Consider the following 56,023-nt stretch of genomic DNA (forward strand, 5'->3'; position numbering starts at 1 on the left):
CAAGGGCGGGATGTTCACGGTGGGTTTGAAGGCGAGCTTCTGATCATCGGGTCACCCGCCAAAGAAGAAAGGCGCCTTGCGGCGCCTTTCTTCTTTTCAGGAACTCATTCCCACTCGATCGTCGCCGGCGGCTTGCTCGACACGTCGTAGGTCACACGGTTGATGCCGCGCACCTCGTTGATGATGCGGCCCGACACCTTCTTGAGCAGCGCGTACGGCAGCTCGGCCCAGTCGGCGGTCATGAAGTCGCTGGTCTGCACGGCGCGCAGCGCGACGACGTAGTCGTAGGTGCGGCCGTCACCCATCACGCCCACGCTCTTCACGGGCAGGAACACGGTGAAGGCCTGGCTCGTGAGGTCGTACCAGGTCTTGCCGGTTTCGGCGTCGGTGAAGTTGCGCAGCTCTTCGATGAAGATGGCGTCGGCGCGGCGCAGCAGGTCGGCGTATTCCTTCTTCACTTCGCCCAGGATGCGCACGCCCAGGCCGGGGCCGGGGAACGGATGGCGGTAGACCATCTCGGGCGGCAAGCCGAGGGCCACGCCGAGTTCGCGCACTTCGTCCTTGAACAGGTCGCGCAGCGGCTCGAGCAGCTTCAGGCCGAGCTGCTCGGGCAGGCCGCCCACGTTGTGGTGGCTCTTGATGGTGACGGCCTTCTTGCTCTTGGCGCCGCCCGACTCGATGACGTCGGGGTAGATGGTGCCTTGCGCCAGGAAGGTCGCGCCCTTGTGGCCGCCGTCGCCCGCCTTGAGCTTGGCAGCCTCTTGCTTGAACACAGTGACGAACTCGCCGCCGATGATCTTGCGCTTGGCTTCGGGGTCGCTCACGCCGGCGAGCTTGCCCAGGAACAGGTCGCTGGCATCGACGCGGATGACCTTCGCGTGCAGCTTGCCTTCGAACATCTCCATGACCATGTCGCCTTCGTTCAGGCGCAGCAGGCCGTGGTCGACGAACACGCAGGTCAGCTGGTCGCCGATGGCGCGGTGGATGAGCGCGGCGGCCACGCTCGAATCGACGCCGCCCGAGAGGCCGAGGATGACCTCTTCATCGCCCACCTGTTCGCGGATCTTCTGCACGGCTTCGGCGATGTGGTCGCGCATGACCCAGTCGGGCTTGGCCTCGCAGATGCCGAGCACGAAGCGGTCGATGATGGCCTTGCCCTGCACGGTGTGCGTGACTTCGGGGTGGAACTGCAGCGCGTAGTAGCGGCGTGCCTCGTCGGCCATGCCGGCGATGGGGCAGCTGTCGGTGCTGGCCATGAGCTTGAAGCCGGGCGGCAGCTCGGTGACCTTGTCGCCGTGGCTCATCCACACGTTGAGCATGCCGAAGCCCTCGGGCGTGGTGAAGTCGGCGATGTCTTTCAGCAGCGCGGTGTGGCCATGGGCACGCACGGCCGCGAAACCGAACTCGCGCTTGTGGCCGCCTTCGACCTTGCCGCCGAGCTGGTGCGCCATGGTCTGCATGCCGTAGCAGATGCCGAGCACCGGAATGCCGAGGTCGAACACGGCTTGCGGGCACTTGTCGGTGGTCTCTTCGTACACGCTGGCGTGGCTGCCTGAGAGGATCACGCCCTTGAGGTGGCCGTCGGCGGCGTATTCGCGCACCCACTCGTCGGTGACGTCGCAGGGATGCACTTCGCTGAGCACATGCGCTTCGCGCACGCGGCGTGCGATGAGCTGCGTGACTTGCGAGCCGAAGTCGAGGATGAGGATCTTGTCGTGTTGCATGGCGAGAGGACTCAGAGCGTTGAAATGTCGAACAGCTTGACGCCCGCGTGCGGCGCCGCCTGGATGAGGTGCTCGTCGAACGTGGCGAGCGGAAGGTTGAGCGATTTGGCGAGCCAGAGGTAGCCCGCATCGTAGAGCGAGACGCCCGCGTCGATGGCCACGGCGAGCACAGCCTTGTGCTGGGCCGGCGCGAGGTCGTGCAGCTCCACGCGGTGGCGGATGGCGTCGAGCACGCTCCACAGGCCTTCGACGGCCGATGCCGGGATGCGGCCGCTGCGCACGCCGTTGGCGAGGATGTTGGCGCACTCCCACTGCCAGGCGTTGGGCGCCTGTGGCTCGACCTCGTCGCGGCGGATGGCGGCGTAGAGCCTGCGGGTGTGTTCGCTGGCCTGGTCGGGCAGCAGCCAGGCGGCGGTGACCGAGGCGTCCATGACGAAGGCGGTCATGGCTGGCGTCCTTGGTCCAGGAGCTCGCGGGTCGTGGGGCCGGGCTGGATGGTGGCGTGCAGCGCGTCGATCTGCCCAAGCTCGCGGGCGATCTGCTCGTCGGTGATGACGGGCTTGCGGCGCACCGGCAGCATGCGCACGACTTCCTTGCCGTGGCGGGTGATGCGAACCTCCTCGCCCTTTTCGACCAGGTCGATCAGGGCCGAGAAGTTGTTCTTGGCTTCAGCGATGCCGATGGATTGCATTTGGGCCAGAAAATTTGAATCTGGCCCAAATTTTAAGCCGAGTCTGGCCTGACTTTCAAGGTCTGGCCAGATTGGGCTTACTCAGCGCGGTAGTTCGGGGCTTCCTTCGTGATCTGCACGTCGTGGACGTGGCTCTCACGGATGCCGGCCGTGGTGATCTCGACGAACTCGGCCTTGTTCTGCATGTCCTCGATGGTCGCGCAGCCGCAGTAGCCCATGCTGGCGCGCACGCCGCCGGCCATCTGGTAGACGATGGAGACGATCGAGCCCTTGTAGGGCACGCGGCCTTCGATGCCTTCGGGCACGAGCTTGTCGGTGTTGGGGTTGCCGGTGGTCGATTCCTGGAAGTACCGGTCGGCACTGCCCTGCTGCATCGCGCCGATGGAGCCCATGCCGCGGTAGCTCTTGTAGCTGCGACCCTGGTACAGCACGATTTCGCCCGGCGCCTCTTCGGTGCCGGCGAACATGCTGCCCATCATCACGGTGCTCGCGCCGGCGGCGATCGCCTTGGCGATGTCGCCCGAGTAGCGCACGCCGCCGTCGGAGATCAGCGGAATGCCCGTGCCCTGCAGCGCGGTGGCGACGCTGTCGACCGCCATGATCTGCGGCACGCCCACGCCAGCGACGATGCGGGTGGTGCAGATGGAGCCCGGGCCGATGCCGACCTTGACCGCATCGGCGCCGGCGTCGGCCAGTGCACGCGCAGCGTCGCCGGTGGCGATGTTGCCGCCGATCACGTCGACCTGCGGGTAGTTCTTCTTGACCCAGCGCACGCGCTCGATCACGCCGGCGCTGTGGCCGTGGGCGGTGTCCACCACGATGGCGTCGACGCCGGCCTTCACCAGGGCTTCGACGCGCTCTTCGGTGCCGTCACCCACACCGACCGCCGCGCCCACGCGCAGGCGGCCGTTGGCATCGCGTGCGGCATTGGGGAAGCTGGTCTGCTTGGTGATGTCCTTGACGGTGATGAGGCCCTTGAGCTCCCAGTCGCCGTTGATGACGAGCAGGCGCTCGAGCTTGTGCTTGTTCAGCAGCGCCTTGGCTTCGGCCAGCGTGGTGCCGTCGGGCACCGTGATGAGCCGGTCGCGCTGCGTCATGATTTCGCTGACGGGTACGTCGTAGCGGTTCTCGAAGCGCAGGTCGCGCCCCGTGACGATGCCGACGACCTTGCCGCCGTCGATCACCGGGAAGCCCGAGATGCCGAGCTGGTCGGACAGTGCCATCACCTGGCGCACGGAGTGCGTCGGCGTGATCACCACCGGGTCGCGCAGCACGCCCGACTCGTAGCGCTTGACGCGGGCCACTTCGGCGGCCTGCTGCTGCGCGGTGAGGTTCTTGTGCACGATGCCGATGCCACCCTCTTGCGCGATGGCGATCGCGAGGCGGGCTTCGGTCACGGTGTCCATGGCCGCCGAGACGAGCGGCAGGTTCAGCGTGATGTTGCGGGAGAACTTGGTGGCGAGAGACGTGTCCTTGGGCAGGACTTGGGAGAATGCTGGCACCAACAACACGTCGTCGAAGGTGAGCGCTTTGCCGAGAAGGCGCATGGGTGAGGCTCCAAAAGACGGATTGTAACGAGGGCTCCGCCCGCTTCGCCGGCGCGGGTTTTTTCTGACCGTTGCAAAACCGCCTACTACGGATGTTGCAAAAAGTAAGGCACAGCTAAACTCCGCGCATGAATTTCCTGCATTGGCTGGTATTGGGTTGCGCGTGTGCGCTGCCGCTCTCGGCGAGCGCGCAATGGCAATGGGTCGACAACAGCGGCAAGAAGGTCTTCAGCGACCAGCCGCCGCCCACCGACATCCCCGAAAAGAACATCCTGCGCCGCGCCGGCCCCTCGCCGTCGGCCCGGGCGCCCGCCCCGGCCACACCGGCCCCCGAGGGAAGCAGCGACACGGCCGCAGCCCCCAAGGCCGCGCCGCCGCCCAAGCCCACCGGCGTGGACAAGGAACTCGAGGAAAAGACCAAGAAGGCCGAGGCCGAGCAGAAGGCCAAGGAAGCGACTGAAGCGGCCAAGATCGCCAAGGCCAAGGCCGAGAGTTGCGCCCGCGCACGCGAAGGCAAGACCACGATCGACAGTGGCATCCGCCTCGCCAAGGTCAACGCCAAGGGCGAGCGCGAAATCATGGACGACGCTGCGCGTGCGGCTGAGCAGAAGCGGGTTCAGTCGGTCATCGACAGCGACTGCAAGTAAGCCCGCGACGGCCGCTCAGTAGCCGTCCTTGCCACCCTTGCGCTTGTTCGCGAACAGGCCCGTGCCGCGCGCGCCTTGCCGCTGGAAGCGTTCACGGCGCGCCACCTTCGGATCGACCGTGAGCGGACGGCACAGCTCGATGCGGTCGCCGTCCTTCAACGGCTGCTCCCACGCCACCGCCCGGCCCCAGATGCCCGGCGTCATGGCATGCCGCCAGTCCAGGTCGGGAAAGCGCTGCATGAGATCGCTGGCCTTCACCGCCTCGGCCACCGCGGTGCCGAGCGCGAGCTGCAGGACCTGCTCGAACACCTCGCGCGCCGCCGGCGAACAGCTCAGCGTGACCTCGATGCGGCGATCGGCCATCAGCCTTCGCCGTAGACCTGTTCGGCGCGCTTGACGAAGGCTTCGACCAGGCTCGAGGCGATGGTGTCGAACACCGGCCCCACCAGGGCCTGCAGCGCGAAGTTGCTGAAACCGTAGCTCATCTGCAGCTCGACGCGGCAGGCGCGTTCGCCCTGCTCGCCCACGGGGTGGAATTTCCAGGTGCCGTCGAGGTTGGAGAACGGCCCGTCGACCAGCTTCAGCTGCACCTCGCGGCCTGCGATGTGCGTGTTGCGGGTGGTGAAACTCTGGTGCAGCCCGGCGAAGGCCAGGCCGACTTCGGCGGTCATGCCGCCCTCGTCCTGCTCGATGACACGCGACTTGTCGCACCAGGGCAGGAACTGCGGGTACTTCGCCACATCGGTGACGAGCGCGTACATTTCTTCGGCGCTGTACCAGATGAGGACGGACTTGTGGACTGTTTTCATAGAATCGGCACAGCGTGCGCGACGGATTGTATTGAAGCCATGCGCCCCCAACTTCTCGAGCCATGGCCACCAAGAAACAAGACACCTCCTCCCGCATCGCCGACAACAAGAAGGCCGCCTACAACTATTTCTTCGAAGAACGCTTCGAGGCCGGCATGGTCCTCGAGGGCTGGGAAGTCAAGTCGCTGCGCGAAGGCAAGGTGCAGCTGACCGACGGCTACGTGGTGATTCGCGACGGCGAGCTGTTCGTGGTCGGCTGCCAGATCAACCCGCTCAAGAGCGCCTCGACGCACGTCAATCCTGATTCGGTCCGCACCAAGAAGTTGCTGCTGCACAAGGAAGAGATCAAGCGCCTCGTCGGCAAGGTCGAGCAAAAGGGCTACACGCTGGTGCCGCTGAACCTGCACTGGAAGGCCGGCAAGGTGAAGTGCGAGATCGCGCTCGCCAAGGGCAAGGCCGAGCACGACAAGCGCGACACCATCAAGGACCGCGAAGGCAAGCGCGAAGTCGAGCGCGCGATGAAGAGCCGCAACCGCTGATTTTTCTTTTTTGGGCGGCATGGAATAAAACGCGCGCTGCGGGCGTTTGTGCGGTGTCATCGATCCTCGATGCCATCAACCCAGGAGTCTTTCCATGTCGCCTCTTCGCATATCTTCCGTCGGCATCGCCGCCGCACTGCTCGGCAGCCTGCTCGCCCTCCCCGCGTTCGCCCAGCCCAAGGCCGCCGATGGCGCGCTGGTCGGTGCGAACGGCATGACGCTCTACACCTTCGACAAGGACACGGCCGGCAGCGGCAAGTCGGCCTGCAACGGCGGCTGCGCCACCAACTGGCCGCCCTTCATGGCAGCCGACAGCGACAAGCCCAGCGGCGACTTCACCATCGTCACGCGCGACGACGGCAAGAAGCAATGGGCCGCCAAGGGCTGGCCGCTGTACTACTGGGTGAAGGACACCAAGCCGGGCGACAAGACCGGCGACGGCGTCAACGGCACCTGGAAAACCGCCAAGCCCTGAGACGGACAGGCTCCCGGCCTACCCATGGACGCCCGCCTGCTGGTCGAGCACATCCCGAGCCTGCGCCGCTATGCGCGCGCGCTCACGGGCAATGCCTGGGCGGCCGACGACCTGGTGCAGGACACGCTCGAGCGCGCCTGCGGCAAGTGGCGGCTCTGGGTGGTGGGCACCGACCTGCGCGCCTGGCTCTTCACGGTCATGCACAACCTCTTCGCCAGCCAGGTGCGGCGTCGGCCGCCACCGCATGCGGTCGTGCCGCTGGAGGAGGTAGCGCCCGAACAACTGCAAGGCGGCGCCGACCCGAGCCTCGGCCTCGACCTGCAGCGCTGCCTGATGCAACTGCCCGAGGAGCAACGCGCCGTGCTGCTGCTGGTGACGCTCGAAGACCTGTCCTACGCCGAGGTGGCGAAGGTGCTCGGCATTCCGATCGGCACCGTGATGTCGCGCCTCTCGCGCGCCCGCCTTCGCCTGCAGGAACTGATGGACGGCGCCGCCGCGTCCAGCCGCCCCGGCCTGCGCCGCCTCAAGTGACGTGAAGCACCCCGCCATGAACCGCCCCCCCCTGCCCCCCACCGACGACGAGCTGCACGCCTGGGTCGACGGCCAGTTGCCGCCCGAACGCCGCGAGGCGGTCGAGGATGCGCTGGCGCGCGATCCGGCCGTGGCGGCCCGCGTGGCGGCCTGGCATGCCCAGCGCGACGCGTTGCGTCGCCTGCACGGCGGCCTGCTCGACGAACCCGTGCCTGCGCCGCTGATGGGCGTGCTCGAACGGCGCCGTGCCGAGGCCGGTCGCTCGACCCCCTGGCTGCGCTGGGGCGGCATGGCCGCCGGCCTGCTGGTCGCCTTCGCGGCCGGCTGGCTCGGCAATGCCCAGTGGTCGGGCGCGCCGCGCGCGGCCGGTGCCTCCTTGGCGCGCGCACCGGCCGTGCGTGAGTTCGTGCGCGACGCCTCGGTGGCCCACGTCGTCTACACCCCCGAGAAACGGCACCCCGTCGAAGTGGCCGCCGCCGAGCAGCAGCACCTGGTGCAGTGGCTGTCCAAGCGCCTCGACCACCCGCTCAAGGTGCCCGACCTGTCCTCGCTCGGCTACACGCTGGTCGGCGGACGCCTGCTGCCCGGCGAAACCGGCGCGCGCGCGCAGTTCATGTTCGAGGACGCGGCGGGTGAACGCATCACGCTGTACATCGGCACGCTCGACGCGCAGGCCGCGGACGCCGCTGCCTCGCGCGAAACCGCCTTCCGTTTTGCTTCGGACGGCGCCGTGCCGAGCTTCTACTGGATCGACCGGGGTTTCGGCTACGCCGTGGCCGGTCGCCTGCCGCGCGATGCGCTACTGAGACTCGCGACCCTGGCCTACCGCGAGTTATCGTAGCGACGGCATAAACTGCCGGTTCGCGCATTCACCTGGCTTGTTTTCGCGATTGATTTTTCAACTGAAGGAGAAACTGCATGAAATTGCTCAGCGCCTCGATCCTCGCAGCGGCACTGCTCGCCGGCTGCGGCGGCATGTCCACCAAGACCGCTGGAGCGCCCGACACGCCCACCCGCACCGCCGACGGCGTGCTGGTCGGCCCGAACGGCATGACGCTCTACACCTTCGCCCGCGACACCGCCAATGCCGGGACCTCCGCCTGCAACGGCCAATGCGCCACCAACTGGCCGCCGCTCGCCGTGGCCGACGCCGCCAAGCCCATGGGCGGCTACACCATCATCGTGCGTGAAGACGGCAAGAAGCAGTGGGCCTACAAGGGCTGGCCGCTGTACTACTGGGCCAAGGACACCAAGGCCGGCGACAAGACCGGTGACGGCGTGGCCAACGGTGCCTGGAAGGTTGCCCGTCCCTGATACCGCTGATGTGATGGCGTCGGTCTGAACCGGCGCTTTCAGCGACCCAAGCCTCGGCATCTGCCGGGGCTTTTTTCATGGTGCACGGCAGAATGGCCCGATGACTTTTGCCGACACCACCCCGGATGCCTTCCACGCGCTTGTGTCTCACGGCCTCATCACCGACGCGCAGCACGATGCCGCGCTCGCGCATCCCGAGGCCCCCGCCCTGCCACCGATTCCCGGCCCCGCGCATGCGCTGGCCTGGATGCGCCTCAAGAATCTGATCGCCGAGGAAGAACTGGATGCAGCGGTGGAACGCCTCGAAGCCGCCTCGCCGGCCGTCACGGCGTTCACCGAAGCGGAAGACATCGCCTACGACGCGGACGACCTGCTGGACCTCGGCAAGACCGGCATCACGCACGAGGCCGTGATCGCGCTGTTCAACGAAGGACTGATCGACACCGAGACCCGCGACCTGGCGCTGCGTGCCGCGCCTCTGACCGGCGCGCCCGCCGCCCTGGGCCCCACGCTGGGCTGGCTGGTGACCGACGGCCTGCTCGACACGGCGCCGTTCGAAGCGCTCCGCACCCGGGTCGCCGCCGAGCCGGCCTTTGCGACGGCAGCCGACCATCGGCGCATCCTCGACGAGGCCCAGGCGATCGTCGCCGCCGACGAGCAGGAGACCGCCGACATGCTCAAAGAGTTCGCGCGCAGCCAGCAAGCCAGCTGGCGCAACTTCGGAATGATCGTGGTGGCCGTCGTGATCGTGATCGGCTGGTACCTCTTCGGCCGTTGAGGGCGGCGAAAGGTCAGTGCGCGCCCGGCAGCGCGCTGTCCGCCAGCGTGGTGCGACGCCCGCGCAGCGCGAGCAGCTCGTTGAACACCAGCGCGCCGATCACGAGCACGCCGCCCGTCAGCACGCTGGCTGCGGGCGTCTCGCCGGCGCCGAGCCAGGCCAGCGCGATGCCGAAGATCACCTCGAGCAGCGCCAGCAATGCCACCTCGGGCGCCTTGAGCACCTGCGCGCACAGCACCGAGAGCACGCAGGGAATCGCCAGCTGAAACACACCCAGGAAGGCCAGCAGCCCCAGGTCATGGGGGCCGGCATGGAACGGCCAGGCCAGCGGCAAGGTGACGAGTGCGGAGAGAGTCGCGCCGATCAGCACCGCGGGCACGAGATCGACATCCTGCCCCTTGGCGTGCGCATGCTGCACCACGGTCCATTGCGTCGCGCCGGCCAGCGGCACGCACAGCGCCACCAACGTGCCGACGAGCGACCCGCCACCACCGCCCAGCAGCTGCGTGCCGTACATCCAGCCGATGCCCAACCCCGCGACCACGATGGCCGCCCAGGTGCGTGCGGGCAACCTGTGCCCGATGAAGAGGCGCGCGGCCAGTGCGGTGAACAGCGGCCCGAGCGACATCGTGACCAGCACGCTCGCGGTGGAGGTGAGGGTCAGCGCCACCATGAAGGCCGTGAACATCACGGCCCAGCAGACGCCCGAGATCCAGAGCGAACGCCCGCCGCGGCGCAGCAGCGAGAACACCGCCCGCCCCCGCCAAAGCGGCAAGATCACCAGCAGCGCCAACATCGTGAAGAGGCTGCGCCAGAAGGTGATCTCGAAACTGTGCGCCTGTGCCAGGTGCCGCGTGACAACGCCCGCCGTGCCCCACATGAGGGTCACGGCGACCATCAGCCCGACTGCGGCGCCGTGCGTCAGGCGCATGGCCGATCGAAGGCGATCAGCCGTTCGACGTGTCGCGGCCGGCGCGCTTGCGGTCGCTTTCCTTCAGGAAACGCTTGCGCAGGCGAACGCTCTTGGGCGTGATTTCGACCAGCTCGTCGTCCTCGATGAACTCGACGCCGTATTCCAGCGTGAGGTCGATTGGGGGCGTGATCTTGATCGCGTCTTCCTTGCCCGAGACGCGGAAGTTGGTCAGCTGCTTGGTGCGCGTGGCGTTCACGACCAGGTCGTTGTCGCGGCTGTGGATGCCGACGATCATGCCTTCGTACACCGGATCGTTCGCCTTCACGAACATGCGACCGCGGTCGTCCAGCTTGCCCAGCGCGTAGGTGAAGATTTCACCGTCGTCCATCGAGATCAGCACGCCGTTCTTGCGGCTGCCGATCTCGCCCTTGTGGGCTTCGTAGCTGTCGAAGATGTTGCTGATGAGGCCCGAGCCACGCGTCAGGTTCAGGAATTCGTTCGTGAAGCCGATGAGGCCACGCGCCGGAATGCGGTACTCCAGGCGCACGCGGCCACGGCCGTCCGGTTCCATGTTGACCAGCTCGCCCTTGCGTTCGCCCAATGCCTGCATCACGCCACCCTGGTGGGTTTCTTCGATGTCGGCCGTGACCAATTCGATGGGCTCGTGCTTTTCGCCGTTCACGGTGCGGAACACCACGCGCGGCTTCGACACGGCCATTTCATAGCCTTCGCGGCGCATGTTTTCCAGCAGGATGGTCAGGTGCAGTTCACCGCGGCCCATGACTTCGAAGATGCCTTCTTCGTCGGTCTCGCTCACGCGCAGTGCCACGTTGTGCTGCAGTTCCTTTTGCAGGCGGTCCCAGATCTGGCGGCTGGTCACGAACTTGCCTTCGCGGCCGGCCAGCGGGCTGGTGTTCACACAGAAGTTCATGGTCAGGGTCGGCTCGTCGACCTTGAGCATGGGCAGCGGCGCAGGCTTGTCCTTGTCGGTCACGGTGACGCCGATGCCGATGTCGGCGATGCCGTTGATCAGCACGATTTCACCGGGGCCGGCTTCGGTCGATTGCACGCGGTCCAGGCCCTGGAAGGTCAGCACCTGGTTGACGCGGCCCTTGACGGTCTTGCCGTCCGGACCTTCCATGACCAGCACGTCGGTCATGGGCTTGAGCGTGCCCTGGCTGATGCGGCCCACGCCGATGCGGCCGACGAAGGTCGAGAAGTCGAGGGCGGAAATCTGCAGCTGCAGCGGCGCGTTCGGGTCACCCTTTTGCGACGGCACGTGCTTCAGGATGGTGTTGAACAGGGCCGACATGTCGGGGCCCCACTGCTCGCCAGGAGCGCCTTCTTCGAGCGACGACCAGCCGTTGATGCCCGAGGCGTACACCACGGGGAAGTCGAGCTGTTCGTCGGTCGCGCCGAGCTTGTCGAACAGGTCGAAGGCGGCGTTGACCACCTTGTCGGGGTTCGCACCGGGCTTGTCGACCTTGTTCACGACCAGGATGGGCTTCAGGCCCAGGGCCAGCGCCTTCTTGGTCACGAAGCGCGTCTGCGGCATCGGGCCTTCCTGCGCGTCGATCAGCAGCACCACGCCGTCGACCATCGACAGCGCGCGTTCCACTTCACCGCCGAAGTCCGCGTGACCCGGGGTGTCGACGATGTTGATGTGCGTGCCTTCCCAGGTCACGGCGCAGTTCTTGGCCAGGATCGTGATGCCACGTTCCTTTTCGATCGCGTTGTTGTCCATCACCGTGTCGACGACCTTCTCGTGCTCGGCGAAGGTGCCCGACTGGCGCAGCAGCTGGTCGACCATGGTGGTCTTGCCATGGTCCACGTGGGCAATGATGGCGATATTGCGGATTTGCTTGGTACTCATGGTGTCGCTTCGGTCTGTGGTGCGTTCAAAAGAATTTGCTGAATTTCGATGGGGTTCAGCAAGCGCCCCGGGATCAGTTCGCCGGCGCTCACGTGGGCGGTGCCCAGGAACGCCTGCGGGTCGGTGCCGAACACGGCCACCGCCTCGGCATCGGCCCAGCCGCCACGGCGGCGCAGGCCCGAGAGAAAACGTGCGGCATCTTCGGCCGCGAGCGTGACGCGGCTGTGGCCGTCGACCAGCGCTTCGGGCGGCAACAGGCGTGCCAGGCGCTCGTCTTCGGTCATGGCTTCGAGCGCTTCGATGGTGACGCACTGCGCCTGCCCGAAGCCGCCCGTGGCCGTGCGGCGCAGCGAGGTCAGGTGCGCGCCGCAACCCAGTGCCTCGCCGATGTCCTCGCCCAGGGTGCGAATGTAGGTGCCCTTGCTCACGCTCGCCACGATGCGGATCGTGGTGTCGTCCAGCCGGGTCAGCGCAAGCTGGTGAATGACGACGTCGCGCGGTGCGCGCTCGATCTCGATGCCTTCGCGGGCGTACTCGTACAGCGCCTTGCCGTCTTTCTTGAGTGCGCTGTGCATCGGCGGCACCTGGCGGATCGGGCCGGTGAATTGGGCCTGGACGCGGGCCAGGTCTTCTGGCGACACCTGCACTGGGCGTTCGGCGATCACCTCGCCTTCGGCGTCACCCGTGGTGGTCTTGACGCCCAGGCGCGCGACTGCCTCGTAGGTCTTGTCGGCGTCCAGGTGCAGTTGGCTGAATTTGGTGGCGGCGCCGAAACACAGCGGCAGCACGCCTGTGGCGAGCGGATCGAGCGTGCCGGTATGGCCCGCTTTTTCGGCGCGCAGCAACCACTTGGCCTTTTGCAAGGCCTGGTTGCTGGAAAACCCCAGCGGCTTGTCGAGCAGCAACACCCCATGCACAGGGCGCCGCTGCACCCGTGTGCGTGGCGCGTTCATCGCTAGTCGTCTTTCGAGCGCGAAGCAACGGCCTGTGCGATGAGCGCATTCATGTCGGCCGCACGCTCGGTGGTGCGGTCGAACAGGAAGTGCAGCGTCGGCACGGTGTGGATGTGCAGGCGCTTGAACAGGCCGTTGCGCAGGAAGCCTGCGGCCTGGTTCAGCGCTTCGGTGGTCTCGGCCACGTCGCCCGTGAGCAGGCTGAAGAAGACCTTCGCATGCGCATAGTCGGGCGTGACCTCGACCGCCTGGATCGTGACCATGCCCACGCGCGGGTCCTTCAACTCGCGCGCGATCAGCTCCGTCAGATCGCGCTGGATCTGGTCGGCGACCTTGAACGCGCGGTTGGGTGCGGCTGCTTTTCTTTTCGGCATGGCCTCTTTCGCGTCGAACGCTTACAGCGTCCGGGCGATTTCCTTGATCTCGAAGAATTCGAGCTGATCGCCCTCTTTGATGTCGTTGTAGTTCTTGAGCTTGATACCGCACTCAAAACCTTCGCGGACTTCGCGGACATCGTCCTTCATGCGCTTGATCGAGTCGACTTCGCCGGTGTAGATCACCACGTTGTCGCGCAGCAGGCGGAAATGCGCGCTGCGGTTGACCGAGCCCGAAGTGACGTACGAGCCGGCCACGGTGCCGATCTTCGAGGCCACGAACACCGTGCGGATCTCGGCCGAGCCGATGATCTCTTCGCGGCGCTCCGGTGCCAGCATGCCCGACATCGCGACCTTGATCTCGTCGACGGCGTCGTAAATGATGCTGTAGTAGTTCAGCTGAACGCCATTGCCTTCGGCCAGCTTGCGCGCACCGGCATCGGCACGCACGTTGAAGCCGATGACCACAGCCTTCGACGCGATCGCGAGGTTGATGTCGCTTTCGCTGATGCCGCCGACGCCGGCGTACACGATCTGCACCTTGACTTCTTCGGTCGCCAGCTTGAGCAGCGACTGGGCCAGTGCTTCCTGCGAGCCCTGCACGTCGGCCTTGATGATGATGCGCAGCGTCTGCACTTCGCCCGCCGACAGGTCGGTGAACATGTTCTGCAGGTTCGCGGCTTGCGCCTTGGCCAGCTTGGTGTTGCGGAACTTGCCCGCGCGGTAGGTGGCGATTTCGCGCGCACGGCGCTCGTCGGCCATCACCATGAACTCGTCACCTGCCTGCGGCACTTCGGTCAGACCCTGGATTTCGACCGGGATCGACGGACCTGCCGACTTGGTGGCCTTGCCGTCTTCGTCCAGCATGGCGCGCACGCGGCCATAGGTGGAGCCGGCCAGCACCACGTCGCCGGTCTTGAGCGTGCCGGACTGCACCAGCACCGTGGCGACCGGGCCGCGGCCCTTGTCGAGCTGCGCTTCGATGACCAGGCCCTTGGCGGCGGCATCCACCGGCGCCTTGAGTTCCAGCACTTCGGCTTGCAGCAGCACCTGCTCGAGCAGGTCGTCGATGCCCTGGCCGGTCTTGGCCGACACCGGCACGAACGGCACGTCGCCGCCGTACTCTTCAGGCACGACCTCTTCGGCCACCAGTTCCTGCTTCACGCGGTCCAGGTTGGCGTCGGGCTTGTCCACCTTGTTGATCGCAACCACGATCGGCACACCCGCCGCCTTCGCGTGCTTGATGGCTTCCTTGGTCTGGGGCATGACGCCGTCGTCGGCCGCCACCACCAGGATCACGATGTCGGTGGCCTGCGCACCGCGGGCACGCATGGCGGTGAACGCCTCGTGACCCGGGGTGTCGAGGAACGACACCATGCCGCGTTCGGTTTCGACGTGGTACGCACCGATGTGCTGCGTGATGCCGCCGGCTTCGCCCGCGGCGACCTTGGCGCGGCGGATGTAGTCCAGCAGCGAGGTCTTGCCGTGGTCGACGTGACCCATGACGGTCACGACCGGTGCGCGCGGCAGGGCTTCGGCCTGTTGCGCCGACACGTCCTCGTCGGTGAAGGCTTCGGGGTCGTCCAGCGCGGCAACCACCGCGTTGTGGCCCATTTCCTCCACGATGATCATCGCGGTGTCCTGGTCGAGCGACTGGTTGATGGTCGCCATCATGCCCAGCTTCATCAATTGCTTGATGACTTCCTGCGCCTTCACGGCCATCTTGTGCGCGAGCTCGGCGACCGTGATGGTCTCGGGCACGTGCACTTCGAGCACGCGCGCCTCGACCGGTGCGGCCGGTGCGTGCTGCTCGTCATGACCGCCACGGTCGTTGCCGCGACGGCCACGCGGGCCTCCGCGCCAGTTGCCGCGGCTGACACCCCCGCTGGCATCGCCGCGGGTCTTGATTTCCTTCTTCTTGGCAGGATCGCCGGCCCAGCTCGACGAAAGCTTGGCGGACTTGACTTCCTTGCCAGCACCGGCGGCGGCCGGCGCTGCGGCGCCAGGGGCCGCAGGGGCGCCCGGGCGGCCCGGCGGCGTGGCCGGCTTGTGCAGCGTGCCCTTGACCGTCGACTTTTCAGGCTGCGGCTTCTCCGGCGCCTTGTGCGGCACCAGCACGCGGGCCGGTGCGTTCATCATGGCGCGGATGGCTTCGGCTTCGGCCAGGGCCTTGCGGCGACGCTCGTCGAGGTCCTTGGCGCGGGCGGCTTCTTCGTCGGCACGGGCCTTCGATTCGGCGGCGGCCTTGGCCTTGGCGTCTTCCTTGGCCTGCGTGGCGGCGTTCTGTGCGGCCAGCTTGGTGTCGGCAGCCTGCTTTTCGGCAACGGCAGCGGTCTCTGCAGCAGCAGCAGCGGCAGCCACGGCAGCCGGTGCGGCCGGGGCAGCCACCGGCTGCTTCGCGGCTTCCTTGGCCGAAGCGGCGGCGGCTTCAGCGGCCTTCTTCTCGGCGGCGATGCGCGCAGCTTCCTGCTCGGCCTGTTCGGCGCGCTCGGCCTTTTCGGCCTGCTCGCGCTCACGGGCTTCGGTTTCTTCGCGCTGGCGACGCTTCTCGGCCAACTCTTCTTCCTGGCGGCGGATCAGCTCGGCCTGGCGGCGTGCGTCTTCCTCGCGGCGGGCCAGTTCGGCTTCGTCGATCTGGGGCGCAGCCGGTGCGGCGGACGTTTCGGCCGCCTGCTGCTGCGCGCCTTCGGCCGTGGCCGGGTGGCCTTCATCGCGCTGGATGAAGGTGCGCTTCTTGCGCACTTCGACCTGGATGGTGCGGGCGCGACCGGTGGCGTCGGCCTGCTTGATCTCGCTGGTCGACTTCTTGGTCAGCGTGATCTTCTTGCGCTCGGGCTCGGCGGTGCCGTGGCTGGCCTTCAGGAAGCCGAGCAAGCGCTGCTTGTCGGCCTCCGTGAGTGCATCGGTGGCGGCCGCTTTGGGCACGCCTGCGCTCTTGAGCTGGTCAAGCAAGGTTTCGGGAGTCTTCTTGAGCTCGTTCGCGAACTCGGCGACAGTGGTACTGGACATATTGCTTTCGTGCCTCCATACCGTCACTCTTGGCCGGCGAACCAATGTTCGCGGGCTTTCAAGATGAGGGCTTTGGCGTCATCGGCGCTCAGGCCGGTGATTTCGGTGAGTTCATCGACCGCGAGGTCGGCCAGGTCGTCACGGGTGTTCACACCCGCTTCAGCCAGCTGCGGAATCAGGTCGGGATTGAGGCCTTCGAGGTCGCGCAGGTTCTGCGAGACGGTTTCGACACCTTCTTCCTTGGCGATTTCCATGGTCAGCAGCGCATCCTTTGCACGGGCGCGCAGCTCATTGATGGTGTCTTCGTCGAAGGCCTCGATCTCAAGCATCTCGGAGATCGGCACGTAGGCCACCTCTTCGAGGCTGTTGAAACCTTCCGAAATCAGGATGTCGGCGATTTCCTCGTCGACATCGAGCTTTTCCATGAAGAGCTTGCGGCTGGCATCGGTCTCGGTCGCCTGCTTCTGGGCCGACTCGTTCGCGTCCATGATGTTGATCTTCCAACCGGTGAGGTCGGAAGCCAGGCGCACGTTCTGGCCGCCGCGGCCGATGGCGATCGCGAGGTTTTCCTCGTCCACCACCACGTCCATGGCGTGTTTTTCTTCGTCGACCACGATCGACGAGACATTCGCCGGCGCCAGGGCGCCGATCACGAACTGGGCCGGGTCTTCGCTCCACAGCACGATGTCCACGCGTTCGCCGGCGAGCTCGTTCGTGACGGCGTTGACGCGGGTGCCGCGCACGCCGACGCAGGTGCCGATCGGGTCGACACGCTTGTCGTGCGAGAGCACGGCGATCTTGGCGCGCGAACCGGGGTCGCGGGCACAGCTCTTGATCTCGAGCAGGCCTTGTTCGATCTCGGGCACTTCCTGGCGGAACAACTCGATCATGAACTCGGGGGCCGAGCGCGACAGGATGATCGGCGCGCCGCGCAGCGTCAGGTCGACCTCCATGATCATGGCCCGCACGCGGTCGCCGTTGCGCAGGTTTTCCTTGGCGATCATCTCGCTGCGGCGCAGGCGGCCTTCGACGCGCCCGGCTTCCACGATGATGTCGCCCTTGTCCAGGCGCTTGACGGTGCCCACGAAGATCTTGTCGCCGCGCGACATGAAGTCGTTGAGCAGCATCTCGCGCTCGGCGTCGCGGATCTTCTGCAGGATCACCTGCTTGGCAGCCATGGCACCGATGCGGCCGATCGGCACCGAATCGACGGATTCCTCGATGTATTCGTCGACCTCGATGTCGGGCATCTCCTCACGCGCCTCGAAGAGCAGGATCTCCTGGTCGGGCAGTTGCAGGCCGGCCTCGTCGGGAACGACGTGCCAGCGGCGGAAAGTTTCGTAGTCGCCGCTGTCGCGATCGACCGCCACGCGGATATCCACGTCACCCTGATGGAGCTTCTTGGTGGCTTGCGCCAGTGCGGACTCGACCGCGCCGAAGACCACGTCGCGCTCGACGTTCTTCTCGCGCGAGATCGCATCCACCAACATCAACATTTCGCGATTCATGCCACCACTCCTCTTGTTCAGTCCGGAACATTCGTTCCGTCGTCAATATCCGAAAAACCCGGTTGGGTTTTGGCCTTGCGGCCCTTGAAATCCACAATCGGCGCGAGCCGCGCATCGCGCAGCTCGTCCAATACGAAGCCCAGCGCATGCAACGGTGCAGGCGCGCGCTTCTTGCTCACTTTTTGACCCGGCTTGGTCTCGGGCGCATCGCTCCAGACGATCTGCCAACCCGAACCGCCTTCAGCACGCTCCAGCGTGCCGCGAAACTTCTTGCGATTGGCCGACACCTGGCCCGCCGCGGCAGCGCCCATGGGCGCCTTGAGGGTGATGTCGATCACCGCGCCCACGAATCGCTCGAAATCCTGTTCATTGCGCAAGGGGCGATCGATACCGGGCGAGGAGACCTCGAGCCGCTTGTAATCGACCGCATCGACTTCCAGCGCGAATTGCAGCTGGCGCGTGACCTTCTCGCAGTCTTCCACCGTCACGAAGGGTTCGGGCACGCCGGCCGCTACATCTTCAGAGGTGGGGGGCGTCCAGGGCAAATCAATCGTCACGCGCAGCAATCCACCGGCCGAGCGCTCGACCTCGACCAGGTCGTAGCCGAGACCGGCCACGGTTTGTTCTACTGTTTGCTGCAATGCCACGTGTTTGAAAGCGCCTTCTGAATCAATGCCCAAGCCGCAGCACCCGCCCACCACGGATGCCACGACGCCAAATAGTTGCTGCTTGAGAATGCATAGACCAAAAAAAACGGGCGGTTGGTACCCGCCCGTTTGGTCGTGAGCCTCGAATTATATGCTATTCGCGTGCATAAATGAAGGACATCGGTATTCAGGCGGCCACAGGGCGCCGGTATTTCGACCAGACCACGGCAAACAGCACCGCGCCCAGGGCCAATGCGGCCGCCGCCACCAGCAAAGGCAGCTCGAAAGAACCGGTGCGCTGGGCCAATGGCGCCGCAAACAGCGGCCCGATGATCTGCCCCACCCCGTAGGACGCCGTGGCATAGCCGATCAACCCGGCCGCGGCATTCCCGCGCAGCCGGCGGGCTTCCCGCATGGCGAAAAGCGTGATGGCGGTGAAAGGCATGCCGAGCAGCAGGCTGCCGAGTGCAAAACCCGCAATGGTCGGCCAGGCCACCGAAAACACGACGCCCAGGGCCTGCAATGCATAAGCGGCGGCCAGCAGCAGCCGGTTGTCCCAATGCACCGGGGCGCGGGCGCCGATCAATGCGCCCGGAATGATGGCCGCGCCGAACAGCGGCCAGAAGAAATCCGGCCACGGCGATCCCGGCAGCGCCTGCCGGGCGATCACGGGCAGGAAAGTGGCCGTAATGATGTAACCAAAGCCTGCCAGCCCATAGAGCGCGACCAGCCAGATCGCATCGCTGCGGGCCGACCCTGATCCCGAGGCGCTGCCCGTTGCAACAGCCGGACTCGCCGCCGCCCCGCCTGCCGCAGCCCCCGCCCGCTCGCCGTCATCGAACACCCGCCAGATCACAGCGATCAGCACCACGGCCAGCAACCCGAGACCGATCCAACCCGCCTCCGAACCCCAGCGGCCGAGCGCCCCGCCCAGCAACCCGGTCATGGCGATCCCGATGCCCGGCCCCGTGTAGATCACGCCGGCCAGCATGGGCGAATTCGTCTCGGCCAGCCGGCGCAGCCCCCAGCCCGAGGCGAACACGAAGACCCAGGCGCTCATCACCCCGGCCGCCGCACGCAGCACGCCCCAGCCGACGAAGCTGTGCAGCAGCCCCATGCCGACCAGCAAGGCCGCCGTGGCCAGCAGCCCGCCGCGCACCATGCTCGACGCCTTGATGCCGATGGCCGCGCAGCTGACCGCGCCGAAGAAATAGCCCAGGTAATTAAGAGACGCCAGCAAACCGCCGCCGGCCAGCTCGAGCTTTCCCTCGCTCAGCATGATGGGCAGCATGGGCGTGAAGGCGAAGCGCCCCAGGCCCATGGCCACCGCCAGCGTGACCATGCAGGCCAGCGCCGCGCGCCAGGCACCGCGCCGGTCGTGTCCGATATTCGACATTTCTACCCGTCTCCGTTTTTTTATTCCAGCAGCGCCGCCGCCACCAGCTTCTGTGTGTAGGGATGCTCGGGGGCGTCGAGGACCCGCAGGGCCGGCCCGGATTCGAGGATCGCACCGTCTTTCATCACGATGACCTGGTGCGCCATGGCGCGGATCACCTCGACGTCGTGGGTGATCAGGAGGTAGCTCAGCCCCCGCTCGCGCTGCAGCCGCTGCAGCAGGCCGAGCACCTGCTTCTGGATGGTCACGTCGAGCGCGCTGGTGGGCTCGTCGAGCACCAGCAGCTGCGGATCGACGATCAGCGCCCGGGCGATCGCCAGCCGCTGGCGCTGCCCGCCCGAGAACTCGTGCGGATAGCGGTCGAGCAGCGCGGGAAACTGCGCCTCGCTCAGTCCCACGTCGGCCAGCGCCGTGAGCGCGCGCGCCCGGCGGGCGGCGGCGTCGAGCTCGGGCGCGTGCACGCGCAGCCCCTCGCCCACGATCTGCTCGACCGTCATGCGCGGCGAGAGCGACGAGAACGGGTCCTGGAACACCACCTGCATCGTGCGGCGCAGCGCGAGGTCGGAGGCGCGGTCCACCGCCCAGCCCTTCCCCGTCACCTGCAGTTCGCCCCGGTGCTTGAGCAGGCCGAGCGCGGCCAGCGCCAGCGTCGACTTGCCCGAGCCCGATTCGCCGACCACGCCCAGCGTTTCGCCCGGCGCGATCCGGAAATCGGCGCCCTGCACGGCGACGAACTCGCCCTTGCGGAACCAGCCCGCGAAGCCGGGACGCGACACCGGATAGCTCACGCGCAGCGCCCGGGCCTCCAGCACCGGCGGCGCCGCGCCGTCGGCGGCCGCCTCGGCCACGTCGCGCGCCGGATGGCTGTCGATCAGCTTGCGGGTGTAGGCATGCTGCGGCGCCTCGAACACCGTGCCCACCGGGCCATGCTCGACGATGTGGCCGCGCTCCATCACCGCCACCCGGTCGGCGAAACGGCGCACCAGGTTCAGGTCGTGGGTGATGAGCAGCACGGCCATGCCGTACTTGCGCTGCAGCTCGGCCAGCAGCTCGAGAATCTGCGCACGCACCGTGACGTCGAGCGCCGTGGTCGGCTCGTCCGCCAATAGCAGGCGCGGCTTGCAGGCCAGCGCCATGGCGATCATGGCGCGCTGGCGCTGCCCGCCCGAGAGCTGGTGCGGATACGACCTCGCCCGCCGCGCCGGTTCGGGAATGCCGGTGTCGGCCAGCAGCTGCACAGAAGCCTCTTGCGCGGCGCGGGCCGACAGCCCTTCGTGCAGTTCGAGCACCTCGGCGATCTGATCGCCCACGGTGTACAGCGCATTGAGCGCGGTCATCGGCTCCTGGAAGATCATCGCGATCTCCTTGCCGCGGATGCCGCGCAGTTCGCGCTCCGGAATCGACAGCAGGTCGCGCGCACCGCGCTGCGCCTGCGACCCCGACAGGGTCGCCACCCCGTCAAGGTCGGCGTTCTGCACCAGCCGCAGCAGCGACAGCGCCGTGACCGTCTTGCCCGAGCCCGACTCGCCGACCAGCGCCAGCTTTTCGCCGGCCGCGATCTGCAGGTCGATGCCATGCACCACCGGCTTGCCGCCGAAGGCGACGCGCAGCCCCTTCACGTCGAGCAAGGGCTGGTTCTTCGTCGTGTCGCGTGTCGTCGTCATTTGTCGGCCTTCCGGGGGTCGAGCGCATCGCGCAGCGCGTCGCCCATGAAGGTCAGCAGCATCAGCGTGACGACCAGCACGCAGAAGGTGGACAGCGAAATCCACCACGCATCGATGTTCCCCTTGCCCTGGCTCAGCAGTTCGCCGAGCGACGGCGTGCCGGGGGGAACGCCCAGGCCGAGGAAGTCGAGCGAAGTCAACGCGAGGATGGCCGCGCTCATGCGGAACGGCAGGAAGGTCACGACCGGCACCATGCTGTTGGGCAGGATGTGGCGCCACATGATCTGCAGGTTGCCCACACCGAGCGCGCGTGCGGCGCGCACGTAGTCCATCTGGCGGTTGCGCAGGAACTCGGCGCGCACGTAGTCCGACAGTCCCATCCAGCCGAACAGGCTCAGCAGGATCAAGAGCAGCGACACGCTCGGCGTGAAGATCGCGCTGAAGATGATCAGCAGGTACAGCTCGGGCATCGCACTCCAGATCTCGATCAGGCGCTGGAAGGTCAGGTCGATCTTGCCGCCGAAGAAGCCCTGCACGGCGCCGGTCGCGATGCCCAGCACCACGCCGACCACCGTGAGCGCCAGCGCGAACAGCACGCTCACGCGAAAGCCGTAGATCAGCTGGGCCAGCAGGTCGCGCCCGCGCTCGTCGGTGCCGAGCAGGTTCGCGTGCGAGGGTGCGGCGGGGTTCGGCGGCTTCGAGAAATAGTTGAGCGTGGCCGGACCGTAGCGGTTTGGCGCATACAGCGCCCAGTTGTCGCCCTGCGTGATGCGCTGCTCGATGAAGGGGTCGAGGTAGTCAGCCGGCGTTTCGAAATCGCCGCCGAAGGTCTTCTCGGAATAGTCGCGCAGCACGGGGAAGTAGGTCTGGCCTTCGTAGCGCACCACCAGCGGCTTGTCGGTGGAGAGCACGTCGGCGAACAGGCTCAGCACCACCAGCGCCGAGAAGACGACCAGGCTCCAGAACCCCAGCGGGTTGCGGCGGAAACGGCGCCAGGCACGGCGCCCGGGGCTCACGGACACGGCGGCGGCTTCAGTCAAACTTCACCCTCGGATCGACCCAGACGTAGCAGAGATCGGAGATGAGCTTGGTCACCAGCCCGATCAGCGTGAACAGATAGAGCGTGCCCAGGAACACCGGGTAGTCGCGCCGCAGCACGCTCTCGTAGCTCAGCAGGCCCATGCCGTCGAGCGAGAACAGCGTCTCGATCAGCAGCGCGCCCGAGAAGAAGGCGCCGATGAAGGCCGTCGGAAAGCCCGTGATGATCGGGATCAGCGCATTGCGGAACACGTGTTTCCAGAGCACCTGCCGCTCGGCCAGCCCCTTGGCCCGCGCCGTCAGCACGTACTGCTTGCGGATTTCCTCGAGGAAGGAGTTCTTGGTGAGCATCGCGGTGATCGCGAAGCTGCCCAGCACCATGGCCGTCACCGGCAAGGTGATGTGCCACAGGTAGTCGACGATGCGCGCACCCCAGCTCAGCGACTCCCAGTTCGGCGAGGTCAGCCCGCGCAGCGGGAACCACTGCAGCTGGCCGCCGAAGATCACCAGCAGCGCCACGCCCAGCACGAAGCCCGGGATGGCGTAGCCGACGAGCACCAGCAGCGTCGTGAAGAAGTCGAAGCGCGAGCCCGCCCGCACGGCCTTGGCCACGCCCAGCGGCACCGCGATGAGGTAGCTGATGAAGAAGGTCCACAGCCCCAGGCTGATCGACACCGGCAGCTTCTCCTTGATGAGCTGCCACACGTCCTTGCTCTGGAAGAAACTCTTGCCCAGGTCGAAGCGGGCGAACTGCTTGAGCATCTGCCAGAAGCGCTCGGGGGCCGGCTTGTCGAAACCGTAGAGCGCCTTGATCTCGGCCACCTGCTTGGCGTCGAGCGTGCGGCCGGTGGGGCCGCCCGAGATGCGGTTCTCCTTGTTGGTGAGTTGCGAAAGCAGCTGCTCGGCCGGACCGCCGGGCACGAACTGCACGATCGCGAAGTTGAGCAGCAGCACGCCGAACAGCGTGGGAACGATCAGCAGGAGGCGTCGGATCAGGTAGGCGGCCATGCGTGTTCTTGTTCTCTTACTTGGCGCTCGGCTCGATCCACCACATCGTCAGCATCGCCGACCCCGCCAGCAGGCGCTGCGGCAGTGGCGCGTCCGGGCGACGCAGCTTTCGCTTGTGGGCAATGAAATACTGCTTGCCGTAGTACATCGGGGTCATGTAATGCTGGTGGAGCAAGTAGCGGTCCAGCAGCCGCGCGGCCGCCGCGAGCGAGGCGCGGTCGTGGCTGTTGACGATCACCTCGACGATCTCGTCGACCACCGGGTCGCTGATGCCGCTCAGGTTCTGGCTGCCCTTCTCGCTCGCCGATTTCGAGCCGAAGTCGTCGTACAGCTCGTTGCCGGGACTCGACGAGCCACCGACGAGGCTGATGGCCATGTCGAAGTCGAAGTCGTCCAGCTTCTTCTTCAGCAGGCTCGGGTCGCGCAGGCGGTAGTCCAGCCGGATGCCCAGCTTGCCGAGGTTGCGCGCATACGGCGCGAGCACCACGCCCGAGCTGCGATCGGCGATGTCGATGGTGATCACGAACGGCGTGCCGGCCTTGTCGCGCAGCGCGCCGTCGCGGTAGGTCCAGCCGGCCTCCTTGAGCAGTTCCTGCGCCTTCACGAGGTTGCGCCGCAGGCCCTCGGCGGTGTCGCCGCTGCTGTCGGGGCGCGGCAGCTCGCCCTTGGTGTTGTCGAGGTAGCGCTGCCGGGTCTTGAGCTTGTCGATCAGCGCCTGCTCCTCGGGACTGACCTCGGGCTGGGCCATGAGGTCGTCGCTGTTCTGGAAATAGCTCTGGGTGCGCCCGCGGCGGCCGTAGAACAGGTGGGCGTTGAGCCAGTCGAAGTCGAAGGCCAGCGCCAGCGCCCTGCGCACGCGCATGTCGGCGAAGCGCGGCTGCCGCAGGTTGGGCGCCAGGCCCTGCATGCCGGTGAAGCGGCGATGCGCGATCTCTTCCTTGACCAGCTCGCCGGAGTCGAAGCGGCGGCCCTTGTAGCGGCGCACCCACGCGATGATCGAGCGCTCTTCCATCGCGTCGAGCGCGCCGGCCTTGAGCGACTCTTCTTCGCCGAGCGAGTCCTTGAAGTACTGGTACGACACCGTGTCGTAGTTGAACATCCCCTTGCGCACCGGCAGGTTGGCGGCCCAGTAGTCCGGGCGCCGGCGGTACGAGATGAACTTGCCGAAATCGACCCTGTCCACCATGTACGGCCCGCTCGCGATCGGCGCCTCGGTCACGATCTGGTCGAAGGGCTTGCCCTTGCCCCAGGCGCTGGAGAACACGGGCAGCCCGCCGATGATCATGTGCAGCTCGGCGTTCTGGCGCACGAAGTCGAAGCGGATGGTGCGCTCGCCCGTCACCACGGCCTCCTTGATGTCGGCCCAGTACGAGCGGAAGGTTGGTCCGGCGGCCTTGCTGCGCAGGGTGTCGAAGGAGTACTTCACGTCTTTCGCCAGCACCGGCGAGCCGTCGGAAAAGCGCGCCTTGGGGTTCAGCCGGAACGTGACGCTCAAGCGGTCGGGCGCCAGCTGGATGTCCTCGGCCAGCAGGCCGTACTGCGAGAAGGGCTCGTCCTCGCTCGGCGTGGTCAGCGAATCGAAGAGCAGGCCGTACTCGGAGAACACGAAGCCGTTGGCGCTGTAGCCCATGCCCACTGGCGGCACGCCGCGCAGGGTGAAGGGGTTGAGCTTGTCGAAGCTGCCGGCGGCCGACAGGGTCAGGTCGCCGCCCTTGGGGGCGTTGGGGTTCACGTAGTCGAAATGCGTGAACGACGCCGGGTACTTGGGCTCGTAACCCATGCCCAGCCCGTGCGCTGCCCACGAGGGCAGCGCCAGGAGCGCCAACATCCAGAGCAGCCAACCTCGCATGCGAGAATTCTGCCCAAGATTTTCACGAGGCAACTTCATGGGCTTTCTTTCCGGCAAGAAACTGTTGATCACCGGTGTGTTGAGCAATCGCTCCATTGCATATGGCATTGCCAAGGCCTGTCACGACCAGGGCGCGGAACTCGCCTTCAGTTATGTCGGCGAGCGATTCAAGGACCGTATCACCGAATATGCCGCAGACTTCGGCTCGAAACTGATTTTCGACTGCGACGTGGGCGACGACGCGCAGATCGACAAGCTCTTTGCCGACCTCGCGCAGACCTGGCCCAAATTCGACGGCTTCGTGCACAGCATCGGCTTCGCCACGCGCGAGTCGATCGCCGGCGACTTCCTGGAAGGCCTCTCGCGCGAAGGCTTCAAGATCGCGCACGACATCAGTGCGTACAGCTTCCCGGCCATGGCCAAGGCGGCCCTGCCCTACCTCAACGACAAGTCGGCCCTGCTCACGCTGACCTACCTGGGTGCCGAACGCGCGCTGCCCAACTACAACACCATGGGCCTGGCCAAGGCCTCGCTCGAGGCCTCTGTGCGCTACACCGCCGCCTCGCTCGGCCCGAAGGGCATGCGCGTGAACGGCATCAGCGCCGGCCCCATCAAGACGCTCGCCGCCAGCGGCATCAAGAGCTTCAGCAAGATCCTCACGGCCGTGGCCGACGCCTCGCCGATCCGCCGCAACGTGACCATCGAGGAAGTCGGCAACGTGGCCGCCTTCCTGCTGAGCGACCTGGCCAGCGGCGTGACCGCCGAGATCACCTACGTGGACGGCGGCTTCAGCAACGTGGTCGGAGGCATGGCGGAGTAATTTCCCCTCTCGGCTCCCAGCGCCTGCCACCGTGTTGAACCGACGCTCCCTCCTCCTGCTTGCGGGACTGGGCGCAGCCCTCTCGGGCCGCGCCGCGTTCGCACGCGCCGCCGCACCCGCCCTGATGCTGGCCGAGGTGTACCGCCCCGGCATGTCGCTCGCGGGCTACTGGGTCAGCGAGAAGTTCGACGGCGTGCGCGGCTACTGGGACGGCCAGAAGCTCTGGACCCGTGGCGGCGAGCCCGTCATGGCACCGGCGTGGTTCACCGCCTCGCTGCCCAAGCAGCCGCTCGACGGCGAACTGTGGGCGGGACGTGGCCGCTTCAACCACACGATGTCGACCGTGCGCAGCCAGACGCCCAGCGACACCGCCTGGCACGAGATTCGTTTCATGGTGTTCGACCTGCCCGCCCAGGGCGGCGACTTCAACACCCGCCTCGCGGCGCTGCGCAAGCTGCTGCCGATCACCGACGCGCCCTGGGTGGTGGCCGTGCCGCAGCAGCCGGCGACCACGCACGAGGACCTGCAGGCGCTGCTCGACAAGACCGTGAAGATGGGCGGCGAAGGCCTGATGCTGCATCGGGGCGCGTCGATGTACCGCGGCGAGCGCAACAACGACCTGCTCAAGGTCAAGCCCTTCGAAGACGCCGAGGCCCGCGTGGTCGCGCACCTGCCCGGCAAGGGCAAGCACCACGGCCGGCTCGGCGCGTTGATGGTCGAGATGCCCGACGGCCAGCGCTTCCGGCTCGGCACCGGCCTGACCGACGCCGAGCGCGACCAGCCGCCGCCGATCGGCAGCCTGGTGACCTACCGCTACAACGGCACGCACCCGAGCGGGTTGCCCAAATTTGCCCGCTTCATGCGCGTGCGCGAAGGCTAGCCCCGCCTTCGCAGACCGTGCCCCTCACCGGGGCACGTCCCTTTCTCAACTTGCCTGACGCACGCAGTCCGCGTAGTACCGCTTCTTGCCCGTCTCGTCGATGCGCGCCACGAGGCCGTGGATGTCGGTCTCGAAGCCCGGGCACTGCAGGTTGAACTCGCGCGAGAACTTGAGGTAGTCGACGATCTTCTTGTTGAACACTTCGCCCGGGATGAGCAGCGGAATGCCCGGCGGGTACGGCGTGATCAGACTGGTGGTGATGCGGCCTTCGAGCTCGTCGATCTCCACGCGCTCGGTCTTGCGGTGCGCGATGTGGGCGAAGGCGTCGCTGGGCTTCATGGCCGGCGTCAGGTCGCTCAGGTACATCTCGGTCGTGAGGCGCGCCACGTCGTAGCGCGCGTACAGCTGGTGGATGTGCTGGCACAGGTCGCGCAGGCCCAGGCGCTCGTAGCCCGGGTGCTGCTGGCAGAACTCGGGCAGGATGCGCCACATCGGCTGGTTGCGCGCGTAATCGTCCTTGAACTGCTGCAGCGCCGTGAGCAGCGTGTTCCAGCGGCCCTTGGTGATGCCGATGGTGAACATGATGAAGAAGCTATAGAGGCCCGTCTTCTCCACGATCACGCCGTGCTCGGCCAGGAACTTGGTCACCACGCTGGCGGGGATGCCGGTCTCGGCAAAGTTGCCTTCCAGGTCCAGGCCCGGCGTGACGATGGTCGACTTGATCGGGTCGAGCATGTTGAAGCCGTCGGCCAGTTCGCCGAAGCCGTGCCAGTTGCGCGGCGACTTCTTGCTCTTGGGCTTGCCGTTCTTCTCGCCGTGCATGATCCAGTCTTCGGCGCGGCCGATGCCCTCGTCGACGAGCTTCTCGGGGCCCCAGACCTTGAACCACCACTCGTCCTTGCCGAACTCTTCCTCGACCTTGCGCATGGCGCGGCGGAAATCGAGCGCTTCCAGGATGCTCTCTTCCACCAGCGCGGTGCCGCCGGGCGGCTCCATCATGGCGGCGGCCACGTCGCAGCTCGCGATGATCGCGTACTGCGGGCTGGTCGACGAGTGCATCAGGTAGGCCTCGTTGAAGAGGTCGCGGTCGAGCGCGCGGTTCTGCGAGTCCTGCACCAGCACGTGGCTGGCCTGGCTGATGCCGGCCAGCAGCTTGTGCGTCGACTGCGTGGCGAACACCAGCGATTCCTTCGGGCGCACGCGGCGCTTGCCCATCGCGTGGTAGGCGCCGTAGAACGGGTGGAAGGCGGCGTGCGGCAGCCAGGCCTCGTCGAAGTGCAGCGTGTCGACGTAGCCGTCGAGCATGTTCTTGATGGTCTCGGTGTTGTAGATCACGCCGTCGTAGGTCGACTGGGTGAGCGTCATCACGCGCGGCTTGACCTTGTTCGGATCGACGTCGGCCAGCAGCGGGTTGGCCTTGATCTTGGCCTTGATGGCGCTCTGCTCGAACTCGCTTTTCGGAATCGGGCCGATGATGCCGAAGTGGTTGCGCGTGGGCTTCATGAACACCGGAATCGCGCCGGTCATGATGATCGCGTGCAGGATCGACTTGTGGCAGTTGCGGTCGACCACCACCACGTCGTCGGGCGCCACCGTGTGGTGCCACACCATCTTGTTGCTGGTGCTGGTTCCGTTGGTCACGAAGAAGCAGTGGTCGGCATTGAAGATGCGCGCCGCATTGCGCTCGCTGGCCGCCACCGGGCCGGTGTGGTCGAGCAGCTGGCCCAGTTCTTCCACCGCGTTGCAGACGTCGGCACGCAGCATGTTCTCGCCGAAGAACTGGTGGAACATCTGGCCCACCGGGCTCTTCAGGAACGCCACGCCACCCGAGTGGCCCGGGCAGTGCCACGAGTACGAGCCATCTTCGGCGTAGTCGATCAGCGCCTTGAAGAACGGCGGCTGCACGCCTTCCAGGTAGCTCTTGGCCTCGCGGATGATGTGGCGCGCCACGAATTCGGGGGTGTCCTCGAACATGTGGATGAAGCCGTGCAGCTCGCGCAGGATGTCGTTCGGGATGTGGCGCGAGGTCTTGGTCTCGCCGTAGATGTAGATCGGCACGTCGGCGTTCTTGCGACGCACCTCGCCGATGAAGCTGCGCAGGCTCAGCACGGCCGGGTCGAGGTCGGGGCCGACCGAGAACTCTTCGTCGTCGATCGACAGGATGAAGGCGCTGGCGCGGCTTTGCTGCTGCGCGAACTGGCTCAGGTCGCCGTAGCTCGTGACGCCCAGCACCTCGAAGCCCTCGCTTTCGAAGGCCTGCGCGAGCGCGCGGATGCCGAGGCCCGAAGTGTTTTCGGAGCGGAAGTCCTCGTCGATGATGACGATGGGAAAGCGGAATTTCATGAGCGGGGCTCCGGACAGGCAGTCAGACAGGCAATGAGCGAGGCGCGAAGTGTACGGAATTCGGATGACGGATTGCGTCGGGCGCCTGCAAGCCCCGTGGGGTGCGCCGGCCGGGACGGCCCCGGCGGGCGCCATATCCCTACGCGACACAGGCGCATGGCGCGCCATGCCGCAGAATGGCGAAGGTCCAAGTAACAAAAGAAGAGAGGAGTTGCCATGGGAAATCCCACCTTCTGGTGGTTGATCGCAGGCGCGGCCATCGTGGCCGAGTTGTTGTCCGGCACGGTGTACCTGCTGCTGCTGGCCGCCGGCTTCGCCGCCGCAGCCATCGCCGCGCACCTGGGCTTCAACCTCGTCACGCAGCTGCTGGTGGCCGCCGTGGTCGGCGTGGGCGCGGTCGTGACCTGGTACCTGATCCGCCGCAACCGCCCTGCCGAGCCCTCCAGCGAGGCCAACCGCGATCTCAACCTGGACATCGGCGAGAGCGTGTACGTCGATGCCTGGAACCTCGACGGCACCGCCACCGTGCGCTACCGCGGCTCGCAATGGACCGTCGTGCTGCGCGCGGGCCATGCGCCCTCCACTGGCGAACATCGCGTGGTCGAGGTGGTCGGCAGCCGCCTCGTGGTCGACAAGATCTAGCAGAGATCTAACAGTTCAATCGGTCAGTCAGAAAAACGCATTCGAAAAGGAAGCACACCATGGAATTTTCAGTTCCTCTCATCATCCTGGTCATCGCGATCATCTTCATCAGCCAGTCGGTCAAGTTCGTGCCGCAGCAGAACGCATGGGTGCGTGAGCGCCTGGGCAAGTACCACGGCACCATGACGCCCGGCCCGAACTTCCTGATCCCGTTCATCGACCGCGTGGCCTACAAGCACAGCCTGAAGGAAATCCCGCTCGACGTGCCCAGCCAGATCTGCATCACGCGCGACAACACGCAGCTGCAGGTCGACGGCATCCTGTACTTCCAGGTGACCGACCCGATGCGCGCCAGCTACGGCTCGTCGAACTACATCGTGGCCGTGACCCAGCTCGCACAGACCTCGCTGCGCAGCGTGATCGGCAAGCTCGAGCTCGACAAGACCTTCGAAGAGCGCGACGTCATCAACGCCCAGGTCGTGGCCGCCATCGACGAGGCCGCACTCAACTGGGGCGTGAAGGTGCTGCGCTACGAAATCAAGGACCTGACGCCGCCCAAGGAAATCCTCTTGGCCATGCAGGCGCAGATCACCGCCGAACGCGGCAAGCGCGCGCTCATCGCCGCCTCGGAAGGCCGTCGCCAGGAACAGATCAACATCGCCACCGGCGAACGCGAAGCCTTCATTGCCCGCTCCGAGGGCGAGAAGCAGGCGCAGATCAACAACGCGCAAGGTGAAGCCGCTGCCATCACGGCCGTGGCCACCGCCACGGCAGACGCCATCGAACGCGTGGCCGCGGCCATCCGCCAGCCGGGCGGCGAACAGGCCGTGCAGCTGAAGGTGGCCGAGCGCGCCGTCGATGCCTACGGCAAGGTGGCCGCCGACTCGAAGACCACGCTCATCGTGCCGAGCAACATGACCGAGACGGCCGCGCTGATCTCGTCGGCCATGCGCATGATCCAAACCGGTAAAAGCTCTGGCCCGACCTGAAAACGGCTGAAAACCCGCGCTACAATCGTGGGCTCAGGAGCGGTGGATGAGCGGTTTAAGTCGCACGCCTGGAAAGCGTGTGAGGGTTAATAGCCCTCCGCGGGTTCGAATCCCGCCTGCTCCGCCAAAACGATGCCCCAGTAGCTGCCAAGCTGCTGGGGCTTTTTGTTTGTTGGGCACCCGCAATGGGTTTGCCTGTGCCTTGCGGACATCGGGCATGCCGTTGCGCGACCTCCTCCGCTTCAGCTGAACACGCTTTCGAGATCGACCTCTTCCGCGCTGTCGTCCAGCTTCAGGCTCTGCTCGATGTGGTCGAGGTGATGCAGCATCAGCTTCTCGGCGCGTGCGGCGTCGCCGCGGTTCACGGCAGCGACGATCTCCTCGTGCTCGTCGGCGCGGCAGCTGGTGGCCGTGGGGGCGTCGTACAGCGAGATGATCAGGCAGGTCAGCACCGACAGCTCGCGCATCGAGCGCGCCAGCGCCGAGTTGCCGGCCAGCTCGGCCAGCAGCACATGGAACTCACCCGACAGCCGCACGATGGCGCGCTTGTCGTCGCGGCGCCGTGCGTCGGCCTCGAGCTCGATGTGACGCTGCAGGCGCTCCCGCTTGGCGTCGTCGAGCGTGCGGATGAGGCGGCGCAGCACGCCGGGCTCGATGAGGCGGCGCGCCTCGAACACGTCCTGGGCCTGCTCGATGGTGGGCTTGGCGACGAAGGCGCCGCGCTGCGGCACGAGTTCGACGATCTGCTCGTGCGCCAGCCGGGCCAGCACCTCGCGCACCTTGGCGCGGCTGGTCGCGAAGATCGTGGCCAGCCGGTCTTCGCCCAGCTTCGTGCCCGGCGCGAGACGGTGTTCCAGGATGGCGGCCGAGATCTTCTCGGCGATCTCGTCGACGCTGTGTTCGCGGGCAGGGGTGGCACCGGTCGTGCCGGTGGCGCCAGTCGCGCCGTTCGCGCTGGTCTTGCGGGCTGGGGCTTTGGTGGGCATCGGCGCCGATTCTATCGACGCCCCCTCGAGGCTGCAGAGCGTCACGGGGCCCGCGACCTCAGCCTGGCGTGCGGGCGCCGTCGCGTGCCAGCAGCCGTGCCAAAGCCTCGGGCAGCCCGTGGTTCGGCTTGATCGGCGGCGGCGCAAAACTGCCCAGGCGCGCCGGTGCAGGTGCCAGCGACACGAGCGTCTGCGCATGGCACACGGCGCTCGACACGCCGTCGACCACGGGCACCGGAATGCGGTCCTTGATGGAACGCGCCAGGCCCGCCAGCGGCGCGCCGGCAATGATGATCACGTCCGCGCCGTCGTCCTCGATGGCCGACATGCACAGGGCCTCCAGGCGCTGGCCGTGGTCGTCCTGCACGTGGCCGATGTCCTTGAGCGGACCGTCCAGGCTGCGGATGCTCGCCAGCCGGTCGATGAGGCCATTGGCCTGCACGCACTCTCGGTACCACGCCGTGATGCGGCGCGAGATCGCGACGATCGAGAAGCGCTTGCCCAGCAGGCATGCGCTCATCAAGGCGGCTTCGGTCATGCCGACCACGGGGATGTCGAGCGCCTCGCGCAGGCCGTCGATGCCGGGGTCGCCGAAGGCCGCGACCACGATGGCATCGTGCCGCGTGTGGTGCTCGGCCGCGAGCGTGGCGGCGGCGTAGGCGCCGATCAGCGATTCGAAGCGCGTCTCGATGTAGGCCACGCCGAAAGGCGCCGTGAGCACCTCGATGTGCGTGTCGCTCGCGGCCGCGCGCCGGGCCTCGGCCGCGATCAGGTCGGAGACGCTTTGCGAGGTGTTGGGGTTGATGAGCAGCAGGTTCATGGCGATGGCTCCAGGTTCAGGCAGGTCGGCGGCTGGGCAGCAAGGTGGGCTCGCCCCGGCGCAGGAATTCTCCGCGTCCGGCGCGCGGATGGAAGCGTTCGCCGTCCCACACGACCTCGCCGCGCGCCAGCGTCAGCGCCGGCCAGGCCTTCACCTCGATGCCCTCGTAGGGCGTGTAGTCGACATCGTGGTGCAGGTCGGCATTGCGGATGGCACGCGGCGTGGTGCCCCAGACCACGAGGTCGGCATCGGCGCCCACGGCGATCGTGCCCTTGCGCGGGTGCAGCCCGTAGGCCTTGGCGGGGTTGGTGGACGTCAGCTCGACGAACTTGTTGATGGTGATGCGCCCGTCGAGCACGCCGTGCGAGAACAGGAGCGGCAGCCGCGTCTCGATGCCCGGAATGCCGTTCGGGATGTGCCGGAACGCCACCTCTTCGCCGCCGGGCTTCTTGCCCTCGGGGGCGTCGTAGCGGAACGGCGCATGGTCCGACGAGAAGATCGTGAACAGCCCGTCGGATAGGCCGTTCCAGATCACCTGCTGGTTCTCGCGGTTGCGCGGCGGCGGGCTGCAGACGCAACGCGCGCCCTGGTAGCTGTCGTCGATGCCCAGGTCTTCGGCGGTCAGGAACAGGTACTGCGGACACGTCTCCGCGAACACGCTCAGGCCGTGCGCGCGCGCCCAGCGGATCTGCTCGACGGCTTCGCGCCCCGACACGTGCACGATCATGATCGGCACGTCGACCAGCTCCGACAGCGCGATGGCGCGGTGCGTCGCCTCGCGCTCGACCAGCATCGGCCGCGAATGGGCATGAAAGCGCGGCGCGGTGCGCCCGCTGGCTTCGAGCCGCTTGGTCAGCCACTCGATGCAGTCGGCGTTCTCGGCGTGGATCATGGCCATCGCGCCCTGCTCTCTCGCCACCGACAGCACGTCGAGGATCTGGCCGTCGTCCAGCTTCAGATCGTCGTAGGTCATGTAGATCTTGAACGAGGTGTAGCCCTCGGCGATGAGCTGCGGCAGCTCGTGCTTGAGCACCTCCTCGGTCGGGTCGCTCACGATCAGGTGGAAGGCGTGGTCGACGTGGGCGCGGCCCTCGGCGCGCTGGTGGTAGTCCTGCACGGCGGCGCGCAGCGACTGGCCCTTCTGCTGCGCGGCGAACGGGATCACGGTGGTGGTGCCGCCGCAGGCGGCGGCGCGGGTGCCCGAGCCGAAGTCGTCGGCCATGCGCACGGGCGGCTCCATCGGCTGGTCGAGGTGGCAGTGGGCGTCGACGCCGCCCGGCGTCACGTAGCGGCCGGCGGCGTCGATCTCCTGCCGGCCTGGCGGCAGGCCGAGGCCGAGCTGCACGATGCGGCCGCCGGCGATGCCGATGTCCGAATCGAAGGTGTCGCTGGCGGTGGCAACGCGGGCGTTGCGCACCACGAGATCGAGGTCGCGGAAGGTCATGGTCTTTCTTTGCTTTTCTGTCTGTTTCGTGGGCAGTGGCGAACGCTCAGGCTGTTGCGTCGAACAGCCGGCCCCAGCCCTTCACGGCGCCCGGCGCGACGCCGACCGTCTTCAGCGCGCGCCAGACCACGGTGGCCACCGAGTCGTAGATCGGGATGCCGAGCTCGCGCTCCATCTCCTCGACCAGCTGCGCACCGCTCAAGTTGGTGCACATGATGGTGATGGCGTCGGGGCGCTGCTGCGCCACTTCGCGCAGCATGCGGCGCAGCGTGTCGGGCTCGACCTCGCTGAACGAGAAGTTCACCGTGAGGTCCAGGTGGCGCTCGGCCACGCAGTCGATGCCGATGCCCGCGTAGTTGGCGACGATGCGCCGCTGCACGTCCTCGACGTACGGCGACACCAGCCCCAGCGTGCGCGCGCCCTGCGCGGCCAGCAGTTCGTTGAGCGCCAGCACCGAGGTGGTCGCCGGGATGCCGGTGGCTTCGGTGATGCGCGCGCACAGCGCCTGGTCTTTCTCGAAGCCGAGCCAGCTGGCCGAGGTGCCGCTCCAGCAGATGGTGTCGACGCGCGCGTCGGCCAGCAGCCGCGCGGCCTCGAGGATCTTGCTGTCGTCGAACTGGTTCAGCGACGCATCGCGCATCGAGATCTCGGTGACGGTGAAGCGCGAGAAATGCGCCGAGACGCCGGGCACGGCCGCGACCATCGCACTGGTCAGCGGTTCGAGCGCGGTGTTGGAGGAAGGCGTGAGCACGCCGATGAGTTTGCGAGGGGTCATGTGATGGACGTCGGGGTGGTTGGCCTCAGACCGGCAGCTTCTTGCTGTAGTCGATCAGCATCGTCGAGCAGACGAACAGGCCCGCACCGGCTGCGGTGAACAGCATCAGCGCCATGAAGTACGAGCCCGTGGCCTGCACGATGAGGCCGACCACGATCGGCACGCCGATGCCCGCCACGTTGCCGCCCAGGTTCATCGTGCCGCCCAGGAAGCCGACCCGGGCACGCGTGCCGAGGATCGACGGCACGCACCAGAACAGGCCGCACCAGCGCAGGAAGAACAGCGTGACCGACAGCAGCACCACGACGGCGACCGGGTCCGTGATCCGCGTCACCATGAAGATGGCGATGGTCGCGATGATCGACGAGATGCCGAACAGCGTGCGCAGCACCTTGCTCTGCGACGCGCCGGCCGCCATCCATTTGTCGGCCAGCCAGCCGCCGAACATTTCGCCGACGAAGCCCGAGAAGAACATGATGAACACCGCGCCGCCCATCTGCTTGATGTCGAAGCCGTGCACCTTCGACAGGTAGTTGGGCATCCAGGTGAGCAGGCCGTAGAACAGCGCGTTGAAGCACATCCAGCCGAAGAACATGCCCCACACCGAGCGGTAGCGGAAGAAGTCGAGCACGCGGCCGCTGGCATTGGCCGATTCCTTGGCGGCATCGGCGGCATGGCTGGCCTCGATGTAGCGCGCCTCGGCTTCGTTCACGTCGGGATGCTGGCGCGGATGGTTGCGGATGTAGCGCCAGGCGAAGTAGCCGGCGATGACGGTGCCGACGCCGGCGATCACGAAGGCCAGGCGCCACGAGCCGAGCACGGCGATCAGCGCCGAGATCAGGATCGCGCCCAGCGCCGCGCCCAGGGGCGCGCCGCCGTCGAGCAAGGTGGCGCCGCGCCCGCGTTCGGTCTGCGTCATCCAGATGCCGTTGAGCTTGCCGCCCGCCGGGTAGATCGGCGCCTCGGCGGCGCCCAGGCCCAGCCGCGTCAGCAGCAGGGGCACCCAGCCGGAGCAGGCCGCGGCGATGGCCTGGAAGAAGCCCCAGCCCACGGTGGCGCCGGCGATGACGACGCGCGGGCCGAAGCGGTCGGCCAGCATGCCGCCCGGGATCTGCATCAGCGCATAGGTCCAGAAGAAAGAGCTGAGCAGCAGGCCCTGCACGGCCGGGCCGATGTCGAATTCCTTGGCGATCAGCGGCATGGCCACCGAGAGCGAGGCCCGGTCGATGTAGTTGATCGAGATCAGGAACAACATCATCAGGAAGATCTTCCAGCGCACCTTGGTGGGCTGGAGGGCGGCGTCGGGCGCTGCGGCGGTCGCCTTGGCGCCGTCCGTCATGGTGTTTTGCATCGGTTTGTCTCCTTGCAGTGGCACGGATGCCAGCTTGCAAGGAAACGACCCGGCACGCTGGCGAACTTTGCAGTCGCGGGTCGGGCTGGTCCGGTCCAGTGCACCACCGAGGCTGTGGAGCGGAATTTAGGCTTTGTCGAAATTAACGTCAACATCAATGTTTACAATCTTGTTGACGATAATGGCAAACACCTAGACCGCAGCCCCTTCCCGAGGGATCACGCGGCGTCGACGGCCGGTGTTTGCGCAAAGTACGCCATGGCCGCCAGCACCCCGCTGCCGGCCACCGGCACGCCCGCCAGCTTGAAACCCATCTCGATGCCGGTCAATGCGGCCATCAGCGTCAGGTCGTTGCAGTCGCCCAGGTGCCCGATGCGGAACATGCGGCCCCGCAGCTTGCCCAGGCCCGCGCCCAGCGAGAGGTCGAAGCGCTGGTGGATGAGGCGGCGCAGCGCGTCGGCATCGACGCCCTGCGGCGTGATGACGCCGGTCAGCACGGGCGAGTGCACGCGCTCGTCGGCGCACTGCGTCGGCAGGCCCCAGGCCTGCACGGCGGCGCGCACGCCCCGGCCCCAGCGCTGGTGGCGCGCGAAGATCACGGGCAGGCCCTGTTCGAGCACCATGTCCAGCGCCTCGCTGAGGCCGTACAGCAGGTTCGTGCTCGGCGTGTAGGGCCAGTAGCCGCCCTGGTTCATCTCGATGATCTCGTCCCAGGCCCAGAAGGCCTTGGGCAGGCGCGCCGTCTTCGCCACCTCGAGCGCCTTGGGCGACACGGCGTTGAAGCTGATGCCCGGCGGCAGCATGAGGCCCTTCTGCGAGCCGCTGACGGTGACGTCCACGCCCCACTCGTCGTGCCGGTAATCGGCGCTCGCCAGGCCCGAGATGGTGTCGACCATCAGCAGCGCCGGATGGCCCGCCGCATCGATCGCGCGGCGCACCGCGGCGATGTCGGAGGTGACGCCGGTCGAGGTCTCGTTGTGCACCACGCACACGGCCTTGATGTGGTGCGTGGTGTCCTGGCGCAGGCGCTGCTCGATCAGGTCGGCCTGCACACCGTGGCGCCAGCTGCGCGGCAGGCCGGTCTCGTCGGTGCCTTCGAGCGCGAGGAACTCGGGCTCCAGACCGAGGCGGCGCGCCATCTTCTGCCACAGCGTCGCGAAGTGGCCGGTCTCGAACATCAGCACGTGGTCGCCCGGGCTCATCACGTTGACCAGCGCCGCCTCCCAGGCGCCGGTGCCCGACGCGGGATAGACGACGACCGGGTGCCGGGTCTGGAACACCTGCTGCAGCCCGCCGATGACCTTCTTGCCCAGCGTGGCGAACTCGGGCCCGCGGTGGTCGATGGTCGGCAAGCTGATGGCCCGCAGGATGCGGTCGGGCACGGGGCTGGGGCCCGGAATCTGCAGGAAGTGGCGGCCGCTGGGGTGGTTGTCGAGCGCGATCATGGGGGTTGTCTCCGTTTTGGATGGGTTGTGGAAATTGCTAGAGCTGCACCGACGCGTGGCCGATGCCGGGGAATTCGGCGGTGACGAGGTCGCCCTCGCCCGCTTCGAGAATGCCGACCCAGGTGCCGGTCGTGACCACGGTGCCGGCCGCGACGGTCTGGCCGTGGCGCGTGGCATGGCGCAGCCACGCGGGCAGCAGCCAGGCGGGGTCGCCGAGCGAATGCGTGCCGCGGCGCACCACGCTCACGCGCGCGCCGATGCGCACCTCGCACGCTTGCGCGGCCCAGTCGCGGGCCACGAACGGCACCCACTCGCCGAGCACCAGCGCGCCGTGCGATTGCAGGTCGGCCAGCTTGCACAGCGCGGGCGCGTCGAGGGCCTCCTGCCAGCGGGAATCGACGATCTCGATCGAGACCGTCATGGCGTCGACCAGGGCGCGTGCGCTGTCGACATCCAGCGTCGATGCCAGGGCCGCATCGACGTCGCGCCCGAGTCGCAGTGCGATCTCGGCCTCGATGCCGCGGAGGTGGAACGGCCAGTCGCCGGCCCTGGCCGGGCTGGTCCACACGCCGCGCGGCGGCAGCGGCGCATGCGTCAGCACGGCATCGCGCGACGGGCCGCCGGCCTTCCAGTACCGGGGCGACGCCGCACCGAACCAGCCGAGCGCCTGCGCCACCTGCTGCTGCACGGCGTAGGCCTCGTCGGCCTGCGCGAGCCCTCCGGCCACGTCGGCCGCCGGGCTCGCGACGTGCGCGCCGCGCGCACGCACCAGCGCCTGCGCGACCGCGTCGATCGTTGAATGGGACATATCGGGTTCCTCCAGTGATCCCAGGAAAGAAATCAGAAGCGCGCGTGCAACGGCGCGAGCCCCTTCACTTCCGCCCGCACGGCCGTGCCCTGCGAGGCGAACAACATGCCGGTGCATGAACCGGTCGTCACGACCTGGCCGGCCCGCAGGCCTTGGCCCCGGGCTGCGCCTTCGTTGGCCAGCCACACGAGCAGCGCGCCGACGTCGGGGTGCGTGTGCTCCCCGACCGTGTGGGCGACGACCTGCGCGTCGAAATGCATCACGACCTCGGTCTGTGCGAGGTCGAGCCACGCACGCTCGAAAGGCGTGGGCTCGCCGAGCACGAGGCCGCCGTGGCACAGCAGGTCGGCCAGCAGCGCCGAGGGACTGGCGTCGAGCCAGTCGATGAGCCGGGTCTCCGCCACCTCGATCACGGGCAGCACCGCGTCGATGGCACCGGCGACCTCGTCGCGCGTATAGGGCAACGCGCGCGGCGGCAGGTCGGTGCCGAGGCGGAACGCGAGCTCGGCCTCGACGCCGCGCAGATGCCATGCACCGCCGACCAGCGACGCGCCGCCGGGCACCAGCCCCGCGGCCGGCAGCGGCGCGCACACGGGCTCGCGGCCCGGCGCGCTCGCGCCGACCTTCCAGCCGCCGACGGCGCCAAGCGCCGCCAGCGTCGCGTCCTGGATGGCGTAGGCGGCGTGCCGATCGTGCGACGGCAGCAGCGAGGACATCACGCGCCGCCCGTCGCGCCGCGCGCGGCACAGCGCCTGCGCGGCCTCGGCCGGCGCGAGCTGCGCCGCCACGGCCTTGGCAAGCGTCACAACGCGGGGAAGCGCCGCCACGGATGGGCCTGTTCGAACGAGCGCGCGAGCGCGAGCAAGGCGTCGTCCGCCCCTTCGCGCGCCACGAGCTGCACGCCGACCGGCAGCGGCCCCGCAAAGCCGCACGGCAGCGCGATGGCGGGCAGGCCCACGGCGTTCGCGAAGCCGGCGAACACCGCATGGCCGCGCGGGCCGACCTCGCGCCCGTCGATGCGCGTGGGATGCGTCTCGCCGGCGGGCCAGGGCAACGCAGCGGCGGCGGGCGTGAGCAGGAAGTCGTAGCGGTCGAACAGCTGCGCCAGCGTGTTGCGCAGCCGCTCGGCCTCGTACAGCAGCTCGAACAGCTCGCTCGCGCTGGCCTTGCGGCCGTTCTCGGCGTTCGCCTGCATCGCGGGGCCGAACAGCGACGCGTCGAAAGGCCGGCTCGACAGCTCCTGCGGATGCGCCACCAGCCAGGCCAGCCCGACCTGCGCCAGCAGCGACCAGCGCTGGTTGACCGCCTCGGCGATACCGAAGTCCTGCACCGTCGTGACCTCGTGGCCGAGTGCGGTCATGTGGCGCGCAGCCGCTTCAGTGAGCGCCGCGATCTGCGGATCGACCGGGTGATCGCCGAAGCGCGGAATGAAGAGGATGCGCGCGCGTCGCGGGCCCGCGCCCTCCTCCACCGGCCGGTCGCCGATCACCTGCATCACCGCCGCCACGTCGGCCACGCTGCGCGCGATCGGGCCCGCGACCTCGAAGCCCAGGAAGATCGGCGGCAGCCCGTCGCCGCGCGGCACGCGAGCGCGCGAGGGTTTGAAGCCGACGAGGTTGGTGTGCGAGGCCGGCCGTCGGATGGAGCCGCCGCCGTCGGTGCCCAGCGCAATGGGGCAGCCGCCCGCGGCCACCAGCGCCACCGCGCCGCCCGACGAACCGCCGGGCGTGAGCGCCGGGTCCCACGGGTTGCCGGTCGGGCCGAACACCGGGTTGTCGGTGTAGCCCTGCATCGTGAACTCGGGCACGTTGGTCTTGCCGAAGATCACGGCGCCGGCCTCGCGCAACCTGGCCACCGGCAGCTCGTCGCGCTCGGCCACGCCACCGGCCAGCGCGCGGCTGCCCCAGTGCGTCGGCAGGCCGCGCACCTGCAGGTTGTCCTTGATGGTGACGGGCACGCCGTCGAGCGCGCCCAGCGCCCGGCCGCTGCGCCAGCGCGCGGTGCTTTGCTCCGCCGCGTGCGTGGCGCCTTCGCTGTCGAGCGTGATGAGCGCATTCAGCCGCGGGTTGACCTCGGCGCTGCGCTGCAGGCAGGCATGCAGCGCGTCGGTCGGGGTGAACGCCGCATCGCGAAAGCCTGCGGCGAGCTCGGTCGCGGTGAGTTGCCAGAGCGATGGCATACCGGGCTACTTGAGACCGACCACCGGGCCGACGACCTGCTTCCAGGTGGCCGAGCACTTGTCGTAGGACTTGTCGCAGAGTTCGCTCCAGATCGGCAGCGACACCGTGGTCAGCGCGTCGCGGATCATCTGCTGGTCGCCCGGCTTCACCGGCACGTCCTTCATCGCGAACTTCTTGACGGTCTTGCACGGCTCCTTGCCGACATTGCAGCGCGAGGCGTCGTCGAACAGTTCCTTCGAATAGCCCCACACCTCGGTCTCGAACTTGCGGAAGGCGTCGGTGAGCTTCACCTTCTGCTCGGCGCTCAGCGCGTTCCACTTCTGCAGGTTGATCGCATACGCGTTGAGCGCGATCTGGAAGCCGATCGGCATGAAGTGCGTGGTGACCTCGGGCCAGCCCGCCGAGTTGGCCGAGCTCGGGCCGGTGATGGCGCAGTCGGTCACGCCGCGCTCCAGCGCCTGCTGCGTCTCGCCGAAGGGGATGGTCACGGGGATGCCGCCGAGCTTCTCGATGAACTTGGCGAGCGACTGGTCGTACACGCGCACCTTCTTGCCTTTCAGGTCGGCCAGGCCGCCGATCGCGACCTTGCAGAACACCACCTGCGGGCCGAAGGGATAGATGCCCAGCAGCTTGCCGCCGTGGCGCTCCTGCAGCCGCTTGTCGAAGGCCTCGCGGTAGGCATCGACCACCTTGCGTGCCACCTCGTAGTCGGTCGACAGGCCCACGATGTCGGGGCCGAGGAAGAAAGGCTCGTCGCGCGACACCTGCGCCAGGCGCAGGGTGACGATGTCGAACAGGCCCGACTTCAGCACGCGCAGGCCGTCGGCATCTTTCACGCCCAGCACGTCCATCGGCTTGTAGTCGGCATCGATGGGCAGGCCCGTGTTCTTCGCGAAGTTCTCGAAGAAGGGTTGCTCCTTGGTCTGCTGGATCAGCCCGGTGGCCACCAGGTTGCCGGCCACGCGCAGGCGGGCGTTGTCCGCCTGCGCCGGCAGTGCCAGCGCCAGGGTGGCCGCGATCAGCGGGAGAACGAATTTCAGTTGCATGCCTGACTCCTTGAAAGGTTGAAAGGTGGTTCGAGAGCGGGAGAAAAAGGGGCCGTCACTTGCCGAACAGCAGGTTCGGCAGGTAGGTCGCGATCCAGGGGTTGTGGATCAGGATCGCGGTCATCACGACCATGGCGACGAAGAAGGGCAAGGTGCCCTGGAACACGTCGTTGATCGAGCCTTCGCCGCGCACGCCCTGGATCACGTAGAGCGTCATGCCGATCGGCGGGCTGATCAGCGAGATCTCGCACATCAGCACCATGAAGACGCCGAAGAACACCGGGTCGATGCCCGCGGCCTGCACGATGGGGAACACCACCGGCAGCGTGCCCACGAGCATCGGCATCGTCTCCAGCGCGATGCCCAGCACCAGATACAGCGCCGCCAGCATCCACAGCAGCATGATGGGCGACACGTCGGCCGACTTGATGAGGCTGGCCAGCGCCTGCGGCACGCCCAGCATCGAGAGCACGAAGTTCAGGTACAGCGCCGCCACGAGGATCAACGCCGTCATCGCGGTGAGCCGCATGGTCGAGCGGAAGCACTCGTGCAGCATCGAAACGTTCAGCTTGCGGTAGCCCGCCGCGATGGGCAGGCAGACGATCACGCCCAGCGCCGCGCTTTCGGTGACGGTGGCCCAGCCCGTGTAGATGCCGCCCATCACCACCGCGAACACGGCCAGCGGGCCCAGCAGGTGCACCGAGTGGCGCAGCTTCTCCGCCAGCGCGGTGCGGCCCTCGCGGATGCCCGCCACCGACGGGCGCCACACGCAGATCGCCAGGATCGTGAGCAGGAACAGCACCGTCATGATCGCGCCGGGCAGGATGCCGGCCATGTACAGCCGCGCCGCCGAGGTGTTGGTCATCGAGCCGTAGATGATGAAAGCCACCCCGGGCGGAATCAGGTTGCCCAGGCTGGCGCCGGCGGCGATGGTGCCCAGCACCATGCGCTGGTCGTAGTTGCGGTTCTTGAAGGCGGGCAGCGCGACGGTCGAGATGGTGGCCGCGGTCGCCACCGACGAGCCCGACACCGCGGAGAACAGCGCCGATGCACCGATGTTGGTGTGCAGCAGCCCGCCCGGCATGCGGTTGAGCCACTGGCCCAGCGACTGGTACATCTTGTCGGTGGCGCCGCCGCGCATCAGGATCTCGCCCAGCAGGATGTACAGCGGGATCGACAGCAGCAGATAGTCTTCGCCGGCCGCCCAGAGCTGCTCGCCGACGGCGTTGATGGCGGGCATGCCGAAGTGGATCAGCGACCCGAGCAGGCCGACGACCAGCATCGTGGTCGCGACATGGAAGCCCAGGAACATCAGACCCAGCATGATGGCCAGGCCGGCCAGGATTTCGAGCGGCCCGATCACGAGGCGACTCCGGTGGCGTTGGCCACGGTGGCGGCAGCATGTTCGGCCGGCGGCTGCGCCGGACTCTTGATCTGGACCTCGGTCTCGGCCTCGATCTCTTCCTCGAGCGTCTGCGGCCCGAAGCGCTCGTTGAGCTCGCCCGTGCGGCGTCGCACGAACAGGCGCAGCGCATCGAAGGCCGCCCAGGCCGCGACCAGCGCGAACATCAGGTAGCCGCCGAGCCAGATCGATTGCGGAATCCACATCGGCGTGGCGAGCGGCGTGGCGGCCGTGCTTTGCAGCTCGATGCTCTCGACCACGACGTTGTAGCCGCGCCAGAGGCACAGCACCGCCAGCGCGGCGAGGCTCACCATCGCGAGCATGTTGAGCAGCGCGCGCGTGCCGACCGAGAAGCGCGACAGCAGGAAGTCGACCCGCGTGTGGCTGCGCGTGATCAGCGTGTAGGCGAAGCCGAAGGCGCCGACGATGCCGTAGGTGTAGGAGCCGATCTCGTCGATGCCCTGCAGGCTGAACGAGAACACCTTGCGGCCGAGCATTTCGACGCAGGTCATGACGGACAGCGCGATCAGCCACCAGCCGCAGGCGATCACGGTCCAGTCGCAAACCCGCGTCAGCGTTCGGCTGATGCCGTGCTGTGGAAGCAATGTTTTCATGGTTTTGTGCAAGGAGGTGCGGTTGAAGGGCAAGCCATTGGAGCGCGCGCCGCACGCGCGCAGCGGACTATCCCGCTGCGCGGGACGGTCGGAAAAACGGCTTAGGAATCAAGCACTTGGCGCGCTGCGCCAGTGGAATGCGCGCGCCTCAGCGGGCGCGTCCGCCGTAGGCGGCGGTGATCTCGTCGGCGGCGGCGCGCACGGTGGCGCCCAGGTGCGGGAAGTCGGTGCTCTTGATGCGCTGCGTCGGGCCGACCAGCGAGATCGCCCCGAAGGGCTGGCCATGCTCGTCGCGGATGGCCGCGGCAATGCAGCGCAGGCCGACCGCGTTCTGCTCGTCGTCGATTGCATGGCCCGCGCGGCGCACTTCGCCCAGCGTTTCGTGCAGCCGCGAGGCGCGCGCGATCGTGTTGTTCGTGAGCTTGGGCAGGCCGTAGGTGCGCAGGTACTGCAGCACGTCGTCTTCCGACATCGCCGCCAGGATCGCCTGCCCCATCGCGGTGCCATGCAGCGGCGCACGGAAGCCCGGCTTGCCGATGGCGCGCATGAGTTCGCGGCTCTCGACCTGCGTGACGAACACGATGTCGCCCAGGTCGGCAATGCCCAGGTTGATGCTCTCGCCCGTGCTGTCGCGCAGCCGGCGCATCACCGGCAGCGCCAGGTGCGCGATGCGCCGGCGGCGCCCGAAGGCCGCGCCCACCGAGAAGCAGCGCACGCCCACGTACCAGAGGTTGGTCTCGCGATCGAACTGCACGAAGCGCCGCTGCTCGAGCGTGGTGAGCAGCCGGTGCGCGGTGGACGACGACAGGCCCGTGTGCGCCGCGATGTCGACCAGCCGGAAGCCCTCGTCGTCTTCGGCCAGAAGTTCGAGCAGCTGCATGGCGCGCGTGAGCGACTGCACGGTGCTGTCGTTGTCGCGGTCGATGCGGGTGACCTTGGGGGCCTTGGCGGAGGTGCGCGGCGAGCTGGCTGTCATGGCGTGCCTTGTGCAAATTGCGTGCCATCCGGCCTGCCCGTCCGGCACGCGATCTGGCCGCCGATGGTCTGCGACAAACGATCTGTCAACCACGGTGTTTGCACCAATGTCGACATTTCTTGATACAGCGATCACCCGATGCGCCCCGCAGGCGTGCATCGCGCCCGTCCCCGCGGTGCGCCCGCACGCACGGCAGTGCCCTACCATCGCGGGCATCTTCTTCCCGCCCGCTCCGATCACCCGGATGCCATGATGCCCAGCGATCTCCCGCGTTTCTTCGGCTTCGGCGCTTCGCGCGCCACCCCACGCGGTGTGATCAGCCTGCTGAACCGCTACCAGCGCGCGCTGCTGTACGTGGGCGGCGCCGTCACCTCGCTCGTGCTGCTGGCCGCCACCGGCGTGATGCTCTCTTCGCAGGTGCGCGACTACGTGGCCGAGCGGCAGGCCGAATTCAATGCGCGCAAGGCCCTGCTCCACCTCGAACTCTTCGTGCGCCAGGGCTCGGCGCGGATCAACATCTTTCACGAGGAAGGCGCCTGGGAGCGGCGCGCACGCGCGCCGCAGTCGCTGGTCGACGCCTTCGCCGCGCACGAGGGCCGGCTGGTGCTGCCCAGCAACAAGGACTTCCCGCCGATGCTGCTGCTGGGCGACCTCTCGGCGCAGCGCCCGGCCGACAGCTTCGCGCAGTACCTCGGGCTGGCCGAAGAGGTCGGCTACCGCTCGGCGGCCTACACGAAGACGCTGACGCTGCACTCCAGCTACTTCTACGCGCCCGACCTGCGCTTCCTGGCCGTGGTGCCGGCCCCCGCCGCGGCCGACCTGTTCGAGCGCCACGGCGCACGCACCACCGAAGACCTGCTCCAGCGCATCGCGCCGCCCGAACTCGGCGACCTGAACGACCCCGCCGTCGTCGCCCGCCTGCGCGACAGCGGCACGGCCGTGTGGCTGCCGCCGGCCGTGAGCCCCTTCACCGGCGAGACGGTGCTGCGGCTGGCGCAGCCCGGCTTCCACGACGGCAAGCCCTTCGTCGTGCTGGTGAACGACTACCCGCTGGACATCATCACCGCGCACCTGTCGAACGAGCGCCACGACGAGGCCTCGATGTTCGTGGACCCGTCGGGCCGGGTGATCGCCGAGACGCACGGCCCCAGCGGCACCGAGGGCCTGCAGGCGCGCGCGCTGCAGCTCTCGCAGCCGTCGCTGGCCGCGAACGGCGCGACGCTGCAGTACCGCGACGGCCTCTTCACGCTGCGCGCCCCGATCGCTGACGCCGACTGGACCTACCTCTACGCCTTTTCGTGGCGCACCATCGCGTCCGAGCTGGGCCTGCGGCTGGCGCTCTATGCGGGCGCCATGCTGCTGCTCATCGCCTTCGTCTGGGCCGCGCTGCTCCTGCTCGACCGCAAGGTGTTCCGGCCCGGCTATGCGCGCTCCCAGCGCATCGTGGAAAGCGAGAACCTCAACCGCACCATGGTCGCGACCACGCCCTCGGGCCTGGCGCTGCTGCGCTATCCCTCGGGCGAGGTGCTGCTGCAGAACCAGGTGATGCAGGCTTGCACCGACAACGCGCGGCCCGAAGACCCGCCCCTGCCGCAGCGCCTGCTGCGCCTGTACGACGACGCCCCCGGCGCTCCCGAATGGCTGCCCGACCTGGAACTGCCCGTGACGCTGGCCGGCGGCGAAGTCACCGAACTGCTCGTGAGCGTGGTGCGCACCAAGTACCAGGGCAGCGACGTGCTGCTGTGCAACTTCTCCGACATCACGACGCGCAAGAACGCCGAGCGTGCACTGGAAAGCGCGCGCGAGGCCGCGCACCAGGCCAACCATGCGAAGTCGGCCTTCCTGGCCATGATGAGCCACGAGATCCGCACGCCGCTGAACGCGATCATGGGCAACCTCGAGCTGCTGCAGCGCTCGCCGCTGTCGGCCGCGCAGAACGAGCGGCTCGGCGCCGTGACGTCGTCGTCGACCGCGCTGCTGGGCATCATCAACGACATCCTCGACTTCTCGAAGATCGAGTCGGACCAGATGCGCCTGGAGTCGATCCGCTTCGACCTCGCGGACACGGCGCGGCAGGTGATCGCGGTCTTCACGCCGCTGGCGCAGGCCAAGCGCCTGGCGCTCGACTGCGTGATCGACGACGCCCTCGCCCCGCACCACCTCGGCGACCCGACGCGCATCCGCCAGTTGCTCATGAACCTGCTGAGCAACGCCATCAAGTTCACCGACACCGGCGACGTGCTGCTCGAGGTCTACCTGAAGGACGACGCCGACCCCGCCTCGCCGGTGGTGATCGGCGTGAGCGACACCGGCATCGGCATGACGGCGGCGCAGCAGAAGGCGCTGTTCGAGCCCTTCACGCAGGCCGACAGCAGCATCGCGCGCCGCTTCGGCGGCACGGGCCTGGGGCTGGCGCTGTGCCGCCGGCTGGCCGGGCTCATGGGCGGCGACATCCAGGTGGTGAGTTCGCCGGGCAAGGGCAGCACCTTCCTGGTCACGCTGCCGCTGCCGGCCGCGCCCGCCCTGCCCCCACGCACGCCCGCACCGCCGGCGGCCGGCGCCGACACGGCCGCGCCGGCGGCGCACATCCTCGTGGTGGACGACCATCCGGCCAACCGCGAGCTGGTGAAGATGCAGCTCGAGGCGCTGGGCTACACCTCCGACCAGGCCTCGGGCGGCCTGCAGGCGCTCGACCTGTTCGCCCGGCGGCGGCACGACCTCATCATCACCGACATCAACATGCCGGGCATGGACGGCTACACGCTGGCACGCGCGCTGCGCGCGCAGGGCTCGCGCGTGCCCATCGTGGCGCTCACGGCCGACGTCGCGGTGCGCGAACGCGAGCGCTGCGAATCGGCGGGCATCGACACCGCGCTGATCAAGCCCATCCTGCTCGACACGCTCGAACGCACGGTGCGCCAGCTGACCCTGCGCGACCCTGATGCCGTGCCATCGGCCGGCGCCCGGCGGCAGGACATCGCCCAGGGCACCCTGCCCGCGTCCGTGCACCGGCCGCTCGTGCAGTCGCTGGTCGACACCGCGGCGGCCATCCGCGCGTCGCTGGACGCCGGCGACAGCGCCGCGCTCGGTGCCGGGCTGCATTCGCTGCGCGGCGCCTTCGCGCTGATCCACGAAGCCGGGCTCGCCGCCGACTGCGTCGCCATGGAAACGCAGCTGCGCGACGCCGACCTGCCCGCGCTGGCGCAGGCCTTCGAACGCTTCGAACCGGCGGCGCGCGCCGCGCTCGCACGCCGGGCGCCCGAGGGCGCGGCCGCGGCCTGAAGCCGCCCGGGTCCGAACCCGTTTTCGGACCCGATCTGATCCGGAAAAGGTGCGGGTCCTAGCCCCGGGCACCCCGCGTCTTACAAATTAGGACGGGTCCTATGCATTGGCGGCCCGCTATCGGATCAGGCCGCTTAACGCAGGACCGACGCCCTCCTAAAGTCCAGTCATCCCCTGCTGGCATCGCCCGAGGCACCCGCCACCGGCCCCTTTTTCAGACGTCCCCGACGCCGGGGGCCGGGCGTTCGACAGCAGCCCTTCCTGCACGCGGCGCGCGCAGGTTCGATCCCTCTGTGTTCCACAGGTCCGCCATGAAGCCATTCAATCTCCGCGTCCTGATCGCGGACGACCATCCCGCCGTTCGCATCGGCATCGAGAGCACGCTGCGCGAAAGCCAGGCGGTCACCGTCGTGGGCGCCGCGCGCGACTCCACCGAGATGATGGAGATGCTCAAGCTGCACGACTGCCAGATCCTGGTGTCCGACTACGCCATGCCCGGCGGCCTGCATGGCGACGGCATCGCGCTGTTCGCGCTGGTGCGCCAGCGCTACCCGCGGCTGAAGATCGTGGTGATGACCATGCTGGACAACCCCGGCATCATCCATTCGCTGCTGGACATCGGCGTGCCCTGCATCCTGAACAAGGCCGACTCGGTGAGCCACCTGCTGCCGGCCGTGCATGCGGCCTACGCGAGCGGACGCTACCTGTCGCCCAGCATGGCCGAGATCGCCGCGCGCACCGCGCCGCACCGCACCGACACCCAGCCGCACGCCATGCTCTCCAAGCGCGAGCTCGAGGTGGTGCGCATGTTCGTGTCGGGCCTCACGGTGACGGAGATCGCCGAGCGGCTGCATCGCAGCAAGAAGACCATCAGCACGCAGAAGGGCTCGGCCATGGCCAAGCTCGGCATCCTGCGCGACATGGACCTCGTGCGCTACGGCATGGAGACGGGGCTCATGAGCACCTCGGCGGCCCCGCCGCCGCCACCGCCGGGCCTGCCGGCGCTGCCCTGGCCCTGAGGCCACACACGGGTCAGCCTTGCGGCGCGCCCGTCACCGTGGCCGTCAGGCCGTTTTCGAGCGCATAGCGCAGCAGGTCGACATCGCGCTCGATGCCCAGCTTTTCCATCGCCTTGGTCTTTTGCGTGCTGATGGTCTTCTTGCTGCGGTGCAGCTGCTCGGCGATCTCGTTGATCGTGAGCCCCGACGCATACAACCGCACCACCTCCGACTCGCGCTGGCTCAGCACACCCGCGGCGTTGCGGCTGCGCACCTCCCAGTCGATGGAGCGCACCACGGCATCCATGGTCGGCGAGTAGTACGTGCCGCCGGTGCGGGCGGCGTGGATGGCGGGGATGAGGTGCGCTTCCCAGGAACGGCCCACCCTTCAAAGATCGTCCATCCCTGATCAATTGCACCTCCATCATGGAGGATGTTTCCACCGCCAGAACATTCACATTCCCCGTATCGACAGTGGACTGCGGCACCCCATTGATCAGAAGTTGCGCAGAAATTCCTGACACATTGGTTTCCGTCAGTGCAACGCCCGCAGGCTCGATACCACCACCATTTTTTGGATAGACAACCACTCTCCAGAACGAGCACTTGGGCTGACCGCACAGCTGCTGCGGCGTGATGTAGTGGCGCGCCACGATCGCGCCCTTCGGTGCGAGGCTTGGCAACGTGATGTTGCTGCTGAAAGCGACCACTGTCCCCCCTCGCAGCATGCTGTCGCTGGCTTGTGCCATGCTCACAGTCGCAACCATCGACAGCAGCACGACAACCCAGGCGCTGCGCAGGCAGCAATCCGGCCGGTTCCAGTAGCTGGTGGCCGACACGGTCGCCTGCAACTGGCCGCCGTTGTCGCCCAGCTGCTGGCTGAAGGTGGCCTGCGCGCGATTGCGCTGCCGGCTCACCGAGTCGATGGACAGGCCGCGCTCGGCCGCATCGCGCGCGCGCAGTGCGGTGTTGAGGTCCATGTAGCCCTCGGTCGAGTAGCGGTACGCGGCCAGCGCCCAGGGCGGCCAGGAGGCACAGCGTGCGGAACGTCTTCTTCATGGTGTCTCTTTCTTTTCTCGTGGGGTGGTGGGTGTGTCGGGTGGTGCGGAATGCCCGCTCCTGCCAAGCCGTCTCCAGTGGGGCCTGAAACGGCTTGAAAGGCCTGGGAATTCGGCCCGACTGCCCCGTGGGGCAGCCTGGTGGCGAAAGGACTTACTCGTAGGCGATCGTGTAGCTGACGCGCGACTTCACGGCGCCGGCGGTGGCTGCACCGGTCGAGTAGTACTCGACGTAGTACGTCAGGTCGACGTCGCCCGAGACCGGCACCGACACGAAGGTGGTGCCCTGCGCTTCGGCACCGGCGGCCACGGGGGCGAAGCTCTCGTTGAGCAGTTGCAGGTCGACGTTGGCGGCGCCGCTGGCATCCGCGACCAGGCGACCTGCGCCGTTGGTCGAAGGACCCGACTCGAAGTGCGCGCGGACCTTGCTGCCCGCCGTGCAGTTGGACAGCGAGATCGACACCGGCACGCGGCCGGCGGTCTTGCCCGTCACGTCCAGGGCCTTGGTCGACACCGGCGGCAGCGTGACCGTGAAGCTGGGCGCGCCGCTGTTGATGGTGCAGGAGCTGGCGATGACGCTGCCCGTGAATTCGATCTGGCCGTCGGCTGCGTGGGCGGCGGGAGCCAGGGTCAGCAGGCCGAGGGTTGCGGCGGCGGCGATGGAGATCAGGTTCTTGTTCATGGTGACTTTCAAAGTAGATGGTGAATTGAAGGAGCGCCACTCGAAGCTGCCATCGCGCAATTCATTTCAGACACTAGGTATTTCGAATGAGCGAATGAAGTTTATGAGTCGATCGTCCATTCAATAATCGGACGATTCCCAAAAGAATAGGACCACGCATAAGACGAGTCCGATAACCAAAGCTTGCGCGTCCGTGATGCGAATACTTCGTGAACTGGGGGTTCCGCCAGACTTCACTCGCAAGAGACTGAGACTCAAGCGATGGGACGGAGAAAGCGTCCTGCCGATACTGACCCTGCCATTGAATAAATATCGGAGCGCGGCCGGGCCTGGAATATGCACGGAATTTCGCAAGCCTAATTCTTTCCGCCAGATCGGGGCCGGGCATAGGACCAGTCCTATAAACAAAAGGACACCCGGGAATAATTAAAGAATTCGCGCAAATCGCCCTACCATTTGCGCCGGCAACTTCCCGCACACACCATTTCCATTTCTTTTTTCCCGCCATGTCCCCGCCCGCCCTCCCCGCCAGCGCCCCTGCGGCCCCGACACCTTCCCGGCGGGCCCAGGAGCTGGACCTGCTGCGCCGCTACCAGCACGCCCTGCTCTATGGCGGCGGCGCGCTGCTGTCGCTGCTCATCGTGCTGGCCGCGGGCCTCGTGCTGTACAACGCCGCCGCCAATGCGCTCGCGAACCTGCGCACCACGCTGGCCGCGCACAGCGCGCAGATGCAGCTCGACATCGAAGAAAAGCAGGCGGCGATGCGCCGCGGCGTGGTGAATGCCGAGCTGCTCTGGAACAGCCAGGCCCCGCCGGCCGCCGGCACGCTGGAGGCCTTCGTGCGCGACGGAGGCCAGGTGGTCCTGCAGGCCGGGGCGCAGCTGACACCCGCCATCGCAGCCGTCGACCCCGCCGGCACCCCTGACCTGCACGCGTTCGCGCCCTACCTGGGCATGCTCGAAATGCAGGCCTACAGCGTCACCGCCGTCGCACAGCTGCGCAATTCGCCGCTGGGCGCCTACGCCTACACCCCCGACCACCGCCTGCTCACGCTGATGCCCGCGCCCAAAGGCGGCCTGCAGGGCGTGCTGGCCCGCACCGGCCTGCCGGACACCGCCGCGCTCATCGCGCGTCTGAGCTACGACATCGGCGACCTCGCCGGCGACCCGGCGCTTGCCGCGCAGTGGCGCACGCAGCGGCGCGTCGCCTGGCAGCCGCCGGCGCCCGACCTGCTGGCACCGGGGGCATCGCCCTTCAAGCTGGTGCAGCCCGGTTTCGACATGCAGGGTCGTCCTTTCATGGTGTTCGTGAGCAACCTGCCGTCCAGCGTGCTGCACAACCGCCTGCGCCACACGCCGCAAGACACGGCCGCCCTGCTGGTCGACGCGCAGGGCCGGGTGCTGCTCTCGGCCGACCGCACGGGCGACGCCATCGACGGCGGCGCGCTGATGGCCACCGCGCTGGCCCACAGCCTGCGCCAAGCCGGCCCCGCCCTGCCGCGCGAAACCTACCGCGCGGGCGTGTTCAGCCTCTCGACGCCGCTGGCCGGCACCGGCTGGTCGCTGGTGTACGCCTACTCGTGGCGCACCGTCTTCACCACGCTGAAGCCGCAGCTGCTGCGCTACGGCGGCGCCACGCTGGTGGTGCTGGGCACGCTCTGGGGCCTGCTGCTGCTCTTCAGGCGCAAGCTGCTGGAGCCCGCCTACCGTCGCTCGCAGCGGGTGTTCGAGAGCGAGCAGCTCAACCGCGCGATCATCGCCACCTCGTCGTTCGGCGTCTGCCTGATCGCGCTCGACGACGAGCGCGTGCTGCTGCAGAACACCCTGATGGAACACTACGCGGCGGCCACCGCGCCGCCCGAGCCGCTGCACCGCCAGATGGCCGCGCTCTACCGCGAACGCGCCCAGGGCGGCACGCTGCATGACGCCGGCATGCCGCTGGCCCTGAAGAACGGCCAGGCCTGCGAGCTGCTGCTGCAATGCACGCGCACGCGCTACCAGGGCGCAGACGCCCTGCTGTGCAGCTTCTCCGACACCACCGAGCGCAACGAACTCGACAAGAAGCGCGAAGAAGCCCGCGAGGCAGCCGAGGCGGCCAACCGCGCCAAGTCGGTGTTCATCGCCACCATGAGCCACGAGATCCGCACGCCGCTGAACGCGGTGCTGGGCAACCTCGAACTGCTCGGCCAAGGCGCGCCGCCCGAGGTGCAGGCCCGGCGCCTGCAGTCGGTGCGCCAGGCCTCGCGCACCCTGCTCGAGATCGTCAACAACATCCTTGACCTGTCGAAGATGGAATCGGGCCACCTCAAGCTCGAAACCACGCGCGTGGCGCTGCCCGAGATCGTGCAGGCTTGCGCGCAGATGTTCGAGCCTTCGGCACACGCCAAGGGGCTGCGGCTCGATTGCGTGGTGCACCCCGGCCTGGCCGCCGGCTACGAGGGCGATCCGACACGCATCCGCCAGATCGTCGTCAACCTGCTGAGCAACGCGATCAAGTTCACGGCCTCGGGCGCGGTGACGCTGGAGGTCGGGCCGCTGTCGCCGGGGCAGGCCTCGCCGGTGGCGATCCGCGTGACCGACACCGGCATGGGCGTGCCGCCCGAGCAGATTCCCCAGCTGTTCGACATCTACATGCAGGCCTCGGCGTCGACCGCGCGCGAGTTCGGCGGCTCGGGGCTGGGGCTGTCGATCTGCCAGCGGCTGGCGCGCAAGATGGGCGGCACGATCGCCGTGCGCAGCCAGCCGAGCGCGGGCTCGTGCTTCACGGTGACCTTGCCGCTGGTGGCGCTGGCGCCCGAAGTTGTCGCGCCATCGGACACCCGTGCTGCCCTGCCCTTGCGTCCCGTGCGCCTGCTGGTCGTGGACGACCATCCGGCCAACCGGGCGCTCATCAGCGACCAACTCGACGCGCTCGGCGTCGCCGCCGACGTGGCGCCCGACGGCGAGGCCGCGCTGGCCCTGTTCGCCGCGCAGCGCTACGACCTCGTGCTGACCGACCTGAACATGCCCGGCATGGACGGCTACACGCTGGCCCGCCGGCTGCGCGAGCGCATGCCGTCGATCCCGCTCATCGCCATCACGGCGCACCTGGAGCAGGAGGGCTACCAGCAATGCTCGCTGGCGGGTTTCGCGGGGGTGCTGCTCAAGCCGGTGCTGCTGCCGGCACTGGAGCAGGCGATCCTCAAGACGCTGGGCGCGGCTGCGCCGCCACGGGTGGCCAGCGCCCCGGTCGCGCCTGCGCAAGCGCCGCACGCGCCGCTGGACGCGCGCCTGCACGACGCGATGGTCTCGTCGCTGGCGTCTTCCGCGCAGCAGGTCCGCGAGGCCCTGGCGACCGGCGACCGGCGCGCGATCGGCGACGAGTTGCATGCGGTGCGCGGTGCCTTCGCCATGATCGGCGAGCCGGCCATTGCCGCGATGTGCGGCCGGCTCAGCGTCCTGGTGAAGCAGGAAGCGATGGCGGTGATCGCCCCCGATTGGACGGAACTGCAGGCAGCCGCCGAAGCGGTGCTGGCACGGCGCGCCGCCTGAGCGCGCCTCAACCCGCGTCGGGGTTGTGCGGCGCCTGCGGGCGCCCCGCCGCATACCGCAGCAGCGCTGCGTACTGCACGAAGGCCGACTCGGCCATCGGCGCGGCGTGCTGCGCACCCTGCGTGAAGTGGCACCCGAGGCTGCGGGCCAACGCGAGGTCACGCTCGCCGTCGACGCCCTTCACGAGCAGCGTCGCGTGCTGTTCGCGCGCCATCGCGATCACGCTCGCGAGGATGTGGCGGGCATGCGGGTTCTCGCGCGCTTGCGCGAGCTGGCGCGCGTCGATCTGGAGCTCGCTGAACGGCACCTTGAACCAGCGGCTCAGGGTCGAGTCGCCCTGGCCGAAGCGGTCGATGGCGCAGTGGAACCCGCGCAGCCGCAGGTGCGCGACCGCGCCGGCCAACACCTCGTTGCAGCGCGCGCCCCCGTCTTCGGCGATCTCCAGCACGAGCTGGTCGGCGGCGATGCCGGCGCGTTCGGCCTGCTCGGCCACGCCCTGCGCCCAGGACACCGAGGCGGCCACCGACGCGGGTACGCGCACGCCCAGGCGCAGGCCGTGGTCCTTGTGCATATAGCCGAGCAGTTCGAAGGCGCACTCGAGCATGCGCTGCACCAACGCCTCGTGCAGGCCGACCTGCGCAATGGCGGGCAGGAAGTCGGCCGCGGGCAGCCAGGTGTCATCGGGCCGGTACCAGCCCGGCTGCAGCTCGGCGCCGCGCAGCACGCCCGTGCGCGCGCAGTGCCGGGGCTGGAAGTGGGCGGCGATCTGGCGCGTGGCCAGCGCCTCGCGCAGGACCGCTTCCGTGAAGGCCGGTGCGCCGTTCGCAGGCGGGGCGCTCCCGCACCGCAACCCGGCCCGGTGGCGCCGTTCGCGCGCCATGGCTTGCGCCGCCGAGGCCATCGTGACCATGGTGCGCGGCTTGGCGATGGCCGAGAGCACGCGCGCGCCGCGGGCCCTGGCGTAGTCTTGCGCCGCCTGCAGGATGCGCGGCGGCTGCGCGCTCATGAGCACCAGCGCCGCGGGGCTGCCGGCCTCGACCACCGCGTCGATCATCTGCAGGCCCGTGACTTCGGGCGTGTCGATGTCCACCACCAGCAGGTCGTGGCGCCGGTGCAGTACCGCCTCGACAAAGCCATGGCCGCTGCGCGTCACGTCCACGCGGGGAATGCCGGCGTAGCGCATGAAGGTGGCCAGCGCGAGGCCGGTGCGTTCGACCTGGTCGATCACGAGTGCGTGTCTGATCATGGCGAGCCTTGGAGGGGGAAGAGGATGTTCTGCATCTTCCCGGGGGCGGCAAAAATCCCCCATCGGCCCAGTCCGAAACTCGCGGCCGATTCCGTAGGACTTCGGCTGACCCCTGTTGCCACGCAGCAACTGTTGCCAATCCTTAGCAAGGCCGCATCTGGCGGTACGATGCGCGGAATCGAATCGACCGACATTCCACCCCACTTCGCCTGCCGCAAAGGAGCCTCGATGGCCGGACCTTCCCCCACCTTGACGCGCGGCACCACCTCGCTGGACAAGACCCTGAAAAAGAGCGAACAGGTGGCCGCCGATGTGCAGCGCGCCTCGGACAACCTCGCCGTCGTGAGCACCGTGCTGGAACAGGAACTGCCGGACGAGGTCCAGGTCGGCGAGGTGGCGCAGGCCATCGAGCACACCAG

General features: G+C 67.8%; 50 protein-coding genes, 1 tRNA gene and 2 pseudogenes (2 of these 53 running past the window's edge). 17 read left to right on the forward strand and 36 right to left on the reverse strand.

The features are described from left to right. Positions 1-43: the end of a porin family protein gene (locus tag AC1RAD_RS09220; protein ID WP_492734610.1), read on the forward strand. Its footprint begins 572 nt before the window's first position; the window shows 43 of its 615 coding nt (coding positions 573-615); the start codon falls outside the window, past its left edge; it ends in the stop codon at positions 41-43. A gap of 61 nt (positions 44-104) precedes the next feature. Here AC1RAD_RS09220 and guaA read toward each other — a convergent pair whose 3' ends face one another. From guaA to guaB, 4 genes are all read right to left on the reverse strand, one after another. Then, positions 105-1,724, reverse strand: a complete 1,620-nt coding sequence (gene guaA / locus AC1RAD_RS09225) for a glutamine-hydrolyzing GMP synthase (RefSeq protein WP_062477832.1) — start codon at positions 1,722-1,724, stop codon at positions 105-107. Positions 1,725-1,735: 11 nt separating this feature from the next. Then, on the reverse strand, positions 1,736-2,170 hold the full coding sequence (locus tag AC1RAD_RS09230) for a type II toxin-antitoxin system VapC family toxin (protein WP_070060761.1): 435 nt from the start codon (positions 2,168-2,170) through the stop codon (positions 1,736-1,738). Further along, the gene (locus AC1RAD_RS09235; RefSeq protein ID WP_070060762.1) at positions 2,167-2,415 is read right to left on the reverse strand and encodes a type II toxin-antitoxin system Phd/YefM family antitoxin; all 249 of its coding nucleotides are present in this window, start codon (positions 2,413-2,415) and stop codon (positions 2,167-2,169) included. The genes AC1RAD_RS09230 and AC1RAD_RS09235 overlap by 4 nt, the downstream gene beginning before the upstream one ends. Positions 2,416-2,492: 77 nt before the next feature. Continuing rightward, positions 2,493-3,962 carry an IMP dehydrogenase gene (guaB, locus tag AC1RAD_RS09240; RefSeq protein ID WP_062477841.1) on the reverse strand — a complete coding sequence of 490 codons (1,470 nt, stop codon included), beginning with the start codon at positions 3,960-3,962 and terminating at the stop codon, positions 2,493-2,495. A 128-nt stretch (positions 3,963-4,090) separates the two neighbouring features. Here guaB and AC1RAD_RS09245 point away from each other — a divergent pair, with 128 nt between their 5' ends. Next, positions 4,091-4,609, forward strand: coding sequence for a DUF4124 domain-containing protein (locus AC1RAD_RS09245; protein ID WP_492734611.1), 519 nt, complete (start codon positions 4,091-4,093; stop codon positions 4,607-4,609). Positions 4,610-4,624: 15 nt separating this feature from the next. Here AC1RAD_RS09245 and AC1RAD_RS09250 read toward each other — a convergent pair whose 3' ends face one another. Further along, the gene (locus tag AC1RAD_RS09250; RefSeq protein WP_492734612.1) at positions 4,625-4,972 is read right to left on the reverse strand and encodes an RnfH family protein; all 348 of its coding nucleotides are present in this window, start codon (positions 4,970-4,972) and stop codon (positions 4,625-4,627) included. Continuing rightward, positions 4,972-5,418 carry a type II toxin-antitoxin system RatA family toxin gene (locus AC1RAD_RS09255; protein WP_062477851.1) on the reverse strand — a complete coding sequence of 149 codons (447 nt, stop codon included), beginning with the start codon at positions 5,416-5,418 and terminating at the stop codon, positions 4,972-4,974. Before AC1RAD_RS09255 ends, AC1RAD_RS09250 begins: the two co-directional genes overlap by 1 nt. Before the next feature lie 62 nt (positions 5,419-5,480). Here AC1RAD_RS09255 and smpB point away from each other — a divergent pair, with 62 nt between their 5' ends. The 6 genes from smpB to AC1RAD_RS09285 all read left to right on the forward strand — a co-directional run bounded on the left by smpB (position 5,481) and on the right by AC1RAD_RS09285 (position 9,055). Next, a complete protein-coding gene (smpB, locus tag AC1RAD_RS09260) occupies positions 5,481-5,957 on the forward strand; it encodes an SsrA-binding protein SmpB (RefSeq protein ID WP_062477854.1) in 477 nt (158 codons plus the stop codon). 94 nt (positions 5,958-6,051) lie between these two features. Further along, entirely contained in the window at positions 6,052-6,432 is a 381-nt protein-coding gene (locus AC1RAD_RS09265; RefSeq protein WP_492734613.1) for a COG4315 family predicted lipoprotein, read from the forward strand. A 24-nt stretch (positions 6,433-6,456) separates the two neighbouring features. Next, a complete protein-coding gene (locus tag AC1RAD_RS09270) occupies positions 6,457-6,963 on the forward strand; it encodes a sigma-70 family RNA polymerase sigma factor (RefSeq protein ID WP_492734614.1) in 507 nt (168 codons plus the stop codon). A 16-nt stretch (positions 6,964-6,979) separates the two neighbouring features. Next, a complete protein-coding gene (locus AC1RAD_RS09275) occupies positions 6,980-7,804 on the forward strand; it encodes an anti-sigma factor family protein (protein ID WP_492734615.1) in 825 nt (274 codons plus the stop codon). 77 nt (positions 7,805-7,881) lie between these two features. Further along, complete coding sequence (locus AC1RAD_RS09280) at positions 7,882-8,277, forward strand: COG4315 family predicted lipoprotein (protein ID WP_062479812.1); 396 nt, start codon at positions 7,882-7,884, stop codon at positions 8,275-8,277. A 100-nt stretch (positions 8,278-8,377) separates the two neighbouring features. After that, positions 8,378-9,055, forward strand: a complete 678-nt coding sequence (locus AC1RAD_RS09285; RefSeq protein ID WP_492734616.1) for a hypothetical protein — start codon at positions 8,378-8,380, stop codon at positions 9,053-9,055. A gap of 13 nt (positions 9,056-9,068) precedes the next feature. Here the strand turns inward: AC1RAD_RS09285 and AC1RAD_RS09290 are convergent, their stop codons facing one another. From AC1RAD_RS09290 to AC1RAD_RS09345, 12 genes are all read right to left on the reverse strand, one after another. Next, positions 9,069-9,986 (reverse strand): DMT family transporter, encoded by a 918-nt coding sequence (locus AC1RAD_RS09290; protein ID WP_070060770.1) that lies wholly within the window; start codon positions 9,984-9,986, stop codon positions 9,069-9,071. A gap of 16 nt (positions 9,987-10,002) precedes the next feature. Next, positions 10,003-11,841, reverse strand: a complete 1,839-nt coding sequence (gene typA, locus AC1RAD_RS09295) for a translational GTPase TypA (RefSeq protein WP_095745387.1) — start codon at positions 11,839-11,841, stop codon at positions 10,003-10,005. Next, positions 11,838-12,794, reverse strand: coding sequence for a tRNA pseudouridine(55) synthase TruB (gene truB, locus AC1RAD_RS09300; protein ID WP_492734617.1), 957 nt, complete (start codon positions 12,792-12,794; stop codon positions 11,838-11,840). The genes typA and truB overlap by 4 nt, the downstream gene beginning before the upstream one ends. A 2-nt stretch (positions 12,795-12,796) precedes the next feature. Further along, entirely contained in the window at positions 12,797-13,168 is a 372-nt protein-coding gene (gene rbfA, locus AC1RAD_RS09305) for a 30S ribosome-binding factor RbfA (RefSeq protein WP_070060772.1), read from the reverse strand. A 21-nt stretch (positions 13,169-13,189) separates the two neighbouring features. Beyond that, on the reverse strand, positions 13,190-16,177 hold the full coding sequence (infB, locus tag AC1RAD_RS09310; RefSeq protein WP_062479820.1) for a translation initiation factor IF-2: 2,988 nt from the start codon (positions 16,175-16,177) through the stop codon (positions 13,190-13,192). Between the two features lie 23 nt (positions 16,178-16,200). Then, on the reverse strand, positions 16,201-17,685 hold the full coding sequence (gene nusA, locus AC1RAD_RS09315; RefSeq protein ID WP_062479821.1) for a transcription termination factor NusA: 1,485 nt from the start codon (positions 17,683-17,685) through the stop codon (positions 16,201-16,203). Between the two features lie 17 nt (positions 17,686-17,702). Continuing rightward, positions 17,703-18,332: a ribosome maturation factor RimP gene (gene rimP / locus AC1RAD_RS09320; RefSeq protein ID WP_095745389.1), complete on the reverse strand. Its 630-nt coding sequence runs from the start codon at positions 18,330-18,332 to the stop codon at positions 17,703-17,705. Between the two features lie 187 nt (positions 18,333-18,519). Beyond that, the gene (locus AC1RAD_RS09325; RefSeq protein WP_354342076.1) at positions 18,520-19,728 is read right to left on the reverse strand and encodes a YbfB/YjiJ family MFS transporter; all 1,209 of its coding nucleotides are present in this window, start codon (positions 19,726-19,728) and stop codon (positions 18,520-18,522) included. A 20-nt stretch (positions 19,729-19,748) separates the two neighbouring features. Further along, the gene (locus AC1RAD_RS09330) at positions 19,749-21,392 is read right to left on the reverse strand and encodes an ABC transporter ATP-binding protein (RefSeq protein WP_492734618.1); all 1,644 of its coding nucleotides are present in this window, start codon (positions 21,390-21,392) and stop codon (positions 19,749-19,751) included. Next, positions 21,389-22,432, reverse strand: coding sequence for an ABC transporter permease (locus AC1RAD_RS09335; protein ID WP_062479825.1), 1,044 nt, complete (start codon positions 22,430-22,432; stop codon positions 21,389-21,391). The genes AC1RAD_RS09330 and AC1RAD_RS09335 overlap by 4 nt, the downstream gene beginning before the upstream one ends. Then, a complete protein-coding gene (locus tag AC1RAD_RS09340) occupies positions 22,425-23,438 on the reverse strand; it encodes a microcin C ABC transporter permease YejB (protein ID WP_062479827.1) in 1,014 nt (337 codons plus the stop codon). Before AC1RAD_RS09340 ends, AC1RAD_RS09335 begins: the two co-directional genes overlap by 8 nt. A gap of 16 nt (positions 23,439-23,454) precedes the next feature. Beyond that, positions 23,455-25,287 carry an extracellular solute-binding protein gene (locus tag AC1RAD_RS09345; RefSeq protein ID WP_492734619.1) on the reverse strand — a complete coding sequence of 611 codons (1,833 nt, stop codon included), beginning with the start codon at positions 25,285-25,287 and terminating at the stop codon, positions 23,455-23,457. A 37-nt stretch (positions 25,288-25,324) separates the two neighbouring features. On the opposite strand from AC1RAD_RS09345, the gene fabI reads away from it, so the two are divergent. Together fabI and AC1RAD_RS09355 are read left to right on the forward strand one after the other, a co-directional pair. Continuing rightward, positions 25,325-26,107 carry an enoyl-ACP reductase FabI gene (fabI, locus tag AC1RAD_RS09350; RefSeq protein ID WP_307693525.1) on the forward strand — a complete coding sequence of 261 codons (783 nt, stop codon included), beginning with the start codon at positions 25,325-25,327 and terminating at the stop codon, positions 26,105-26,107. Between the two features lie 31 nt (positions 26,108-26,138). Further along, on the forward strand, positions 26,139-26,987 hold the full coding sequence (locus AC1RAD_RS09355; RefSeq protein ID WP_062479832.1) for a DNA ligase: 849 nt from the start codon (positions 26,139-26,141) through the stop codon (positions 26,985-26,987). 45 nt (positions 26,988-27,032) lie between these two features. Here AC1RAD_RS09355 and AC1RAD_RS09360 read toward each other — a convergent pair whose 3' ends face one another. Next, positions 27,033-29,330: an arginine/lysine/ornithine decarboxylase gene (locus tag AC1RAD_RS09360; protein WP_062479834.1), complete on the reverse strand. Its 2,298-nt coding sequence runs from the start codon at positions 29,328-29,330 to the stop codon at positions 27,033-27,035. A 216-nt stretch (positions 29,331-29,546) separates the two neighbouring features. Here AC1RAD_RS09360 and AC1RAD_RS09365 point away from each other — a divergent pair, with 216 nt between their 5' ends. From AC1RAD_RS09365 to AC1RAD_RS09375, 3 genes are all read left to right on the forward strand, one after another. After that, positions 29,547-29,972, forward strand: coding sequence for an NfeD family protein (locus AC1RAD_RS09365; protein ID WP_159271733.1), 426 nt, complete (start codon positions 29,547-29,549; stop codon positions 29,970-29,972). Between the two features lie 59 nt (positions 29,973-30,031). Then, on the forward strand, positions 30,032-30,961 hold the full coding sequence (locus AC1RAD_RS09370; protein WP_093239542.1) for an SPFH domain-containing protein: 930 nt from the start codon (positions 30,032-30,034) through the stop codon (positions 30,959-30,961). A gap of 36 nt (positions 30,962-30,997) precedes the next feature. Continuing rightward, positions 30,998-31,088: transfer RNA gene (locus tag AC1RAD_RS09375), tRNA-Ser, on the forward strand. A gap of 115 nt (positions 31,089-31,203) precedes the next feature. Here AC1RAD_RS09375 and AC1RAD_RS09380 read toward each other — a convergent pair. The 13 genes from AC1RAD_RS09380 to AC1RAD_RS09440 form a co-directional block, all read right to left on the reverse strand. Beyond that, positions 31,204-31,947: a GntR family transcriptional regulator gene (locus AC1RAD_RS09380; protein ID WP_159271732.1), complete on the reverse strand. Its 744-nt coding sequence runs from the start codon at positions 31,945-31,947 to the stop codon at positions 31,204-31,206. Between the two features lie 58 nt (positions 31,948-32,005). After that, positions 32,006-32,767: an aspartate/glutamate racemase family protein gene (locus tag AC1RAD_RS09385; RefSeq protein WP_492734620.1), complete on the reverse strand. Its 762-nt coding sequence runs from the start codon at positions 32,765-32,767 to the stop codon at positions 32,006-32,008. 16 nt (positions 32,768-32,783) lie between these two features. Continuing rightward, the gene (gene hydA / locus AC1RAD_RS09390) at positions 32,784-34,211 is read right to left on the reverse strand and encodes a dihydropyrimidinase (RefSeq protein ID WP_307588420.1); all 1,428 of its coding nucleotides are present in this window, start codon (positions 34,209-34,211) and stop codon (positions 32,784-32,786) included. 46 nt (positions 34,212-34,257) lie between these two features. Beyond that, entirely contained in the window at positions 34,258-34,986 is a 729-nt protein-coding gene (locus tag AC1RAD_RS09395) for a maleate cis-trans isomerase family protein (RefSeq protein ID WP_489056676.1), read from the reverse strand. 25 nt (positions 34,987-35,011) lie between these two features. Then, positions 35,012-36,337, reverse strand: coding sequence for an MFS transporter (locus AC1RAD_RS09400; RefSeq protein ID WP_492734621.1), 1,326 nt, complete (start codon positions 36,335-36,337; stop codon positions 35,012-35,014). A gap of 218 nt (positions 36,338-36,555) precedes the next feature. Further along, on the reverse strand, positions 36,556-37,782 hold the full coding sequence (locus AC1RAD_RS09405) for a pyridoxal-phosphate-dependent aminotransferase family protein (protein WP_492726931.1): 1,227 nt from the start codon (positions 37,780-37,782) through the stop codon (positions 36,556-36,558). Between the two features lie 37 nt (positions 37,783-37,819). Then, the gene (locus tag AC1RAD_RS09410) at positions 37,820-38,590 is read right to left on the reverse strand and encodes a fumarylacetoacetate hydrolase family protein (protein WP_492734622.1); all 771 of its coding nucleotides are present in this window, start codon (positions 38,588-38,590) and stop codon (positions 37,820-37,822) included. Between the two features lie 32 nt (positions 38,591-38,622). After that, positions 38,623-39,417, reverse strand: coding sequence for a 2-keto-4-pentenoate hydratase (locus AC1RAD_RS09415; RefSeq protein WP_492734623.1), 795 nt, complete (start codon positions 39,415-39,417; stop codon positions 38,623-38,625). Further along, positions 39,393-40,769 (reverse strand): amidase, encoded by a 1,377-nt coding sequence (locus AC1RAD_RS09420; protein WP_492734624.1) that lies wholly within the window; start codon positions 40,767-40,769, stop codon positions 39,393-39,395. Before AC1RAD_RS09420 ends, AC1RAD_RS09415 begins: the two co-directional genes overlap by 25 nt. Before the next feature lie 6 nt (positions 40,770-40,775). Beyond that, positions 40,776-41,816 carry a TRAP transporter substrate-binding protein gene (locus AC1RAD_RS09425; RefSeq protein ID WP_492734625.1) on the reverse strand — a complete coding sequence of 347 codons (1,041 nt, stop codon included), beginning with the start codon at positions 41,814-41,816 and terminating at the stop codon, positions 40,776-40,778. Between the two features lie 55 nt (positions 41,817-41,871). After that, positions 41,872-43,179, reverse strand: coding sequence for a TRAP transporter large permease (locus AC1RAD_RS09430; RefSeq protein ID WP_062482466.1), 1,308 nt, complete (start codon positions 43,177-43,179; stop codon positions 41,872-41,874). After that, a complete protein-coding gene (locus AC1RAD_RS09435; protein WP_307635772.1) occupies positions 43,176-43,832 on the reverse strand; it encodes a TRAP transporter small permease subunit in 657 nt (218 codons plus the stop codon). Before AC1RAD_RS09435 ends, AC1RAD_RS09430 begins: the two co-directional genes overlap by 4 nt. 148 nt (positions 43,833-43,980) lie before the next feature. Then, entirely contained in the window at positions 43,981-44,808 is an 828-nt protein-coding gene (locus tag AC1RAD_RS09440; RefSeq protein ID WP_159271724.1) for an IclR family transcriptional regulator, read from the reverse strand. Positions 44,809-45,060: 252 nt separating this feature from the next. Here AC1RAD_RS09440 and AC1RAD_RS09445 point away from each other — a divergent pair, with 252 nt between their 5' ends. Then, positions 45,061-48,090 carry an ATP-binding protein gene (locus AC1RAD_RS09445; RefSeq protein WP_492734626.1) on the forward strand — a complete coding sequence of 1,010 codons (3,030 nt, stop codon included), beginning with the start codon at positions 45,061-45,063 and terminating at the stop codon, positions 48,088-48,090. A 311-nt stretch (positions 48,091-48,401) separates the two neighbouring features. Next, positions 48,402-49,109, forward strand: a complete 708-nt coding sequence (locus AC1RAD_RS09450) for a response regulator (protein WP_492734627.1) — start codon at positions 48,402-48,404, stop codon at positions 49,107-49,109. 13 nt (positions 49,110-49,122) lie between these two features. Here the strand turns inward: AC1RAD_RS09450 and AC1RAD_RS09455 are convergent. The 3 genes and pseudogenes from AC1RAD_RS09455 to AC1RAD_RS09465 all read right to left on the reverse strand — a co-directional run. Then, positions 49,123-49,452: pseudogene (locus AC1RAD_RS09455) on the reverse strand (response regulator transcription factor); the annotation flags it as partial. Between the two features lie 460 nt (positions 49,453-49,912). Further along, positions 49,913-50,101: pseudogene (locus AC1RAD_RS09460) on the reverse strand (fimbria/pilus outer membrane usher protein); the annotation flags it as partial. A gap of 199 nt (positions 50,102-50,300) precedes the next feature. Next, positions 50,301-50,828: a fimbrial protein gene (locus tag AC1RAD_RS09465; RefSeq protein ID WP_492734628.1), complete on the reverse strand. Its 528-nt coding sequence runs from the start codon at positions 50,826-50,828 to the stop codon at positions 50,301-50,303. A 506-nt stretch (positions 50,829-51,334) separates the two neighbouring features. Between AC1RAD_RS09465 and AC1RAD_RS09470 the strand changes: the two genes are divergently transcribed. After that, positions 51,335-54,358 carry an ATP-binding protein gene (locus AC1RAD_RS09470; RefSeq protein ID WP_492734629.1) on the forward strand — a complete coding sequence of 1,008 codons (3,024 nt, stop codon included), beginning with the start codon at positions 51,335-51,337 and terminating at the stop codon, positions 54,356-54,358. A 7-nt stretch (positions 54,359-54,365) separates the two neighbouring features. Here the strand turns inward: AC1RAD_RS09470 and AC1RAD_RS09475 are convergent, their stop codons facing one another. Then, a complete protein-coding gene (locus AC1RAD_RS09475) occupies positions 54,366-55,604 on the reverse strand; it encodes an EAL domain-containing response regulator (RefSeq protein ID WP_492734630.1) in 1,239 nt (412 codons plus the stop codon). A 228-nt stretch (positions 55,605-55,832) separates the two neighbouring features. Between AC1RAD_RS09475 and AC1RAD_RS09480 the strand changes: the two genes are divergently transcribed. Continuing rightward, on the forward strand, positions 55,833-56,023 hold the 5' portion of the coding sequence (locus AC1RAD_RS09480; protein ID WP_070060782.1) for a hypothetical protein. It continues 175 nt past the right edge of the window; 191 of the gene's 366 nt are visible here — the first part of the coding sequence; it begins with the start codon at positions 55,833-55,835; its stop codon lies beyond the right edge, outside the window.

Source organism: Variovorax sp. GW823-FHT04B03, assembly GCF_058796495.1.

Excerpts from the sequence above, each read along its gene's own strand:
- guaA (WP_062477832.1), bottom strand. The coding sequence starts at position 1,724 with ATGCAACACGACAAGATCCTCATCCTCGACTTCGGCTCGCAAGTCACG.
- AC1RAD_RS09230 (WP_070060761.1), bottom strand. The coding sequence starts at position 2,170 with ATGACCGCCTTCGTCATGGACGCCTCGGTCACCGCCGCCTGGCTGCTG.
- AC1RAD_RS09235 (WP_070060762.1), bottom strand. The coding sequence starts at position 2,415 with ATGCAATCCATCGGCATCGCTGAAGCCAAGAACAACTTCTCGGCCCTG.
- guaB (WP_062477841.1), bottom strand. The coding sequence starts at position 3,962 with ATGCGCCTTCTCGGCAAAGCGCTCACCTTCGACGACGTGTTGTTGGTG.
- AC1RAD_RS09245 (WP_492734611.1), top strand. The coding sequence starts at position 4,091 with ATGAATTTCCTGCATTGGCTGGTATTGGGTTGCGCGTGTGCGCTGCCG.
- AC1RAD_RS09250 (WP_492734612.1), bottom strand. The coding sequence starts at position 4,972 with ATGGCCGATCGCCGCATCGAGGTCACGCTGAGCTGTTCGCCGGCGGCG.
- AC1RAD_RS09255 (WP_062477851.1), bottom strand. The coding sequence starts at position 5,418 with ATGAAAACAGTCCACAAGTCCGTCCTCATCTGGTACAGCGCCGAAGAA.
- smpB (WP_062477854.1), top strand. The coding sequence starts at position 5,481 with ATGGCCACCAAGAAACAAGACACCTCCTCCCGCATCGCCGACAACAAG.
- AC1RAD_RS09265 (WP_492734613.1), top strand. The coding sequence starts at position 6,052 with ATGTCGCCTCTTCGCATATCTTCCGTCGGCATCGCCGCCGCACTGCTC.
- AC1RAD_RS09270 (WP_492734614.1), top strand. The coding sequence starts at position 6,457 with ATGGACGCCCGCCTGCTGGTCGAGCACATCCCGAGCCTGCGCCGCTAT.
- AC1RAD_RS09275 (WP_492734615.1), top strand. The coding sequence starts at position 6,980 with ATGAACCGCCCCCCCCTGCCCCCCACCGACGACGAGCTGCACGCCTGG.
- AC1RAD_RS09280 (WP_062479812.1), top strand. The coding sequence starts at position 7,882 with ATGAAATTGCTCAGCGCCTCGATCCTCGCAGCGGCACTGCTCGCCGGC.
- AC1RAD_RS09285 (WP_492734616.1), top strand. The coding sequence starts at position 8,378 with ATGACTTTTGCCGACACCACCCCGGATGCCTTCCACGCGCTTGTGTCT.
- AC1RAD_RS09290 (WP_070060770.1), bottom strand. The coding sequence starts at position 9,986 with ATGCGCCTGACGCACGGCGCCGCAGTCGGGCTGATGGTCGCCGTGACC.
- typA (WP_095745387.1), bottom strand. The coding sequence starts at position 11,841 with ATGAGTACCAAGCAAATCCGCAATATCGCCATCATTGCCCACGTGGAC.
- truB (WP_492734617.1), bottom strand. The coding sequence starts at position 12,794 with ATGAACGCGCCACGCACACGGGTGCAGCGGCGCCCTGTGCATGGGGTG.
- rbfA (WP_070060772.1), bottom strand. The coding sequence starts at position 13,168 with ATGCCGAAAAGAAAAGCAGCCGCACCCAACCGCGCGTTCAAGGTCGCC.
- infB (WP_062479820.1), bottom strand. The coding sequence starts at position 16,177 with ATGTCCAGTACCACTGTCGCCGAGTTCGCGAACGAGCTCAAGAAGACT.
- nusA (WP_062479821.1), bottom strand. The coding sequence starts at position 17,685 with ATGAATCGCGAAATGTTGATGTTGGTGGATGCGATCTCGCGCGAGAAG.
- AC1RAD_RS09325 (WP_354342076.1), bottom strand. The coding sequence starts at position 19,728 with ATGTCGAATATCGGACACGACCGGCGCGGTGCCTGGCGCGCGGCGCTG.
- AC1RAD_RS09330 (WP_492734618.1), bottom strand. The coding sequence starts at position 21,392 with ATGACGACGACACGCGACACGACGAAGAACCAGCCCTTGCTCGACGTG.
- AC1RAD_RS09340 (WP_062479827.1), bottom strand. The coding sequence starts at position 23,438 with ATGGCCGCCTACCTGATCCGACGCCTCCTGCTGATCGTTCCCACGCTG.
- AC1RAD_RS09345 (WP_492734619.1), bottom strand. The coding sequence starts at position 25,287 with ATGCGAGGTTGGCTGCTCTGGATGTTGGCGCTCCTGGCGCTGCCCTCG.
- fabI (WP_307693525.1), top strand. The coding sequence starts at position 25,325 with ATGGGCTTTCTTTCCGGCAAGAAACTGTTGATCACCGGTGTGTTGAGC.
- AC1RAD_RS09360 (WP_062479834.1), bottom strand. The coding sequence starts at position 29,330 with ATGAAATTCCGCTTTCCCATCGTCATCATCGACGAGGACTTCCGCTCC.
- AC1RAD_RS09365 (WP_159271733.1), top strand. The coding sequence starts at position 29,547 with ATGGGAAATCCCACCTTCTGGTGGTTGATCGCAGGCGCGGCCATCGTG.
- AC1RAD_RS09370 (WP_093239542.1), top strand. The coding sequence starts at position 30,032 with ATGGAATTTTCAGTTCCTCTCATCATCCTGGTCATCGCGATCATCTTC.
- AC1RAD_RS09380 (WP_159271732.1), bottom strand. The coding sequence starts at position 31,947 with ATGCCCACCAAAGCCCCAGCCCGCAAGACCAGCGCGAACGGCGCGACT.
- AC1RAD_RS09385 (WP_492734620.1), bottom strand. The coding sequence starts at position 32,767 with ATGAACCTGCTGCTCATCAACCCCAACACCTCGCAAAGCGTCTCCGAC.
- hydA (WP_307588420.1), bottom strand. The coding sequence starts at position 34,211 with ATGACCTTCCGCGACCTCGATCTCGTGGTGCGCAACGCCCGCGTTGCC.
- AC1RAD_RS09395 (WP_489056676.1), bottom strand. The coding sequence starts at position 34,986 with ATGACCCCTCGCAAACTCATCGGCGTGCTCACGCCTTCCTCCAACACC.
- AC1RAD_RS09400 (WP_492734621.1), bottom strand. The coding sequence starts at position 36,337 with ATGCAAAACACCATGACGGACGGCGCCAAGGCGACCGCCGCAGCGCCC.
- AC1RAD_RS09405 (WP_492726931.1), bottom strand. The coding sequence starts at position 37,782 with ATGATCGCGCTCGACAACCACCCCAGCGGCCGCCACTTCCTGCAGATT.
- AC1RAD_RS09410 (WP_492734622.1), bottom strand. The coding sequence starts at position 38,590 with ATGTCCCATTCAACGATCGACGCGGTCGCGCAGGCGCTGGTGCGTGCG.
- AC1RAD_RS09420 (WP_492734624.1), bottom strand. The coding sequence starts at position 40,769 with ATGCCATCGCTCTGGCAACTCACCGCGACCGAGCTCGCCGCAGGCTTT.
- AC1RAD_RS09425 (WP_492734625.1), bottom strand. The coding sequence starts at position 41,816 with ATGCAACTGAAATTCGTTCTCCCGCTGATCGCGGCCACCCTGGCGCTG.
- AC1RAD_RS09435 (WP_307635772.1), bottom strand. The coding sequence starts at position 43,832 with ATGAAAACATTGCTTCCACAGCACGGCATCAGCCGAACGCTGACGCGG.
- AC1RAD_RS09440 (WP_159271724.1), bottom strand. The coding sequence starts at position 44,808 with ATGACAGCCAGCTCGCCGCGCACCTCCGCCAAGGCCCCCAAGGTCACC.
- AC1RAD_RS09445 (WP_492734626.1), top strand. The coding sequence starts at position 45,061 with ATGCCCAGCGATCTCCCGCGTTTCTTCGGCTTCGGCGCTTCGCGCGCC.
- AC1RAD_RS09450 (WP_492734627.1), top strand. The coding sequence starts at position 48,402 with ATGAAGCCATTCAATCTCCGCGTCCTGATCGCGGACGACCATCCCGCC.
- AC1RAD_RS09465 (WP_492734628.1), bottom strand. The coding sequence starts at position 50,828 with ATGAACAAGAACCTGATCTCCATCGCCGCCGCCGCAACCCTCGGCCTG.
- AC1RAD_RS09470 (WP_492734629.1), top strand. The coding sequence starts at position 51,335 with ATGTCCCCGCCCGCCCTCCCCGCCAGCGCCCCTGCGGCCCCGACACCT.
- AC1RAD_RS09475 (WP_492734630.1), bottom strand. The coding sequence starts at position 55,604 with ATGATCAGACACGCACTCGTGATCGACCAGGTCGAACGCACCGGCCTC.